This is a genomic window from Corynebacterium yonathiae (assembly GCF_027570195.1).
Taxonomy (GTDB): domain Bacteria; phylum Actinomycetota; class Actinomycetes; order Mycobacteriales; family Mycobacteriaceae; genus Corynebacterium; species Corynebacterium yonathiae.
On record NZ_JAKMUZ010000008.1, the window covers coordinates 57672 to 104394 of the forward strand.

A 46723-nucleotide genomic window follows, 5' to 3' on the forward strand; every position below is an offset into this window, starting at 1 on the left:
GGCAAGTACAAGGAGCCGAAGAAGATCCAAGGCTACAACGCCGCCCAGGCTAAGGACTCTGCTGCCACCGCGGAATCTACCGACAAGCCGGATTCCGATGATGCAGTAGCCGCACGCCGTGCAGCCGGCTGCCCGTTCTAAAACACACCGGCTTCCCAATTGTTCGTGAGCTTTTTAGCTCACGAACCTTTTCATTGATCTTTCTGGAGCGTGCATTACATGTCTTTACCACGCCGTCTACAAGAACGGCCCTTGCCACAGCAATTACTAACTGAGCTACAACATCTCACCACTAACTACTCCACCGGCTCGCTGGATAAAGGCGAACGCAAAGCGGTCCACTCCCCCTTATTTGAAGAAGAATTAGGCTGGGTTGGAGTAGGTTCCGAAGAAGACGTAGATGAGGCTTTCCGCCGTTCGCGTCAGACCCAAAAGGCCTGGGCCGATACCGACGTTAAGCAGCGCGTAAAGGTAATGAAGCGCTTCCACCATCTCGTGGCTAAACACCGCGAGCTGTTGGCGGACTTCATCCAATTGGAAACCGGCAAGGACCGCACGGCCGCCTTTGATGAGGTACTCGATGTACTAAATAACGCGCGTTATTACTCAAATAATGCGCCAAAGCTACTGGCCACTCAGAAGCAGCCGGGCGCATTTCCGCTCATCACCAAAACTCACTTGCAGCGAGTTCCTAAGGGTGTTGTGGGGCAAATCAGCCCATGGAACTACCCATTAGCACTGGGCATTTCCGATGCCGTTGCGGCACTACTTGCCGGCAATGGCGTTGTGGCCAAGCCCGATGGATCCACCCCGTTTTCTAACCTGATTTCCCTCTACCTCTTGAGGGAAGCAGGACTGCCGAAGGATTTGCTGCAGATCGTTACCGGCTCCGGTCGAGTCGTCGGCTCCGCTATCTCCGAACGCTGCGATTACCTGATGTTTACCGGTTCCACCAAGACCGGCAAGATTTTGGGTACCACTGTAGGCGAGCGCCTCGTTGGATATTCCGCAGAACTGGGCGGCAAGAACCCTATGATCATCGCGCCGGATGCGGACATCGACAAGCATATTGACACCATCGCTACCGCTTGCTTTTCCAATTCGGGCCAGCTGTGCGTGTCGATTGAACGCATCTACGTACCCGATGCCATCTTCGATCAATTCATTACCGCATTCCGCCGGGCAACCGAGTCCATCAAACTTGGTTCCGGTTTGAACTGGGACTACACGATGGGTTCACTCATCGGCCAAAACCAATTAGATGTGGTGCAGCACTTTGTCGACGATGCGGTGGATAAGGGTGCCACCGTTATTACCGGCGGCAAGCCCCGCCCGGATATTGGCCCCTACCACTTTGAACCCACGGTTCTCACTGATTTGGGTGAAGGCGCCGAGCTTGCAGAGCAAGAGGTCTTTGGCCCCGTGGTGTACGTGCAACGCGTGCGCGATGTCGAAGAGGCCATCGAGCAGGCAAATAAATTGCCCTACGGCCTGAACTCCTCTGTATTCGGCCAACCCGAGACCGCGCAGGGCATCGCTGAGAAAATCGATGCAGGCAGCGTGACCATCAATGACGGCTACGCCTCCACATGGGCCTCGATTTCCACCCCGTTGGGTGGCGTCAAGGAGTCCGGTGTTGGCCGCCGTCATGGCCACGAGGGTCTGACCAAATATACAGAAGCGAAGAATATCTCCTCGCAAAGGATCATGCCGATGCGCGGGCCAAGCTGGCTTCCCAATAAGTACTACGGCACTTTGCTGAGCTCCGCATTGCGCTTAGGAAAGGCCTTGCGCTTCCTCCCCTGATTACTGCGCAGCATAAGCAGCCACCTTTTAAATTCAGTAACTCACTTCACATTCAAAGGGTATGTGTATACGATCACAACATACTCAGAAATGTGTTCTGCTGAATACATAAATTGCACAACACACAGCGGCCAGTAAGCGCCCTGTGAAACTCGAAAGGAACAGTATGTTCAAGCCATACCGCCGACCGACTGTCGCAGTGGTTGGTGCCGGAGTAGCCGGATGCGCCGCAGCTTCTGAATGCGCATTCTCTGGATTCGACACCGTTCTTTTTGAACAAGAACCACACATCGGCGGTCACTTCAATTCCGCTGAAGCCACTGAGGTTTCCCGGAAGTACCACTTCCGTACCCCGTACCTCCGTCTCACCAAAACTGATGGCTCGCCAGCTTCTGTAGTACGCCACCTTGAAGAGGCTGTTGCTGCCAGTGGCGCCGAGTTCCGCGGTTCCACCGCCGTTACTGGTGCCGAGTTCGACCGAGCAGAAGGCAAATGGGAAATCTCCTACCTCGGTGATTCCGGTCAGGAAACCCAAGCTTTCGATGTGTTGATTCGCGCCACCGGCGAGGAATCCCCGTGGATTTCCGTACCGGGACGGTCAAAGGCCAGCGTCGATGACATGTACCTCCACCACGGTGTAGAGGTATTTGGGCTGCCTAATGCCCTCTTTGTTGACGGCCCCACCCCGCGCGACTCTTACCTCAAGCGTCGCCCACTAGCTGTCATCGAAGCCCGCGCCGATCACTGCCGCCGCTACGTCCGCCAGCTCGAAATTCGTGGACCAGGCGAACTAACCGTCAAGCACGATAAATGGTTGGTTCAGCCCGGCACTGTACGCGGAATCCGCGAAGTGCTCGCAGGGTTCGATGCACCGGCCCATGATTTCAAGCGAGCATCCAACTACGCCCCTGAGTCCACCTCGTCCGAACGCCAGAAACATCAAAAGTCCGCTACTGCCCTTAAGGAGGCATAATGACTACTCTGAGCAATCCTGAAAGCACTGTAAACGACAAGCACACCCAGACTGCAGATATCAACACCGATAACCTGCCTGAGCTGGGTCCAGATTCCATCCTGTGGCAGCGCTTTGGTGACTGGCGCTCCGCATTCGTCGCACTGTCTGCTGGTCTTTTGCAGATTGCCCAGCGTGACATCAGCCGGTCTCTAGTGCAGCACTCCAACGTTTTCGATAACGAGGTTGCGCGCTTGGTTCGCTCCGCCTTCCCGATCATCCGCACGGTCTACGAAGGCCCAGAAGTTGGCGTCATGATTCGTGACTTCCACAAGGACATCAAGGGCACCCACCCAGATGGAAGCCGCTACCACCCGCTGAACCCGGATGTTTACTACTGGGCACACGCCACCTTCGCTGCTATGCCGTACCAGCTGGCCGGCAACTTCATGGATCCTCTGACCCCAGAGGAGCGCGAGCAGCTCTTCCAGGAGACCCGTACCTGGTACACCTTCTACGAGGTTGCAGAGCCCAACGATGCGCCCAAGACGTACGCTGAATTTGAAGAGTACGTGGACAACATGATCGAAAACCTCGATATCAGCGAGACCATCGAGCGCTCCCGCATCATCAACGGCCTTACCCTCGACACCCCAGATCCCAAGGTGCCCAACTGGCTGTGGAAGCCCGTTGCACCTTACGCATCCCGCCTGCTGTTGTGGGTTGCCATCGGCATGATTCCAGACAAGCTGCGCAACAAGATTGGCTGGGAGTGGACCAAGAAGGATGAGCGCAAGCTCAAGATCTTCTCCCGCGCCGTGCGTGGCGTCTTCTCCATCCTCCCGCGTAAGGCACGCATGGTTCCTATTGCTACCCGCGCCTTTGAGAAGGCGGAAGCTGAAGGCGGCTTCCACTACTAAGGCCTTTATCCCTTCACTCATAGTTACTGAATACTGACTCCCATGATTGCGCCTTGAGGCCTTAAGGTAGATAACAACGTGGAGCATCAGTAGTGAAGGAGCACGAATGACAACCGTGTCCGGTTGGATCGCTATAGCCACATCGATTCCGGTGTGGCTATACTTTTTCGCCCGCATAGGCGCGCTCATTAAGTTCATCCGCTCGGGCGGACCAACCCAACTAGAGCGCACCAACAGCCCCGTAAAGCGCGTCGGGCGCGTGCTGGCAGAGGTCTTTGGCCACTCCCATTTCAAGGGAAAACCTCTGGTCAATGCCGCCCACTGGCTGGTGATGGTGGGCTTCCTTTTCGGCATCCTGGTGTGGTTCGAGGCCTATATCCAAACCTTCGCACCGCATAAGGGCTGGCCGTGGCTCAGCCACTGGCCGGTCTACCACTTCGTGGAAGAAGTCTTGGGCATCGCGACAGTGCTCGGCATCGGTTTCCTCATCGGTGTACGCCTCAAGCTTGGCGATACCGAGCGTGGTAGCCGCTTCTTCAACTCCCAGACTGCCTCCGCACGCTGGGTAGAGTTCATCGTCTTTTCTGAGGGGCTCGGCATGATCTTGGTGAAGTCCACTAAAATTGCCACCTACGGCGGCGGCTCCGCTTGGGCGGATTTCTTGAGCATCCACTTGGCCAAGCTCTTCCCCGAATCTCCGGCCCTGGTGAGCTTCTTTGCTTTATTCAAGCTGCTGTCTGGCCTGCTATTTATCGTCTTTATCTCCCGCAAGTTCCAGTGGGGTGTCATGTGGCACCGCTTCACCAGCTTTTTCAATATCTTCTTCCAGCGCAACGCCACCGGTGAAAAGGCACTGCAATCCTTGCCCACCCCGGACTTGGAAGAGGACATCACCCCGGGTAGCTGGAAGATGCTGCTGGATTCCACCTCGTGTACCGAATGCGGCCGCTGCCAGGAATTGTGCCCAGCCTGGAATACCGAGAAGCCACTGAGCCCCAAAAAGGTCATGATGGATCTGCGCCAGGGCGCACTGGATAACTACAACCCGCACGAGGGCCTCGACGTGCTCTCTATGGCCGGGGTTATTGATGATGATGTGCTGTGGTCGTGCACTAACTGTGGTGCGTGCGTGGATCAGTGCCCTACCGATATTGAGCACATCGATCACATCGCGGATCTGCGCCGCTTTAAGGTGCTGGCGGAATCGGACTTCCCCTCCGAGCTCACCGGCCTATTCAAGAACATGGAAAACAAGGGCAATCCGTGGGGCCGGAATAACTCTGAGCGCCGCGCCTGGATCGATGAGGCCCGGGCCGATGGCATCGATGTGCCCATCATCGGTGAGGACGGGGCGGACTTCTCCGATATGGAATACCTGCTCTGGGTGGGCTGCGCCGGTGCCTACGATGATGAGGGCCGCCGCACCACCCGTGCGGTCGTAGACCTATTGCACACCGCGGGTGTGAAGTTCGGTGTGCTCTCCACAGGTGAGACCTGTACGGGCGATCCCGCGCGCCGCGCCGGCAATGAGTTCCTCTTCCAGATGATGGCGCAGCAAAACGTAGAAACCCTCAACAACGCCTTCGACGGCGTACCGGAGGGCCAGCGCAAGATCATCACCACCTGCCCGCACTGCTTTAACACCATCCGCAACGAGTACCCCGACTTTGACGGACATTTCGACGTCTTCCACCACACCCAGCTGCTCAACCGCCTGGTGCGTGAAGGATTGCTCAAGCCTGTGCCGCGCACGCCGGAGAACCGCAAGCCGATTACCTACCACGACCCTTGCTTCCTCGGCCGCCACAATAAGGTCTTCGATCCCCCACGCGAGCTACTCGAGGCCACCGGCGTGGAGCTGCGCGAGATGGACAAGAACCGCGACGAAGCCTTCTGCTGTGGCGCCGGCGGTGCCCGCATGTTCATGGAAGAAAAGCTCGGCACCCGCATCAATGACTTCCGCGCCGAGCAGGCTATGGGGACCGGCGCAGAAGAAATCGCCACCGGCTGCCCCTTCTGCAGTGTCATGATGACCGGCGGCGTGAAGTCCTTGGCGCAGGATTCGACCCCCGCCACCAAGGTCAATGACGTCGCTGTAATGCTGCGCAATTCCATCTCCCTCGATGAGGCCGGCACCCTGCCTGAGCCCCACCCCAAGGCCTTCCTTGCCACCCCGGTGCGCCACCAGAAGTCCACCGGTACCAATGATGCCTCGCTTGCCGACGCCCCCACTTCCGATGCTCCTAGCGCCCCCGCCCCGTCTGCCTCGGCACCGGCAGCTCCAAGCGCGCCCGCTGCACCTGCTGCACCAAGCGTGCCGGCCTCCCCTGCGGCACCGGCTGCGCCTGCGCCAAGTGCGCCTTCTGCTCCATCGGCACCAACACCGCCAGCTGCACCGCAAGCTCCCCAAGCACCGGCAGCTCCCGCAGCACCAAGCGCGCCTACCCCGCCGAGCGCCCCGGCAGCACCTGCACCAGCCGCTCCAACGCCGCCTAGCGCACCAACAACGCCTAGCGCACCCGCTGCACCCGCAGCACCGACGCCTCCAGCGACTCCGAAACCGCCACAGACGCCAGCTGCACCTAAGCCACCCATGGACGAGCCGCCGGCTCCGCCAGCAGCTCCGGCACCGCCAGCGTCGGAAAGCGCGCCCAAACCGCCCGAATCTGAGTAGGCGCGCAGGGGCATGGGTGCGTACGCTGTAGTCCATGCATTCTAATGCGGGACTACCCACCGATACCCTGCTGCTGGCGGCAGGCGCGACCGAAAATACGCACTCTCTCGTATCCTTCGCTTGGATTATGGCGGCGGCCCTGCTGGCGCCGCTGGTCTCCTATATGTTGGGCTACCGACTCCCATCGGTAGCCCTCTTGCTGATTTTCGGCATGATTATTGGTCCTTCGGTGCTCGACCTAGCCGCCGAGGACGAAGGCATCGAAATGCTCAAGGAGCTCGGCGTGGGGGCGTTATTTCTCCTCGCGGGCTTTGAAATTCAAATCTCCACCCTCAAAACCAAGGAAGCCGGAACAGCACTATCCACCTGGGCAATTTGCGCCCTCGCCTGTGGAGTGGGTGCCTACTTCCTGGTAGATAACGTGCCAGGTGCCATCGTGGTCGCCTTGGCACTGACCTCAACGGCGCTGGGCACACTCACGCCGATGCTGAAACAGGACGGCATTATGGGCACCAAGGTGGGCAACTCTGTGATGATTCACGGTGCCATCGGTGAGGTCGCCCCCATTACCGCAATGGCACTGTTGCTGGGTACTCGCTCCACGCTGACGACGATGATCATTTTGTTGTTCTTCATCATCATCGCCGTTGCTGTCGCCGTCATGCCGGCGGCTATCGCATCGACGATCCCTTGGGTAAAGACCGCTTTTATCTCTGGTGCGGGTTCAACCAACCAAACGATTCTGCGTCTTATCATCCTTATTCTGGCCATTCTTATGGCCGTTACCGCCGTCTTTGAACTCGATATTGTGCTCGGTGCCTTTGCTGCCGGCATCATTTTGAACCGCATTATCCCGGATGAATTCCACCGCCGCCTAGAGCACCGGCTCGATGTGGTGTTTTATTCGATGCTTATTCCGGTCTTCTTTGTGGTCTCTGGCATGAGTATTAGCTGGGATACCATCGCTAATAATCCGTGGAAAGTACTGGGCATTCCAGCTCTCATCTTGGTGACCCGTGGCCTGCCCGTCTTCTTGCGCGAAAATGTTGGGCATACCGGATCCGATATTGAAACTTTCCGCGAGCGCCTCCAAGTAAGTTTGTATTCCGCCACCGGTCTGCCGATCATCGTGGCGGTAACGTCCTTGGCGGTCAATTCCGGAATCATGGAGGCGGAAAATGCATCGATCTTCGTCTCCGGTGGAGCGCTTACCGTCGCCATCTTCCCATTCTTGGCCAGCTTGGTGGGCGGAAACAAGCAAGAAAAGAAGGACGAGAAGACCCCTGCCACTGAATCCAAAGATCTATAGGCTGCGTTCGCTAAGAGCATGTCCCTGGAAGGGCAGAATTTTCCTAGACTGGAAAACGTGAGTAATAACTTTGGTTCTTCCCCTGTCAATCGGACTCTGCGCCTGTCCGATTCCGAGCGCAACGATGCCATCAATGACCTCGCCCGCGCCGTGGGTGAAGGCCGGCTAACCATGGAGGAGTTCGAGGACCGCTCGGACGATGTCATGCGCGCCAGCACCCACCAGGACCTCGTGCCCGTCTTCCAAGACATTCCGGCGCGTGGTTCCCACGAGGTCAAGATTTATTCTCAGGGAGAAGTCACGCGCGCTCACAATGCAGGCAAGAAACCGAAGTTTGCGACTGCCCTTTCCGGCTCTGTGGTGCTTGCCGTAGCAAGCCCCACTCTGATCTTCTTGAGCGCTACCATGAGCAACCCATGGCTTCTGCTCGGGGGCGCGGTGACAGCCGCATTCATCCCTATCCTGTGGATCCTGCTCTACGTGGCCAAGGTGGGTCCGTCTTCCTGGCACGCCCCATCCGTACGCCAGATAGAGCGGCAGCAGCTGCGCGAGATTCGCGCTCTCACGGCGCATGAGCGCGCGCAGCAAAAAATGATCGAGGAAAAGATGTGGGCCGATCGCCGTATGCAAGCTGGCGAAATTACCGGCCAAGCCATGGATCTGGCCAAGCGGAAGTTCAGCGAGTGGAGTAAAAAATAGTCATCGCCGGTATTCAAGCATTTTGTGTGGCTGTGAATCGTGGCACAATATTCCCATGACTTCTCCCAAACACCGCATCTTTGACCAATCCGACAAACTCAAGGGCGTCGCGTATGACATCCGCGGCGAGGTCTCTGCGGAAGCGGAACGCATGGAGCTCGATGGCCACACCATCTTGAAACTCAACACCGGTAACCCGGCCGTCTTCGGTTTCGAAGCACCCGATGTCATCATGCGCGATATGATCGCCGCCCTGCCTACTTCCCAGGGCTATTCCACCTCCAAGGGAATCATTCCTGCGCGCCGATCCATCGTTACCCGCTACGAGCTGGAGGATTTCCCGCCCTTCGACATCAACGATGTCTTCTTGGGCAATGGTGTCTCCGAGCTCATCAGCATGACCACCCAAGCGCTGCTTAATAACGGCGATGAGGTTCTCATCCCAGCACCGGATTATCCATTGTGGACTGCGGCTACGTCCCTGGCAGGTGGCACCCCAGTGCACTACCTGTGTGATGAGGACGATGATTGGAATCCATCCATCGAGGACATCGAGTCCAAGATTACGGATAAGACCAAAGCCATTGTGGTCATTAACCCGAATAACCCGACGGGTGCGGTCTACTCGCGCGAAGTGCTGCAGAAGATCGTCAACATCGCCCGCGAGCATAATCTGCTCATCTTGGCCGACGAGATCTATGACCGCATTCTTTATGACGGCGCACAGCACATCTCCATCGCTTCGCTAGCCCCTGATCTTCTCACCATCACGTTTAATGGCTTATCCAAGGCCTACCGAGTGTGCGGCTACCGCGCTGGCTGGATGGTACTTACCGGCCCTAAGCACCACGCCCGTGGCTTCATCGAAGGCCTTGAGCTGCTTGCCGGAACACGCCTGTGCCCGAACGTACCGGCGCAGCACGCTATCCAGGTCGCATTGGGTGGCCGGCAGTCCATCTTCGAGCTCACCGGTACCAGCGGGCGTCTTTTGCGCCAGCGCAATATCGCCTACGAGAAGCTCAATGAGATTCCCGGCGTTTCCGCGGTAAAGCCTATGGGCTCGCTCTACCTCTTCCCGCGCTTGGATCCGAATGTGTATGAAATCCATGACGATGCCAAACTCATGCTGGATATTTTGAAGGCGGAGAAAATTCTCATGGTGCAGGGAACCGGCTTTAATTGGCCGAACCCAGATCACTTCCGCGTAGTCACACTGCCGTGGGCATCCCAAATCGAAAACGCCATTGAGCGCCTTGGCAACTTCCTGGTGAGCTATAAGCAGTAGCTTTCTTCCCCCGCCAGTTGCTAATGACATTGATAATACATAACAATATGGTGTATGGGAAGACATTCTGCGGCACCTAAGCCTCAGCCGACCCCTCGTTCATGGGGTCGGCTCTCTACTTCGTTAGCTCACCATCCATGGCGATTAGCCTTGCTCGGCGTGCTCGTCATAGCGCTTATAGCCACCATTGCGGGCATGGCATTGCTGTGGCCTCAGAGTCCAGCCTCCGAGCACACCTCCACCGATTTTCAGCAAACCTATGCCCTCAACCACCCACAGGTCGAGGGCACGGTCGACACGACAGATCACTCCGCTTGCCAATCGGAACTTACTGGGCAAGCCTTCGATACGCCACCACTCATTCCTGGGGCCGAGGAAGTGCACTGCGACCGAGCCTTGGTCAACATCACCTCCGGCGAGGACGAAGGACGCATGACCCAGCTTGTCACCTACGGCAATGCCGGCGATCCACAACTTAAACCGGGCGATAAAATTGTACTTTCCAAGGCAGATAACCCTTCCGGCGCTGTGTCCTATGCTTTTGCTGATTATCAGCGCACCGGCAACCTAGCTCTGTGGGCAGTTATCGTAGCCGTCGTCATTATCGCTTTTGCGGCTTGGCATGGAGTGCGCGCCCTTATCGGCTTGGCGCTAAGCCTAGGCGTGATCTTTGCGTTCCTCGTCCCCGCTCTTATCGACGCCCATAACCCCCTGTGGTCAGCACTCGTTGCCTGCTCCGCTATCATTCTGCTCGCCGTTCCTCTCGTCCACGGTATGAATTGGAAATCGGCATCGGCGGTGGGCGGCTCCCTAACCGCTCTCATTCTTGCAGCAGCGTTAGCGTGGGCCGCTATCGATAGTTCACAGCTACAAGGCTACAGTTCCGAGGACAACCTAAAGCTACTACTTTATATGCCCAACGTGTCCATCGTAGGCGTGCTTTTATGTGGCTTTGTTGTCGGCGCCTTGGGCAGCCTTGCCGACGTCGCCGTGGCCCAAGCATCCACCATTACCGAGCTCCACGGGGCGGATCCTGATGCCCGCCCTTCACAGCTTTTCCTCTCCGCAATGAAGGTGGGCCGCGACCATATTGCCTCCATGGTCTATACGTTGATTCTCACTTATACCGGCGCGGCTTTGCCGCTGCTCATGCTGATTACCGCAGCACAACGCCCTGCCGGACAGATTCTGAGCAGCGATCTCGTCGCTACTGAGCTGCTGCGCTCCGGAGTGGGTGCGATGGCATTGACCCTCGCGGTTCCCATCACTACAGCCATTGCAGCTTTCACAGTGCCACAGCGCGCACAAGCTTAGGCTCCTATACAAAAGGCTGAGCAGGGCGATTATTTCGCTGCTCAGCCTTTTGTGTCCAAAAAGTAGAGGACCTAGAGCGTGCGGCCCAAGGCCTCAACCTTCCAGCCTGCTTGCTGCCAATCGGCGACAGGCAACACATTACGGCCATCGATAATGTGCTTATTGTCCACCAGTTGGCCCGCCTGCTGCGGATCCAATTCCTTGAATTGCTTCCACTCGGTAGCCAAAATCACCAACTCTGCCTCGCGCAGGGCGTCATCAGTGTTTGCGGCGTAATCCAAGGTGGGGAATACCTTTTTGGCGTTGTCCATGCCTTCTGGGTCATAGACGGTTACTGCCGCACCGGCCAAGGACAAGGAACCGGCCACGGAAAGGGCGGGCGAATCGCGCACGTCATCGGAATTTGGCTTAAACGCGCAGCCCAGCACGGTCACGCGGTGGCCAAGCAGAGAGCCATTGAAGGCTTCCTTGGCAAGGACCACCACGCGGTCGCGGCGGCGCATATTGATAGCATCCACCTCGCGCAGGAAGGTCAGCGCCTGGTCGGCGCCCAGCTCGCCGGCACGGGCCATAAAGGCGCGAATGTCCTTAGGCAAGCAGCCGCCACCAAAGCCGAGCCCGGCTCCTAAGAACTTGCGGCCGATGCGCTCGTCGAGCCCAATGGCGTCGGCGAGAGCGGTGACGTCTGCACCCGCAATCTCGCAGATTTCGGAAACGGCGTTGATAAAGGAGATCTTGGTGGCCAAAAACGCGTTAGCGGATACTTTGACCAGCTCCGCGGTCTGCCAGTCTGTGACGATAAATGGGGTATCTTGCGAGAGTGGCTGGGCATAGACCTCGCGCGCGACTTCTTCAGCTCGTCTCTCTTCGGTGGTTTCACCAACGCCCAAAACGATGCGGTCCGGGGTGATGGTGTCCTTGACGGCATAGCCCTCACGCAGAAACTCCGGGTTCCAGGCGATTTCCACGGTGGTGCCTTCTGGGGCAAGCTCATTGGCTAGTTCCTGGAGCTCCGCGGCGGTGCCGACAGGGACGGTAGATTTACCGAAGATAATGTGTTCGCCCTTGAGCTTGGGCACCAAGTCCGTAATAACGGTCTTAACGTAGGTCATATCCGCAGCATAGGAACCACGGCGCTGCGGAGTACCGACGCCTAAAAAGTGCAGGTTACCGAACTCGGCTGCTTCTTCGTAGTCCGTGCTGAAGTCGAGGCGGCCGGCCTCGATATTGCGCTCCAGAACCTCGGGCAAGCCCGGTTCATAGAACGGAACCTTGCCCGATTTGAGAGCGGAAATCTTATTTTCATCTACGTCCACGCCTAGTACTTCATGGCCGAGCTCGGCCATGCACGCAGCATGGGTTGCACCCAAGTATCCGGTGCCGATTACAGTCATACGCATAAGGCCCGATCTTAAAGGCCTTATGTGAATGCCAGTTTAAGCCTATCGAAAATTCAGGTAAGACTTCGATGGCGTCGGGCCACGCTGGCCTTGGTACTTCGAACCCAACGAACCCGTGCCATAAGGGCTTTCAGCTGCTGAAGTCATCTTGAAAATCGCCAGCTGCCCCACCTTCATGCCCGGCCACAGGGCAATGGGCAGGTTGGCGGTATTAGAAAGCTCGAGCGTAATGTGTCCGGAAAAGCCTGGGTCAATAAAGCCCGCGGTGGAGTGGGTCAACAATCCTAAGCGGCCGAGCGAAGACTTGCCCTCCAAGCGGCCAGCCAAGTTCGCAGGCAGGGTGAACTTTTCCAACGTAGCACCGAGCACGAACTCGCCTGGGTGCAGAATGAAAGACTGATCTTCTTCTACCTCCACCAAGGTGGTGAGATCCGGCATTTCCTCTTTAGGGTCGATATGCGTGTACCGCGAGTTATTGAATACGCGGAAATATTTATCCAAGCGCACGTCTACCGAGGAGGGCTGGATAAGCTCGCTGTCGAAGGGCTCGATGCCCAATTCTTCGGCGTCGATGGCGGAACGGATATCACGATCTGAAAGAAGCACGGGCCCAATTCTACTCATGTCGAAGCCCAAGGTGTATAGTAGGCCGGAGCGCACAATTGCGCAGTGCCGACGTAGTTTAATGGTAGAACTGCAGCTTCCCAAGCTGCTAGCGCGGGTTCGATTCCCGTCGTCGGCTCCAATTTTCGGGGGGAATTTTCTTGCTAGTCTGTGGCGCTTAACCACTGGGCAAGTTCTTTTTGCGCCCGCTCCACCCCGCCTGGATAGTGCGCCTCTAGTTCTGCGGCGGCCGGCTTCAAGAATCTCTCCACAAGTTCGGCCATATCACGCTGAGGCACGGTGCCACGGATATCATCCAGCGGGGCACGAAACGTCACTCCAAGATCGGTCCGGAGCTGATATCCGCGCCAATCTTCGCTGTAGACGCGAAGCTCTGCCCCGCGCAGGTTCGATTCAATGACCACGTTGCCAAAGATAAGCGTTGTCAGAGTTCTCTCTTCCATGGCTCCGAGCCTACTAGCCGCAGCGGACGATGGGCTGCGGGTCGTAGACCGTAGTGGTGGTCTCGCGGGAGAGCTCCTTGCCGCCTAGGTCCTTGATGATGCGGGTATCGGACGTCGTAAAGCCTGGCGCACCAGAGGAAGGCGAGCAGTCGCCGCCCGGCACGGACATCGGTTGTGGTTCGGTCTTAGCCCAGCGGCCATTGTTCACAGACTCAACGTCAACGGTCTTGGTGCCCTTCAAACGCACGGTAATTTTGCCGCCCCCGAAGTCGGTCTCAATGCGGACTGGGGTGTTGAAGGTATTGGTGAACTGCAGGTCGATGGCGCCTTCGTAAACGGTGGCTTCGCGGCCGGCGGGATAGCGCGAAATGTAGTACGAGTGCGGGGTGTGGGCGGTATCTTCCATGCCCGCAAAGTAGGCAGCGTTGTACAAGGTGGTGGCGAACTGGGAGATACCACCGCCGACGGCGGAGCCGGAGTGGCCATCAATAATGATGCCGGATTCCACGTAGCCTTGGGCAGTACCGCGCGGGCCGGTGTAGCCGTTGAGGGAGAAGGTCTCGCCTGGGTTGACCACTGCGCCGTTGACCTGCTGGGCTACCAGCTCGATATTCTTGCCGGAAGCAGCCGAGTAGCCCTCGGTGGTGAATTCGCCGACGGTGTCGTTGAAGGTCGCCTTCTTGGCGTCTTCGGTGGTGAATTCGGCTGGGTCTGGTTTATAGGTTGCGTCCCACTCGCGGTCATCGCCGGTAACGCGCTTGTCAAAGTCCTTCATGGTCGGCTCCCAGTCGATGATTTCGCCATTTTCGGACGGGGTAACCTGCTTTTCGTTGCCATTGAAGGAAATCTTGGCATTCACACCGGGCACATCGGCGCCCTCAGAGCGCTCCGCTAGCAGCTCTTGCGCGCGGTTGGCATCTACGGCGAGCTTGAGCTTGCCCTCCTTCTTTTCAATGCTGGTGAATTGGGAAATTTCCGGCTTATTCAAGGTAGCGGTGACATTATTTTTGGCCTTCAAGGTAATGGGATTATCCAGCGCCTTAGCGGCGTCACCGGTGCGCATCGCCTCGATGGCCGCATCGTTGATGGCTGGTTCTACCTCTTCTGGGTCCACGTCCACGCCCTCGGAAGCGAGCCAATTATCCGTGACTGCATTATGCAGGGAGCCGGCATCCACGGTTTGACCAAGCTTCGGGTCGGTGACCTTGAGCTCGCCCTTGTTGAGCTCCAACATGCCATCGACTGGATCGGTGGAAAGATCCTTTTTCACCCGCTCCAAGGCAGGCTGCAGCTGGGTTTCATCCACATTGGTCTCTACCGGGATATCCCGGGTGGACCGGAAGAAGCTATAAAGGCGGGTAAAAGGGTTGAGGGAAGGCTCCTCAATATTGTCCACGGCGCGCTGGTTATCCAAGGCAAGGCCTGATTCGGAGGGGACGAGTTCCGTGTGGAGGTCACCGGAGGTGACGGTCACGGGCTCGGTCTCTACGCCCGCAAGCTCATCTTCGAGCTTCTCCACGGCGGCGGTGCGATCCATGGCGGAGATATCCACGCCGTTGACGGAAACGGCGCGCGGAATCTTATCTTGGTTTGCCGCGACGTCCCAGGCATAAGCAATACCCGCGATCAGGACAAGGCCGACAAATACACCGAGCGCGATGAGCCAGCCTTTAGCACCGTTTTTTCCTTCTGCCTTTTTCACGCCTTAAAGGTTAACGGCTTTAGTGGTATTTTTCCTAGTCCTGTGCAGCCTCGGGTGCAACTTCGGCTGGTGGAACGCTGACATGGCGGGCGGCGTCCGCAAGGCGTTCCAGCGGCAGGCGGCCCTCGTCCACGGCTGCAACAACGGCATCGATCACCGCATTGATATCGCCCTCGGTAGACCACAGGGGCATATCGGCACCGGCATTGAGGGAGGTCACGACGGCGTCGGCAAGCGGGAGCGAATCCGCAATCGCCTTCATGCCGCCGATGTCATCGGTATAGATAGGGCCGTCGTACTGCAGGGTCTCGCGAGCCAAGCCATAAGCCTCCGGCAGCATAGAGGCAGGGGTCTGGCCATCGCCCAAACCGGGCACAGCGAGGTGGCCCATCATCAGCGCGGCATTCGGCGCTTGGGGAAGGGCGGCCTGAAAGGGAATAAACTCGTGGCCTTCTAGCTCTTCAAGCGGCGGGGTGACCGCCTCAGCCAGGTGGGTATCGCCAGAAGCTCGTCCATGGCCCGGGAAGTGCTTGAATACGGCCTTCACCCCAGCGGAATCTAACCCGCGCGCAAAGGCTGCTCCGTATTCGCCCGCTTGGGCTGGGTCGGTGGAAAAGGATCGATCCCCCACAACCTCTAAGCCATTGCCATCGACATCGAGCACCGGCGCAAAGTCCACGTTGATGCCGTGCGCCTTGAGGCTCGTGCCAATCTCGTGAGCCAGCTGTTCCACCTCTTGCGGGGAACGCTCGGCCGCCATTTGTTGCGGTGCGGGATACTCGCCCAAGATCTCCGAGAAACGCTGCACGCGCCCGCCTTCAAAATCGATGGAGACTTCAAAGTCGCGGCCTACTTCTTGGCGCAGGGCATTAATATCGCGGCCCTCTTCCTGTAGCAGGTTGGGATCCGCCCAGCTGGGAATGAAGATTCCGCCCACGCCGGCATCCAGCTTGGCCTTAGCATCGTCATAGTTGGTGACCGGGGGCATTAATACGGAGGCGGCCATGGCGCGGATGTCCTGTTGCGGGGCTGCTTCCTGCGAGGTTTCTTCTTGCGTCTCTTGCATCGCGGCAGGTGAGCTCGATCCGGCTGGGGTGGTGGAGTCCTGACTCTCGGCGTCCTCCTGAGGGGAGGTGGAGCAGGCGCCCAAGGCCGTTACGAGGGCAAGGCTGGCAAGGATGCGCGGAGTTTTCATGCCTTCCAGTGTGCAATATTCCTCGCCTTCTGTCTGAAGCGGTGGGTAGACTAGGCACATGAGTAACGGCGAGACAATGCTAATTGCCTACGATGGCACCGAACGAGCCGGCCGCGCCCTCGAGCACGCGGCCCAGCTGCTGCGGCCCACCACGGTAGAAATCCTCACCGCCTGGGAGCCGGTAGCCCGGCAGACCGCCCGCGCCGTCAGCCGCACCGGAATGCACCAATCCACCATCTCCCCGGACGGCGTCGAGGAGGATCCAGCTTACGAGGAAGCACTGAAGATTTGCCGTCAGGGGATCGAACTAGCGGAAAGCTTGGGCCTTGCCGGCCGCGCCCACCTAGTGGAATCCGCTACCACCATTTCCTCCGCCATCATTGATGCCGCACACGAACTGGACGTGGATGTCATCGTGACCGGTACCCGCGCTTTGACCGGCTTCCGCGCCTGGTGGACCAACTCCACCGCCGACCAGATTGTGCGCAATGCCGGCCTGCCCGTCTTCATCGTGCCGCAGGAAAACGAGGATGACGCGGACGATGATGAGGCAGAATACTTCTAAATAGCTGCTAGTATATTTAGCCATGGCTCTGGAAACCGATTCTTTAAACAAGCGCACCCTTGGCCCCGCCATCGGTAGCGCTGTTGTGGGCATCGCGCTCGGCGTCATCACCATCATCGGCATCGCGCAATTCTCCGGCACCGATACCGTGCCGGAAGGAAATGCGGTTTCTGCTTCCGATGCGGTTTTGGGCGGCCCTGAGTATGGATCCCGCAACTAGGTGTGCGTACCCTCCGCGGGCGGCTCGCCCGCCCCTACCCGCTGGGGATCCTTGCCCTAGCGCTCATCCTCCTCGTGCAGCCATGGGGGTTGACAGCTGCCGATACCAAACATGATTTAGCGGCCAATCCGCTGCACTTTCTCCGCGGGGCGCTTAACGCCTATACGGACACCTTTACCCTGGGCCAGCTGCAAAATCAGGCCTATGGCTACCTCTTTCCCCAGGGGCCATTTTTCGTTTTAACCCAGCCGCTGCCCGATTGGGTAGCCCAGCGCCTGTGGTGGCTGCTGGTTTTAAGCGTCGGTTTTATCGGCTTCCATAAGCTCGCCTGCAAGGTAGGCCTGCGCGGCTGGTGGGTCTGGGTGGCGGCGATGCTCTACGCGCTCTCACCTCGCGCGCTTTCTACCCTGACTGCCATTTCTTCCGAGACTTGGCCGGTCATGCTCGCTCCCTGGGTCATACTGCCTTTCCTCAATGCCAAGCTCACCTGGCGCGATGCCGCCGCAGCCACCATCCCCGTGGCTCTTATGGGCGCGGTCAATGCCACAGCCACCATCGCGGCTTGTACCCCGGCGGCAATAATCCTGCTCTACCGCCGCGCACTCAAACCCGGCGCGGCCTGGCTTCTAGGGTGCCTAGCGGTATCGGCCTGGTGGATCGGCCCGCTTATCGTACTAGGCCGCTATGCCCCGCCGTTTACGGAATTTATCGAATCCGCACGTGTAACCACACGCTGGCTCAACCTGCCAGAAATCCTGCGCGGAACCACAAGCTGGACTCCCTTTGTCGATACCGAGCGCGTTGCCGGCTATGAGCTCGCCACCGAATCCTTCTTCGTGCTGGCCACCATGGGCATAGCGGCTATCGGTATCTATGGACTCACCAAACTGCCGCGCGTGTGGTCCGTCGTGTTGGTAGTGGGCATCGCGGTGCTGGGCTGCCAGGCGGGGTGGTACCTCGATGCGCTCGATGGCCCGCTGGCCGCGCTGCGCAACCTGCATAAATTCGATCCGCTGGTGCGCATCCCGCTGCTTTTGGGCGTCGCGCGCGCCTGCGCGCACCTGCCGCTACCGCGCAGCTTGCGGCCTACCAAGAAGCAGACGGTAGGCGCGCTGACCCTACTCTTGTGCATTGCGGTGGTCTCCCCAGCATGGTCGCAACGCTTGCTGCCGCTGGGGGCGTATAAGGAGGTTCCCTCCTACTGGCACGAGGCCACGGATTTTATCAATACCCACGCCGCCGATACCCGCACCCTTATCTACCCAGAGGCGTCCTTTGCCCGGCAGACCTGGGGGTGGACGCGCGATGAGCCGACCCAGCCGCTGCTCGATGTCCCTTGGGCCGTACGCGATGCCATTCCACTCGTGCCCCCAGAGGCTATCCGTGGGCTCGACGGCGTGATGGCCGCGCTCAAGGAGGACCCGGCCACCGGCGTACGTTCCCTTCAACGCCTCGGCATCGGTGCAGTCATGGTGCGCCACGATCTCTTCACCGGTGAGGACGAGGCCCTAGCTAGTAAATTTGGCGGCGAAGTCCACCGCTTCGGCGAGGTCGATGTCATCTTGCTCAACCACACCGGCATGTCCTTAGGACCCACAGACCCAGTCCGTGTGGCCGGCGGCGGAGAAGCCTTGGCGTTTCTCGACGCCCACTTTGGCCCCACCACCCGCCAGCTCGTCGATCGCGATGCAGATATCGTCACCGATACCCCGACGCTCACGGACCGCAACTACGGCACCCTCGATGGCCCCATCTCCGCGCCCCTGGCTGCGGACGACCCCAGCCACGTGAATAACCGTCTGCGCGATTATCCCTCTGCAGGCCCTCTTACCCGGGTCGAGACCCACGGTGGTTCTGTGGCGGTTTCTTCCTCTGCGGCCGATGCCACGGCCTTTGGCGGTGCCCAACCGCACAAGTCCGCCACGGCCGCAGTGGACGGGGAGAACTCCACCGCCTGGTGGCCCGCGCCGGGCGATGACTCCGGATGGATTGAGCTGCGCGGTCATTTCACCCAACCGCAACTAAAGCTCATGGCTACCAGCGCCACCACTGTAACCGTGCGCTCCGGCAGTGCCGCGGTGGACGTGGATCTCAAGCCTTTCCATGCGCAGGAGGTCCGCGTTCCCGGTGGCGATACCGAGGCCATTCGTGTGGAGTTATCCCACCGCACCGGCATCGCAGAACTTGGTGTGAAGGACCAGCCGGTCGAGCGCGTAGTGACCGTGCCGGATACCTCACCCAATGTGCACCAATTCTTTTTCCAGCAAATGCTGCAGGATACCGGCGTGCTCATCCGCGAGTTCACGGCGCCGCGCCCCATGCGGGTGACGGTGGATTCCACCAAGCCGGTGCTTATCGACGCCCACCGCTACTCCCCCGGCGATTCCCTCACCCTGAGCCCTGGCACGCACCGCGTGCGCACCACTGGGTCATGGGTGAGCCTTCGCGAGGAGGGCTGGAGCCCAGCAGGTGCCTCGGAGCCCACCGGGTACTCGATTAAAGCCGCAGATGAGGAGAGGCTCTTGGTCACTGGTCGCGCCTTTAATAAGGGCCTGCGCGGGTATTTGGACAATGAAGAGCTCACCCCACGCGAGATCGATGCCGCCACCCAAGCTTTTGTCATTCCGGCCGGTCGCTCCGGCGATTTCCGCATGACCTTTAGCGCCCAACCGATCTACCGCGCCACCCTCCTCTTCGGCGGTGCCTTGGGATTGCTCACCCTCGGCCTGTGCCTCCTAGCGGCCGCGCGCCGCCCGTCCCAGCCCGCCTGGCGCGCACCGCGCGGGGGCGCTACCTCGGCCGCCGTGGCACTTATTGCACTGGCCCTTACCGGCTGGCAGGCCGCAGTGGCGGCCGTGGCCGCCTGGTTGGTAGTGCGCTGGACCACCATCCCGCGTGCCTACCTCGCCTCCGGTGTAGTTGCTGCGGCCGGGGCCATCCTCGCCCGCGCGCCATGGACCTCGGGCTCCTATGCTGGCGATTCGCCTCTGCTTAGCTGCTTGTGTGCCGCGGGCGTGGCCTGTCTTTTCGTCGCCGACCGAGGAGAAGATCCCGGCCGGGACGCTCGATGAGCGTATAGCTAGCGGCCGAAACCACCACGGTACCCACCACCGTAACGGCCAGAATGACCCAAAAGTCCAAGGGCTTCCCGCTAAAGAGCGGCACCCCGGTAAGGGGAAAGGCCACTCCCAAGATGGCCACATGCCATAAGAAAATGGAATAGGACCATGTACCCAGTGCCTGCATGAGTGGGCTGGTCAACCAGGACTCCTTCTGCGGGGCGAGTGCCACCGGCACCACCACGAATGCGGCAAAGACCGCTCCCGCCACGATACGGCGGGAAAATTCGCCCGGTTCTGGATGCACTAGGTCCTGCGGCCCAAACCACTCACGGCTAGCAATCCACAGCACCACAGCCGCCGCGAGCCACCACGCCCAGCGCGGCCGTAGCACGCGCTGCATGCGCCGGCTAATGCCGGCTTCTTCGTATTCGGCAGCCAGTATTCCCACGGCAAACCACGAGGCATACGCCGGCGGCCAGATCTGCGAGTTAACCTGGTCCTTGGCGTAATCAGCTACAAAGGGCACGAATCCCCACGCCCAGCTGAGTACTCCTGCCAAGGCAATGGCGGCAATGCGCCAGCGCCGCGGCAGCGTTTCAAGCAGCCACACCAGCACAGGCAATAAGAGATAAAAGAAGAATTCCACGCACAGCGACCACAGGTGGGTAAGACCTGGGGCTAATCCATCCACCACATAAATCTGCGTGGAAGTAAGGTTGCTCAGCAGTTGGGTGAGGGTGAGTGAGTGGGCTTCGGGAAGCAGGAGCATCACCGCCACCACGCAGGCATAATAGGTAGGTAAAAGGCGCGCCACACGTGAGCGCGCGTAGCCGGCTAAGGTGTGCAAGCCGCGGCGGCGCCACAAGAGGAACGCGCTGAGCGCAAAGAAGACGGCGACAAAAAAGTCGAAGCGCCCGGCAAACCCCCACCCGGTTCCGGTTTGAAAAGACACGTGGGTGACAATGATTCCAAGAGAGGCGACCGCGCGTAGACCGTCTAGCTCCGGCAGATGCTGGGGTACGCTTTTCACAGATGCCTGCGGCTGCACGCTTGCTCCTAACCCCGGATCGACCTGAAACTGATTGGACATATTACTGCAATGAAACGCTACCTTTGGCCACGCTCGCCACTGGCGTGGGTTGTCATTGCCGCCGTCATTTTCTTGGTGCTGGGCACTGTGGTGCCGCCGCTGTATAACAATCAGACTCGGCCGCTCGCCTTCGACCAAAACATCGACACTGTCACTGCACCGTCCGCCGGCGTGTGGATGGAAACACCCGCCTTCATCACCAACGCCAAGGCAACAGGCGATAGTAACGACCCGCAGTGCCAAGAAAAGCAAGCCCCGATATGGTGCTACCTGCACCATGACCTGCTTACTATCGAGCGCAATACCGCCACCTCTGAGGTGGAGGAAGATGATGCGCTCGCTAATTCCGATTCGCTCTCTCGCCTGCTCGTCGGCGATACTCCCCTCGCCCAAATCACCGAGCATTCCGTTTTGAACCGCGAATCCACCTACCCTGTAGCCGCCCCAAAGGATAAATGGCAACTTATCCTACCGGCACTCGATATCGGCATGGCCCGTACTGATTTCGAACGCGATGGAATCAACTACTTCTTCCCCTCCGGTACTGAGCAGCGCTCTTACCCCTTTTTCGACCTCGCGACGCAATTCTCCACACCGGTGGACTTCACCACGACGGAAACGCTCGATGGTATCCCCACCTATTCTTTCCACCACGACATCCAGCCCACTTCCTTGGCTGATATGCGCAAAAACATCACCACCGAGGTCGATACCGGAAACGGCAATAAGCAACTAGCAGCTAAGGACTTCCGCATCTCTGGGCCGGCGAAGCGGTTCTACGACGAAGATTCGCGCGAGCTCCTCGGCTTGGATCCCGATGACCGGGTCACAGTGGAGCCTTTCTACACCATCGGCCGCGATATCTCCGTAGAACCCACTACCGGGACCATGGTGGATCTGCGCGAGAACATCAAAATCTTCTTTGCGGCGGACGAAAAGCAGGCCGGCACCATGGTGGCGAATAACGATACTGAGGATCGCTCCATCTTCGCCGCCGATATGCGCTGGTCCGATGAGACCCGCGAGGAGCGCCTCGATGAGGTGCGCCCGGTCATCCGGACCATTCGTGCCTTGATGGTGGTCGGCTGGGCAGGCAAGGCCATCGGCGTAGGCCTTTTGCTCTGTGCCGCCTATATGTACATGCGCCGCCATCGTGAAGGCTAGGCGTCTTTTACTCTTCGCCTGGGGCACTGCCCTCGTGGCCGCGGTGTGCTGGCCCTTCGCCCTGCCCGGCGAGTTCTTATGGCGCGATATGGCGCTAGTGAACCATCCGGCGCTTTCTCCCTCTGCCTTTGGCGGAGGAAGCTTACCCGCCCGCAACGCGCCACAGGACGGCTTCCTCGCGTTAGTAGGTGGCGCGTGGGCGGCCCGGGTGCTGATTTTTGCCGCTGCTGCGTCCTCCGCGCTCACCGCGGCGCGCTGGGCGCGCTCCACTGCTGCCGCGGTGAGCGCGATGGCGGTGGCGGTGGCCAATCCTTTCGTCATCGAACGACTCCTCCAAGGACAGTGGTCACTTGCTGTGGCCGCGTGGCTGCTCCCGGTCATCGCGTGGGCAGGAAAGCGACACAGCTTTGTGGCCTGGCTGGCCATGTGGGGTGCTTCGCTCACCCCTACTGGCGGGCTTTTTGCTCTAGTGACCGCGGCGGTGAGCTGCCGCAAGCGGGTGGCGCTCGGCGGTGTGGTTCTGTGCTTGCCGTGGGCCATTCCAGGCATGTTCTATCCCGCTGCGCCCGGCGATACAGCTGCAGCGGTGGCCGCGTTTGCCCCGCGAGCCGAAGAGCACGTCGGAACTGGCGGCGCGCTTCTGCGCTTAGGCGGCATCTGGAATGCAGAGGCAGCCATCGGGTTCGCGGTATACGGTGTCATTGTGGCAATCATCGCCCTGCTCGGGGCGTGGCGGGTTCCCGCTCGGCTGAGCCTACTGGCAGCTATTGGTCTTGGCGGGGCGGTGTTTTTCTGGCTGGTTCCGGGCGCGTTGGTGTGGTCCATCGATCACGTGCCAGGGGCGGCGCTACTGCGCGATAGCGGAAAGCTAACCATGTTGGCATTGCCGCTGTACGTAGCCTCGCTGGGTGCGCTGCCGAACCTGCCGGCGACACTAGCCACCGTGGCCGCAGCCGTGCAGCTGCTTCCGGTTCCGGGGCGGCTGGCAGTACTCACACCGCGGGATACGGGAGTAGATATGCAGCTGGTACGCGATATTGACGGCCGCGTGGCCTTCTTTCCGGAACGCGCCAACCTCGTGGAGGTGCCTGGCGGTGTGGCCGTAGATCCCTATTCCAAGGCGGTCGCCATGGTCGAATCGGGAGAATTGAGTGTGGACGGGGCCGTGGTGGATCAAGCCTCGCCGCAGTACCGGGCGGCGCTGCGTGCATGGGAAGGGCGCGATATGAACCGCTTGGAGCAGATAGGCGTCGGTGTGGTCGTGGTCGACGGCGCCATAGTCGCGGAAACGGATGCGCCACGGCCGCAGGTTCCGTGGGCGCTTACTGCGTTGTGGATGGTTTGTCCGCTACTAGCCTTTGCAGCAATTCCGCGAATTGCTCGCCGGTCTTCTCCCACGAGAAGCTAGCGGCAAAGTCGCGCGCGTTGGAGCCGAGGGTACGGCGTAAGGGGGCATCGGCAAGCAGCTGCTTGGTGGCCGCGACGAAGTCTTCCTCGCGCTCTACTAGGATGCCAGTCTCACCATTGATGACGCTGTCACGCAGGCCAAATGTATAGCCGACGGAGGGCACCCCATGTTGGGCGGCCTCCATCACTGCCAAGCCCCATCCCTCTTTTCGGGAGGGCATGAGCAGCGCGTCGGCACGGGCAAGCAGGGCATGCTTATAATCCTCGGTCACCTGACCGCGAAAGCGCACGCGATCGCTGACTCCATGCTCCTCGGCATAGGCACGCAGATTAGCCTCCCACCAGCCAGAGCCAATGACATCCAGAACCGCGCCCGGCGTCTGCGCCACCGTATCCATGGCGTGCTCAATCTGCTTATGCGGCACCAGGCGCGAGAGCGTTACCAAATGTATCTCAGCCTCTCGCTCCAAGGAAGGCACATGATCCGGAACCGGGTCCAGACCATTGGCAATAATGTGCGCACCCTTAATTCCCAGCGCCTCCAAATCCTCGCGGGAGGCCTCGGAAACGGTGACATAAGGAGCGCCGCGATACACTCGCGGAGCCACCCGGGACTCAAGGAACCAACCAAGCCGACCTAGGAGGGGGCCTGCCACCGGCCACTGCTCGCGATGACAATGGTGGGTAAGCAGCACCGTCGGTGCTCCCGATACCAGGCGGGCGAAGAAAGGAATGCCGTTTTGGGTATCGATGACCGCATCCACGCCGCGCAGATCACCCAGTCCCACACGGCCGGCCAGCATCGCCGCCCACGCGCGTGGATACACACCGAACTTGGCGCCACCACGGCTATAGCGCACGCCGTCGCGCACCTCCCGGCGCGCGGCATTCATGTGCTTGGAGGTGCGAAAGACCACCTCGTGGCCCTGCGCCGCGAGGTATTCGCCCACGCGCTCCAAGTAGCGCTCCGAGCCGCCTCCTTGCGGGTGGGTGGAATCGCGCCAGCATAGTAAAAGAATCTTCATTATGAGGTATTAGCCTAGTGGGTTATGAGACATACCCGCGAGATGGCCACACTGGGCCGCTCCTTTCAGCTGCTGCGCTCCTTCCGCTTTGAACAGACGCGACCGGAGATTTTCTACGGCGGATTAGCCGAGGATACGGCTGCGCTAGTAGATAACCTCGGCCGCGACCTGGGCGTGCCGCTTCCCGGGGCGAGGGTGCTCGATGTGGGCGGCGGACCGGGCTATTTTGCGGATGCTTTTGCCCGGCGCGGCGCCCGCTACGTGGGATTAGAGCCAGATGCCGGCGAAATGTCTGCGGCTGACATCCACTTGAGCAACTCAGTGCGCGGGGACGGCACCAACCTACCTTTTGCCGATAGCTCCTTTGACGTGGTCTATTCCTCCAACGTGGCCGAGCACATCCCCAACCCTTGGGATATGGGTGAAGAAATTCTGCGCGTAACCCGTCCCGGCGGACTGACCATCCTGAGCTACACGGTATGGCTCGGCCCCTTTGGCGGCCACGAGACCGGCCTGTGGGAGCACTACATAGGCGGCGAGTTTGCCCGCGATCGCTATACCCGCCGCCACGGCCATCCGCCCAAGAATGTCTTTGGCACTTCGCTTTTCGACGTCCCCTGTTCCGCCGGCCTCCACTGGGCACAGCGCACCGGCGCACTCAAACTCGCTTTCCCCCGCTACCACCCCAGCTGGGCTTGGTGGCTAACCCGCGTGCCAGGTGTGCGGGAATTCGCGGTTTCTAACTTGACGCTAGTCCTGCAAAAATAGCACCCAGCAACAGTGCTGTCGCTGGGTGCTATTGAACTTAGAGCTTAAGAGGCGTTCTCTACGCGCTCCTTCAGGGCATGGAACTGGTCCCATACCTCGGATGGCACGCGGGAGCCTAGGAAGTTGAGGTAGCTGGCGTTATCCTGCATATCTCCTTCCCAGTCCTTCGGGTTGACGGCGAGAGCAGCGCGAACATCCTCGATATCAAAGTCGATACCCTCAAGGTCAATGTCCTCGGCGCGGGCAGTGTGTCCCACGACAGTCTCCTCAGCCTCAACATTGCCTTCGATGCGATCAATGATCCACTTGAGCACTCGAGAGTTCTCGCCGAAGCCCGGCCACAGGAAGCGGCCATCTTCGCCGCGGCGGAACCAGTTAACCAAGAAGATGGCCGGCATACGGTCGCCGCCCTTTTCACCCATGTCAATCCAGTGCTGCAGGTAGTCGCCGGCGTTGTAACCAATGAACGGCAGCATAGCCATCGGGTCGTGGCGCAGGGTACCAACGCTACCCTCTGCTGCGGCGGTCTGGCCCGAAGCCAGCAGGGCGCCGATCATGGTGCCGTGGTTCCAATCAAAGGCCTGGGTAACTAGTGGAACGGTGGTCTTGCGGCGACCACCGAAGAGGATGGCATCGATCTTTACACCCTGCCAGTCGTCGTACTCTGGAGCGGCGCTCGGGCACTGGGAAATCGGTACACAGTAGCGAGAGTTAGGGTGTGCAGCCTTGGTAGACGAGGATGGAGTCCAGTCTTCACCGGTCCAGTCGATGAGGTGCTCTGGCGCCTCCTTGGACATCTCTTCCCACCAGACATCGCCGTCGTCAGTAAGTGCAACGTTAGTGAAAATGGCGTTACCCGGCTCGATGGTCTTCATGGCAATCGGGTTGGAATCGTAGTTGGTGCCAGGAGCCACGCCGAAGAATCCGTTTTCCGGGTTCACAGCGTAGAGACCGTCCTCGCGCAGATGCAGCCAGGCAATGTCATCACCGACGACCTCAGCCTTCCAGCCCGGAATAGTCGGGGTAATCATGGCCAGGTTAGTCTTACCGCATGCCGATGGGAAGGCAGCAGCGACGTGGTACTTCTTACCCTCCGGGCTGGTGAGCTTCAGGATGAGCATGTGCTCGGCCATCCAGCCTTCTTCCTTAGCCATAACGGAAGCGATGCGCAGCGCGTAGCACTTCTTAGCCAGGATGGCGTTGCCACCGTAGCCAGAACCGTAGGACCAGATTTCCTTGGTCTCTGGGAACTGGGTGATGTACTTGGTGTCGTTGCATGGCCAAGCGACGTCTTCCTGTCCCGGCTCTAGCGGGGCGCCCACGGAGTGGAGGGCGTGGACAAAATCGCCATCGGTACCAATCTTTTCCAGGGCCTCCGCGCCCATGCGGGTCATGATGCGCATGGAGAGCACAACATAGGCGGAGTCAGTGAGCTGCACGCCCAACTTCGGCTCCGGATCGCTAATAGGGCCCATGCAGAAGGGAACCACGTACATGGTGCGCCCCTTCATAGAGCCACGGAAAGCTTCCGTCATCTCTTCCTTCATTGCCGCAGGCGGAGCCCAGTTATTGGTAGGGCCGGCGCCGTCTTCATTCTCGGTGCAGATGAAGGTGCGGGATTCCACACGTGCGACGTCGGAAGGATTGGAGCGAGCCAAGTAGGAGTTAGGGCGCTTTTCCTCGTTCAACTTAATAAGCGTGCCCTTTTCCACCAGCTCTGCAGCCAAACGGTCAGCCTCGTCCTGGGAGCCGTCGACAAAGACCACCTGGTCCGGCTGAAAAAGCTCAACGTTCTCACTGATCCAGCCGATAAGCTTTTCGTTTTTAGTCGGCAGCTCTCCGACGAGCCCGGGGATAGTGGTGGTCATTAGTAATTCTCCTGAGGGTGGTGTGAAAATTGGGGCAATACACCCCAACTGTGCCTTCCACCTCAAGATTAACGTGCTCGCCAGAATAATTTGCGCAGATTTTGTCACACCGGTTATATCCACCACGTTAACCAGAACTTCACCAAGCGTAACTAAAGTTAATGTGGTAAAAATCGCCCTTTTAAATCCCCCTTTATGGGGGTTTATTACCCTCCCACGCGACACTTAAGACGATCATCCTCCACCCCCGACTAGGTCACTGGTTATATCCGGACTGACATCACCGCACACACCCCTCGGCGCGGCGTATTGCTTGGCGAGGCTAAGCAGGGAAAAATAGGCCGCAATGAATAGCACAGATAACTCTCAAAACACCCCTGCTGGAGAAATGCCTCCAGGGCGCCCACCACAGACTGACTTCAATGCCGTCTTCCACAACGAGCTCGATTACCCGCGCCTAGGCAACGTCACCTTCCGCCGCGGCACGCTCACCGATAACCAGCATGAGCTTTTTGAAAAGCGCTGGCCAGAGCTCGGACGTGTGCTGGAAGACGAGGTTATTGACCTCGAGGCCTGGTTTGGCCGCAGCGGCGCCAAGACCATCGTAGAAATCGGCTCCGGTACCGGCACTTCCACCGCCGCCATGGCGCCGAAAGAGGCCGATACCAATATCATCGCCGTTGAGCTCTACAAGCCGGGCCTAGCCAAGCTCTTGGGCCAAATTGAGCGCGAAGGCATCGACAATATCCGCATGATCCGCGGCGATGGCATCGAGGTCATGATGCGCATGTTTGAGCCAGAGTCCCTCGATGGTATCCGCGTCTTCTTCCCAGATCCGTGGCCAAAGGCGCGCCATCACAAGCGCCGCATCATCCAGTCGGGCACCCTCAATCTTTTTGCCTCCCGGTTAAAGAAGGGCGGCGTGCTGCACGTGGCTACTGACCACGCCGGATACGCCGAGTGGATCGATGAACTAGTTGAAGTAGAACCAAGCCTGGATTACAAGGGCTGGCCATGGCCGGAGTGCCCCCAGCTGGTGGACCGACAGGTCATTACCAAGTTTGAAGGCAAGGGCCTAGATAAAGAGCACGTGATCACGGAGTACCTCTGGGAGAAGAAATAGATGAGCACCTACCTACTTGTCTGGGATGCCCCCAATATGGACATGGGCCTGGGCTCCCTGCTCGGCGGCCGCCCGACCGCCGCACACCGCCCGCGCTTCGATGCCATCGGCCGCTGGCTGGTGCACCTTGCCCAGGACGTTGATGCGGAACCGCGCGCCGACGTCTTTACTAATGTGACCCCCAGCGGCGCAGATGTCATTCGCCCATGGGTAGAAGCCATCCGCAACGTGGGCTTCGGTGTTTTTGCCAAACCCAAAATCCACGAAGACGATGACGTGGATCCAGATATGCTCGACCACATTGACAGCCTTCGAGAGGACCTAGCCGGCGTCATCGTTGCCTCTGCCGATGGCCAGAATTTCCAAGAGCCGTTGGAAGAGCTCATTGCTGAGGGCCTTCCGGTAACGGTCCTGGGCTTCCACGAGCATGCCGCATGGGCGGTCGGCCATGCTGATATCAGTTTCGTGGATCTGGAAGATATCGAGGGCGTATTCCGCGAACCGCTACCGCGCGTGAACCTGGATAACCTGCCCGAGGGCGGTGCATGGCTGCAGCCATTCCGTCCCTTGGCTGCGCTGCTTAATAACCGCTAGGAGGCTGCCCCAATGTTTGAAAAGTGGGGACGTTTTTCCTATGCGCACCGCCGGCTCATCCCCGCCGTCATCGTCGCTGCCATCCTCGCTCTATTCATCGGTTTTGGCTTGCAGCTCGAAGACCGCATGAGCCAGGAGGGCTGGGAGGATCCCAATGCGGCCTCGACAAGCGCGGCCCAAATCGAGCAGGAAACATTCGGCCGCGATAACTCCGGCGATGTTATCCTGCTCTTCCACTCCCCCGATGAGAATTTCGACGCCGCCAAGCAGCACTTGGCGCAGCTGAAAGCGGAGTATCCGGACCAGATTGACTCGGTAACCAGTTACTTCGACACGAAGAATCCAAACCTGGTCAATGACGATCACTCCCTAGCTTTCGCCGCCATCGGTCTCAAAGGCGATGACGAGCAGACGCTGAAGGATTTCCGCACCATCGAGGACGCGCTGACGGATACCTCCGCCCCAGTGGAGATCGCGGGAGCTACCGCAGTTGCAGATGCGCTGGATGAGGGAATGTCCCATGACATCTCCCGCGCCGAAAAGGCTGCGCTGCCACTGGTAGGCATCCTCCTACTGGTGGTCTTTGGTTCCGTCGTTGCGGCCTGCATGCCGCTTGTAGTCGGTGGTCTCTCCATCCTGGGCTCGCTGGGGATCCTGTCCATCCTGGCTGGTTTCTCGCAGGTAAATGTCTTTGCCCAAGCCGTTGTCACGCTGCTGGGCCTCGGCCTTGCCATCGATTATGGCCTCTTTATGGTCTCGCGCTTCCGCGAAGAGTTGGATAAGGGCCGCTCCACCGAGGAAGCCGTGGCCACCACCACTGCAACGGCCGGCCAAACCGTGGTTTTCTCTGCGGCTATGGTTGCCGTTGCGCTTTCCGGCCTTTTCCTCTTCCCCCAGGCCTTCCTCAAGTCTGTGGCCTATGGTTCCATCTCCGCCGTGGGGCTAGCAGCACTACTTTCGGTCACCGTGCTGCCCTCCATTTTTGGCATGCTCGGCCCCAAGATCGATACCTGGTCGGTACGCCGCACCTCTCGGACGGCGCGCACGATTCAAGACACCTGGTGGTACAAGCTGCCGCGCTGGGCGATGCGCCATGCCCGCGGGCTAACCATCGCCGTGTGTGGCCTGCTCATCGCATTGACCCTGCCTATCATGAGCATCACCTTCGGCGGCATCAACGAGTCCTACCTGCCACCGGACCAGGACACCCGCGTGGCACAGGATAAATTCAACGAGGAATTCCCCGCCTTCCGCACGGAGCCAGTCAAACTCGTTGTGGAGAATGCATCGAACCAGCAGCTTGTCGACGTCGTCATGCAAGTCCGTGGCCTCGATGGCCTCACCGAGCCCATGGCGCCGACGACGGCAACCAAGGAGGGAACCACCGTCCTTTCCGCCGGTATCGAGGACCGCGATGATTATGCGAAAATCGTGCACGAGCTGGAAAAGGTCAAAGCTCCCGAAGGCGTAAACCTCTATGTGGGCGGCACGCCTGCCATGGAAGTGGAATCCCTTGATGCGCTGTTCCACAAGCTGCCCTGGATGGCACTCTACGTGGTGCTGGCCACGTTCCTGCTCATGGCGCTGGTATTCGGTTCCTTCGTGCTGCCACTCAAGGCCATCGTGATGACGCTTTTGACCTTGGGGGCTACGCTGGGCATCTTGACCCTGATGTTCGTTACTGGCCTTGGCTCGAGCGCTCTCAACTTCACCCCTGGCCCCCTCATGAGCCCCATCTTGGTGCTTATCATCGCCATTGTTTACGGCCTGTCCACCGACTATGAGGTCTTCTTGGTTTCCCGCATGGTGGAGGCGCGACGGCGTGGCGCTTCGACCGACGAGGCCATCGCGGCCGGTACCGCGCATACGGGCGGCATTATTACCGCGGCGGCGCTCATTATGATCGTGGTCTCTGGCGCGTTCGGCTTCTCCGATATCGTGATGATGAAATACATCGCTTATGGCATGATTTTTGCCCTGCTTATCGACGCCACCATTGTCCGCATGCTCCTCGTTCCCGCCGTCATGCACCTGCTGCGCGAAGATAACTGGTGGGCACCTAGCTGGCTGCGCCACGCCACCACCGTTTTGACCGGCGGCGCAAGACACCGCAGCAAAACTATTCCCTTCTCTGAGCTCAAACAACGCCTCGAAGGAGATAAATAAGTGAAAAACTGGCTGCGGCTTATCGCCTCGCTCATCGTCCTGCTTATCCTGATTTATGTCTTCCGCGATGAGTTGGACTTCCTGCGCGAAGGCTTCTCGCGGCTGTCTCATTCCGCCCCTGCCGCGGTAGCATTGGTAGTCGTCGCCTCTATTCTGGCGGTCCTTGCCATGGGTGAAGTCATGCGCCTGCTCATTCGCGCCGGCGGCGTACATGTGCCAGCCTCGGAGACGTCCGCCCTTACGCTGGCGGCTAATGCTTGGTCCACCACGCTTCCAGCGGGCCCGGCCTTTTCCGCCATCCTCACCTTCTACGTGCAACGCACGTGGGGTGCTTCCGTCATGCTCTGTGGTTGGTTCTTCGTGCTGTCTTCGGCCATTTCCACCATGTGGCTCGTACTCATCGGCTTAGGCGGCGTGCTCTTCCTCAATGCCGATATGGCGCTGTGGTCCCTCATTGGCACCCTGGTTCTCATGCTGGCGCTTTCCGGCGGCCTTTTTTGGCTAACCAATCACCCTGATACCATCATCCGCTGGCTCAACCGCCAGAAGCTCATTAAAGGCTCCAAGCGCGAAGCCCTCGTGGACCAGGTCAAAAATCTGGAAGAGGTTCACCTCAACCGCCGCCAATTCGCCTGGGTTTCCTTTTATTCCCTGGCCAACCGCCTCATCGATATGGTCTCGCTGTGGGGCTGTGTGTGGGCCGTGACCGGCCACCTACCTGCCCTGCACGCGGGTGAGGACACAACGACGATGGCCGGCGTAGGACTGGCGTATCTTACAGCCAAGCTGGCCGGCTCTGCCCAGGTCACGCCCGCTGGCCTCGGCACGGTCGAGGCCGCCATCATTGCCACCCTGGTTGCCACCGGTATGACCGCGGTGGATGCAACCGGGGCGGCAATTATCTACCGCCTGATTTCCTTTGCCCTCATCACAATCATTGGCTGGGTAATCTACTTCTGGCACTATGCTCGCAAGGGCATTACCTACGCCGCCTTGAATCGAAAGGAAAATGCATGAGAATCGCCCCCGTCATCGATATCATCGCCCTGATGCTCTTTGCTGTGGCCGCCCGCCTCGCCCACGGCGGACTAAGTTTTTCCACCTGGGTTGATGCCTTTTGGCCATGGGCCATCGGCGCGCTCATCGGCTGGGCTATCATCCTGGCCGCCAAGGTGCAGGGCAAGTGGAAAGAAGGCGGCGTTGTCTGGTTGAGCACCGTCGTGGGTGGCATGGCCCTGTGGATGTTGGTGAATGGCCGGCTACCACACTGGAGCTTCCTCATCGTGGCAACCGCTATGTCCGCGCTATTCTTCTTTGGCTGGCGGCTTTTCGCCCGCAAATAAAAATAAGGAGGGTAAAACCCTCCTCATTTTTGCTCGGTTTACTTGAAGCTTACCGGTACGCCTGCATGGTTGAGCATATCGACAACGAAACCAATGATCTCGCTAATGATGTCTACAGCGCTAGATAGAATCATAAATAACTCCTTGCCTAGGATTGGGACTTTATATTCCTATCGCTAATCCAAGCACACGACGTTACATTGGGGCAATGGTGTGCTTCTTCGGCAGATCGTTTTCCTGCTTCGTTGCCAGCTGCCGCAGCGCTTGGCGGAGAGCCAACCGGGATTGATTCGGCTGAATCATAGCGTCTAGGTAACCGCGCTCGGCGGCGACATAGGGAGCGGTCATGGTCTCATCGTAGAAGTCCATGAACATCTTTTTGGTCATCTCGCGCTGCTCAGGGGTCTCGGCGGCGTCTAATTGCTTACCGGCGATCATCACCACGGCGGCGGCCGCACCCATGACGGCGATCTGCGCGGTCGGCCACGCCAAGTTAATATCACCGGTCAGGTTCTTCGAACCCATCACGGCATAAGCACCGCCATAGGCCTTGCGCACGATGAGCGAGACCTTCGGCACGGTGGCTTCTACCACGGCGAAAGCAAACTTGGCGCCGCGGTGAATAAGGCCCACCTTTTCCTGCTCTACGCCTGGTAGGTAGCCCGGGGTATCCACCACGAAAACCAGCGGGATATTGTAGGCATCGCAAATGCGGATAAAACGCGCGCCCTTATCGGCGGCATCAGCATCGATGCAGCCTGCCAGGTGCATGGGATTATTGGCTACAAATCCCACCGTCTTGCCATCAATGCGCCCGAAGGCGGTGATCATATTGGGCGCAAAATTCTCCTGAATTTCAATGATGTCCTCGTCATCGCCCAGCTGGGTCAACAGGTCCAGCATGTCGTAGCCGGCATTAGTGTCATCCGGCATGAAGGAGTTGAGGTCTTCGTCCTCGGCCACGTCGGCATCGGAAGGCGCGGCGAATTCTGGGGCCTCATCAAAGCAGGTTAGCGGCAGGTGGTCCAAGAGATCGCGCACCATGTCAAAAGCGTCTTCCTCAGAAGGAACTACGGCCGAAACATTGCCGTTGAGCTCCTGCTGGCGAGCGCCACCCAGCTCGGCAGAGGTAACGTCCTCACCGGTGACCTCACGAATAACGTTTGGGCCCGTGACATACATTTCCGCTTCCTGGTCCACGGCAATGACAAAGTCCGTGGTCACAGGGGCATAAACTGCGCCACCGGCAGATTTACCCATCATGATGGAAATCTGCGGACTGCGGCCAGACAGCGGCAGCTGGCGGCGGGCAATCTCGGAATACATGGCCAGCGAGGTCACCGCATCCTGGATACGGGCGCCGCCGGAATCCTGAATACCGATTACGGGGCAGCCAATCTTGATTGCCATGTCCATGACCTCGGTAACTTTCTTGCCAAAGGTCACACCGACAGAGCCGCCGTAGACGGTCTTATCGTGAGCGTAGATGCACACGGGGCGGCCGGAGATGCGGCCATAACCGGTGACCACGCCATCGGAGTAGATAGCATCCGGGTCGCCAGGGGTTTTGCCCAAGGAACCCGTTTCGACGAAGGACCCCTCATCCAGCAATTCATTGATGCGTTGACGAGGCGTGGTACGCCCAGCCTCGTCGCGGCGCTTGCGGGAGCGCTCACTGCCTGGGTCCTGCGCCTTGTCTAGGCGCTCGCGCAGGTCAGCGAGTTTCTCAGCGGTTGTCTGCTTGGCCGCCACGTATCTTCTCCTCGATCCATTCGTCCATATGCTTGCCTACGATGCCGATGGCCGGCTCGTCCGGCACTGCAAGGTGATCGCCTTGCAGCTGCACAATTTCTAGATCCTTAACGATAACTCCCCAACCGCCGTCGGGGTCAATCTCAGCGTAGCGCGGCTCCAGCTCGATCGCACCGTCGTGCATGCGCTCGGAGCGGAAAAGCAGAACCGGCACGGAAACATCGGCCCAGCGATGGAAGTCAATCTTGGCCAAGATCTGGTTGTCCACGAAGGAAGCACGCTGGTGCTCCAGAACGCCGGCGGAAAGGCCGTGCTCGGAGGCGTCGGTAGTAGCGAGGAACTCTGCCAGCATTGTCATGAGCGCATCCTCGCCCATGGTCTCGAGCATCTCGTACGGCGGCTCAAAGTCCAATCCGTAGGTCTTCTTGGCAAAGGCCGCGTAGCGCTCCCAGCGGGCTCGGGTTTCCTCCGGGGTATCCGGGGCCGGGTGGGACGGCTGGGTGGTATCCAGCAGCGCAATAAACGCCACCTCCACCGAGTCCTGGGTGCGCTTTTGCAATTGGTAGGCCACCTCGTAGGCCAGCGCGCCACCGAAGGACCAACCACCGAGCACGACCTTGCGGCCACGAGCGTAGTGCAGGATGTCCTCGACATAGACCTTGGCTCGCTCCTCTAGCGAACCCTCGATGCGCTCGACTCCGTAGACAGCCACATCCTCGGGCAGGCGGCGGGTTAGCGGCTGGTAGACCACCGTGGTGCCACCGGCTGGGTGGAACATAAATACGGCGGGGCCGTCGGCTTCGCGCAGCACGCGGATATTGCCTTCTACCTCGGTCTCTAGTCCTTCACGGACCAAGTCAGCCAGGCTTTCCAAGGACTCAGCCTCATGGACCTGCTGGGCAGTGACTTCGATGCCTGCGCGTTCGGTGAGGCGCTCGGCAATCTGGGTCGCTACCTCTTCGCTTAACTCTGGCAGCGCAGAGGTAACACCCGCTGCGGCCTTGCCAGTAAAGGTAGCCCAGGTGCCAAAGACCATGCGCTCGGAGGCATCGCGCGGGGCAACGCCCACGCCCTGGCCAGGCTCGTCTTCTTCTGGCGCCGGCGTGTCTTCAGTAGCGATCTCACTGGTATCCACACTGCCGCCAGCTACGGCCTCTTCCACCATGGCGATGACGTCTGCCAGGGAGGCGTCACGCAGCGCCTGCACCTGCAGCGGCGGAATCTGGAAGTCATTTTCCACGCGATTCTTAATGCGCATACCCATCAGGGAATCCAGGCCCAGGTCAATGAGCGGCAGCTCTCGGGGCAGGTCAGAGACGTCATAGCCCATGGACTCAGAAACGATGAGCGCGAGGCGGTCCTCTACGGTTTCCTCCGTGGGGTCCCAGCGCACGGCGTCGACTTCTTCCGTCGCTGCAGGCGCGCTTTCGGGCACATCAGCCACGCCGGGGATTGGCGCCACACCCAAGTCCAAAGCGGAGGCAAAACCTTCCGCCAAGAGCTCAGTCTGCATACCACGAACAGCGTAGACAGCCACGGACATGCCGCCGATGGACTGGCTTACCACCGTAGTAACCTCGCCACGCGGCGGCAGGTCAGCGTGCTCTTCGGTGGCAATGATGCGTGCTCCAGGCTTGACGGCCTCGGCCGCAGCCTCCACGATGGCCAGCGCAGACGGCGCCTGGTCTGCATTGGTGGAGAAGGCAACCTTGCCCTCTGGCAAGTTAACGCGTGCGCCCGGCAGGCCGGATACGCCAGCCGAAGGACGCGCATTGGTCCAGAAACGCTGGCGGTTGAACTGGGTATAAGGCGCCTCTACGCGCGCGCCAGAACCAAAGACCGCGCCAAAATCCACCGGCATGCCAGTGACATAGAGCTTGCTGAGCAAGTCTAGGAGTGACTCGGTGGGATCTACCTTGCGCTTCAACGCATACAGCAGCTGCGCATCGGCCTTGCCCACGGCAAAGGCGGTGGACATTAGCCCCATGAGTGCAACCGGGTTTGGCGAGATTTCTACCAGCTGAGTGTGGCCGGCAGCGAAAGCCGCCTCGGTGGCATCCTGCAGGTAGACCGAGTGGCGGGTCATGCGCAGCCAGTAATCCTCATCGTGCACGGTGGTCCCAGGACGATAGACCTTGCCCTTATCCACGGAGGAAAACAGCGGAGTGTGCAGCGGCTTGGCTTCCATGCCGGCAATGGCTGCATGCAGCTCGCCCAGGATAGGATCCACAGCCGAGGTATGCCCGGCCGCCTTCACATTGAGGGCGCGGGCGAATTTGCCTTCGCCATCGAGCTTTTCCACCAGGTCCAGCACCTCTTGGCGCGGACCGCCCACGGTGGTCATACCGGGGCCGGTGTATACGGCGGGCTCGATATTTCCGTCGAGCGCAGCAATATCTTCGGCCGAGAGCTCTACTACAGCCATGGCTCCTTGCTCGGCGTCGCTTAGCGACGCCTCACCCTCACCCATTAACCGCGCCCGGTGGCAGGCAATCACCATGGCGTCCTCGGCGGAAATGCCGCCTGCGGCATAGGCCGCGGCAATCTCGCCCATGGACATGCCCATCACGCCGGCTGGGCGCACGCCAAAGGAAGCGAGCAAGTCCGTCAACGCGATCTGGATAGCGGTAATGGCCACCTGGGCGGTCTCGGTGTCATAGGTCTGGGCATCGTCTTCAACGATATCGAGGATGGACCACCCGGATTCGAAGTCTACGATGGCGTCCAGCTCTTCCAAACGGGCCTTGAACTGTGGCGAAAGCGCAATCATATCCTTAGCCATCTTGCGATGCTGGGAGCCGAAACCGGAGTACACGAATACCGGGCCCGGGACCTGCGGCGAATCCGCAGCAGCGATACCGACGGATACCTTCCCCTCAGCCACCTGACGCAAGCGCTTGACCGCTTCTTCGGTAGAGCTAGCCATCACGACGGCGCGGGAGCGGGAGTGATTGCGGCGGGCAATGGTACGGGCGACGTCGACAAGCGCGGGCTTTTCCGCCTCAATGAAGTCCGCCAACAGGGCCGCAGCGCGTGCCCGGCGCGATGGCAAGAGGCCAGAGACCGGCAACGCGACCGTTTCGGTGGAAAGCTGCGGCTCGCGCTCGGCCGGGGTGCCGCGGTAATCAGTGAGCACGACGTGCGCATTGGTGCCACCAAAGCCGAAGCCGGATACGCCAGCGACCTTGCGGCCGGAGTACTCGGGCCACTCGCGTGGATCTTCAACCACTTCGAGGTGCTCGGTCTCGAAATCGATATAGCGATTCGGCGCCGAGTAATTGATATTCGCCGGAATCACATCATTGCGCATTGCCTGGATGACCTTGATGAGGCCCACCACGCCCGCGGCGGATTCGGAGTGGCCGATATTGGTCTTGGCAGAACCAAGCAAAATAGGAGTATCGTCCCCGCGCCCTACGCCGAGCACGCGCCCCAATGCAGAGGCCTCGATCGGATCGCCCAGGATGGTGCCAGTGCCGTGGGCCTCAATATAGTCCACGTCTTGCGGATTCACGCCCGCATCGGCATAGGCGCGGCGCAGCACATCTTCCTGTGCTTCCGGGTTCGGGGCGGTCAGGCCGTTGGAGTGGCCATCGGAGTTGACGGCTGAGCCCTTGATGACGGCTAAGATATCGTCGCCGTCCGCTTCCGCGTCCTCCAAACGCTTAAGCACGAGGACGCCGGCGGCGTCGGCACGCACGATGCCATCGGCGTCGTCAGAAAAGGCATGAATGGCACTCGTCGGAGAGGTCACGCCCAACTCCGAGAACGCCGTGGATGCATGCGGGGCAGCCAAGATATTCACGCCGCCAGCCAGTGCCACGTCTGCGCTACCCGTGCGCAGATCCTTCATCGCCTGGTTTACCGCAACAAGGGAAGAGGAGCAGGCCGTGTCCACGTTGATGGAAGGGCCACGGAAATCCAGGGCGTAGGAAATGCGATTGGCCACCACGGCAGAAGAAATGCCGGTCAGCGCATAAGGATGCATCTCGGCAGAATCGGCACCGATGAGCATGCCATAGTCATTATTGGTCGATCCCATGTACACACCAGTCTGCGTGCCACGCAGCTCGTTAGCAGGAACACCAGCGTTTTCGAGCGCTTCCCACACTAACTCCAGCAGGATGCGCTGCTGCGGGTCCATATTGGCAGCTTCAAGAGGGGACAGGCCAAAGAATTCAGCGTCGAAGGAGGCGATGTCTTCGATATAACCGCCATCGGTATTTTGCTGGGCGATTTTTTCGCTCATCACTGGGTCAGCAGAGTACTCGGACCACCGGCCCACTGGGAGCGGACCGGTTCCTGCGCGCGACTCTGCCAGCATGGACCAGAATTCTTGGGCGTTCTTTGCTCCCGGGAAGCGGCCGGAAAGACCAATCACCGCAACGTCGGATCCCTGTGCGATCTGCGGAGCGTGCTCCTCGGGCTGGGGTGCAGTTGGTGCGTTCAGCAGGCGATCCGCCAGCAGCTCGATGGTGGGGTATTCATATGCCACAGTGGCATCGAGGCGGGTACCGAGTAGATTTTCCAGTTCGCCGGATAGCACTACAGCATCCCGCGAAGAAAGACCATAGTTTTCCAGGGGCTTGGAATCTAGGATCTCTTCGGGGGAAACACCGGTGGTCTGGGCGACCCAGTCACGCAGCCATGCTCGCAGTTGCTCGATGGTCATAAAAAGGTCTTTCGTTACGGGATATTACTAAATGGCATGGGGGTATATCGCTATATTTTGTCACTTTGTTAGCGATAAATCAGATTCCCACATAGTTCTTCTTAGCTACGCGGCGCGCAATCTTGCCGGAGGAGGTGCGATTGATTTCGCCAGGTGTTTTCCACACGATGTCATCTGGCGTAATGCCATGATGCGAGGTGACAGCGGTGCGGATGGCCTCAGTTGCCTCGGCATCGCCGGCCGGCTGCGCATCATCGGCGCGCTCCACCAGCAGTACGAGAGACTCAGAGTCACCGCCTTCCACAGAGAAAGCAGCCACGGAGTCTGGGCGTACCTGAGCGGAAGCCGCTTGCACCGTGCCCTCAATATCCTGCGGATAGTGGTTGCGCCCAGCAATGACGATGAGGTCCTTCAGGCGACCAGTGATATACAGCTCACCATCAACAATGACTGCCAAATCTCCGGTGGCCATCCAATAGTCATCCTCTGGTAGGCCTTCCTGTTGACGCTCACCCAGCGTATTCCGGAAAGTGGCAGCAGTTTCCTCTGAACGGTTGAGGTAGCCGGTGGCCATGTTGGGACCGTGGACCCAGATTTCTCCAATAATGCCATTTTTAACCTCGGCGCGAGTTTCCGGGTCTACGATGGCGAGGTGCTGATGCGGCACACACTGGCCATTGGATGCGTAGGCGACGGTGGCGTCGGATTTGTCCTGAATGACAGCGCGACCGGCGGCCAACTCTGAGCGATTAAAGTGCGATATGACTGGGCGCTTTTCGGTTTGCGGGGTAGCTACAATCAGCGCCGCTTCTGCCAGACCATAGGACGGGCGAAGTACGGAACGATCGACGCTAAAGGCATTAAGGAAGGAGTCCACGGCCGATTCCGTCACCGGTTCGGAGCCAATAATGATGCCTGCCACGTGCGAGAAATCCGCATCCTTGGCATGACGTGCGGCAAGCTCCAGCGCAAAGTTAGGGATGGCTGCATAGGTGGCCTGACTACTTGCGGTAAGCCGCCGTACCCAGCGATCCGGATGCTGGATGAAATCACGTGGGGTCATCATCTCGAAGTCCAAACCCAAAATGGTAACGAATACGGCCAAAATGATGCCCATATCGTGGTGCATTGGCAGCCAGGAGACGATGCGAGCCGGCATCTGCAATTGCAGTGCTTGGAAGATCTGCGCAACATTGGTGATGATCGCTCGATTGGTGAGCTCCACGCCGGCCGGGGTACGGGTAGAACCGGACGTGTACTGCAGGAAGGCAGTGTCCTCTGCGGTTCCCTCCACGGGTGTCCAGGAGCCAGCCAAGGAATCAGGAAGGGCGTCGATGGAAATGACGCGCGGGCGTTCGCGTTGAGCAGAGAAGTACTTACGCACGGCTGCCGCCGATACACGATTCGTCACCACGATGGACGGTTCGCAATCACCGAATACCGCCTTCAGGTGGTCCGCGTGGCCCGGTTCATTGGGGTCATAAAGCGGAATCGGCACCATGCCCGCGTACAGCGCGCCCAAGAAGCCAAAGACGTATTCCGGTGAATTTCCAGCCAAGATGGCAACGCGGGTGCCAGGATCTGCTACCTGCTGCAGGCGTGCAGCCACCACCTTAATGCGGTTATTGACCTGCGAGCGGGTAAGCTCCCGGCAGGTTTCTTCTTCACCGTAGATCCACTGGCGCATCACCACGCGGTCTGGGTTGGTCTCCGCTTGGAAGAGCTTTTCTGCCAACTGGGCCAAGGTGAACTCGGGCGCTAAGAACTGCCCCATCTGCGCTTTCAGGTCCATCGATTCTCCTTAAGTGAATGGTTTCGGCAATAAAACTATCGGAGTTGGGGAAATGGTTGTTACGCGGCGTCGATAAGCTGGCGGGCCCAGCCCACTACCCACTGGTTAGCCGTTGTGCCATCAATGACTCCGCTATTGGAGGCATACTGCGCATGTACGCCATTCGCGGCAATTAAACCGTGCGCACGCTCCAGCGCATTAGACACGTTCGGCGGGGCGTCACAGACCGAATCATTGGGCGCGCAAATCTGGAAGGTGCGATCCGCCAAGCTACCGAACCCATTCTGGCGTGCACCGCGCATGGAGGCACCCGGAACAATGGGCTGAACCAAACCGGATACCGGCTGGAGGGCAATTTCCGCACCCACGCCGCCGACCTTGCGGCCTGGGTTTTGGCCAACGCCGTTTTGGCGGCGACCATCTGCAATGAGAGCCACACCTGCAATGCTTTCCGCCGGCACCGCACCCTGGCCGCCACCGATCTCATCAGCGACGTCACCAGCAATGACCGCACCCTGAGAAAAGCCACTCAAAATAAATTTGGTCTCCGGGCAGCTCTCGTGCACACCGCGCAGCTCATCATTCATCTTTGCGGTTCCCTCATTGCGGGAATCGTCGTAGCTCATTTCATGTTGCGCATTAATGTTTTTAAACTGCGCAGTATAAGGAAGGGTCCAGACCTTCACGTCGTCCCCGTAGGCCTCCTGCAGCGGCTTCGTTATAGACAGCATGAACGAGCGCGGATTAGCAGAAGGATTAATAGGGTCGTCGTCAGCCGCAGACTCCCACGTACCCGGGGCGGAAATGAACTCCACACGGGGGCACCAGTCGGGCTGCTGCTGCGGCGGTGGCGCAGCCTGCTCTGTGGGGCGCGGGGCTGGGGAGTCGGTGCCCTGGTTGAGGTAACGCGACGCGCCCACGCCGATGACAGCTAAAACGACGAGGACTGCGACGACGGTAATAGTTTTTCTCATGAATTAGTTGTACCAGGTAAACCTAGCAAATCCCTGTACGCGCGGAATCCGTAATCAGCTTGGAAAGCTCCTCAAAGTCCATCGTGGTCCGCTGCTGCTCAACAAGCTGGCCGGCGACCGCAGAGATGGTGACTTCATTCTCATCGCAGGCTGCTTTGCCCGCACCGAGGAGCTGATCTTCTACCCCATCAACGTTAACGCCGGCATCTTTGAGCTTGCCCAGATACTTGGCTTCCGATTCCGGCACCTCAGCGGACGGGATTTCAGAAATCTCGCGTGCGCCGCGGTCCTCCTGTGCCTTAGAGGATGTCTCTTCCGCTGAGGTAGGGGTATCCGACTCCCGCTCGAGGGGCGCGACCTCGGTCTCCTGCGAAGGCTCGCTATCCACAGTGGCGGAACCGCAACCTGCAAGGGTCAAGCACAACGCCGCGCCCACTACTACTAGCTTGCGCATGACTACTTCTTCTCGGTCCGAACCTGGCCCAAGACCTCACTAATCTTGCCATGCTGGAATTCCTGGCTCAGGCCACCAGCGGCAATCTCGGAGTAGTCAGAGGTAGGCCAACCGAACTCGCCCTGCTCCCAGCCAGCCTTGCCCCAGCGGTCCATAATCTTGCTCTTCAAGATGTAGTGCGCACCAGTCTTCGGGGACCAGTAGATGCTGCCCTTCTCAAAGGTCTGGAAGAAGCCGCCCTTGACGGCGTTCTCGCCGGACGTCGGGAAGCCCAGCGCAGACTCCGCGCCGCCCATGTCCTTGTACTTGGCGCCGATAGCACCGTGTACTACCTGGTTGGAGCCATCCGGGTTACGGGTAAGGACTCCGTTCTGGAATTCCTGCATATAGCCCTCACCGACCTTCTTTACTGAGCCGGTCGGGTACTTCAGGTCGCCCTTTTCGTAGCCATTTTTGCCCCAAGCCTGGAACATATCGCCGGTAATCTCCCAGGCACCAGTCTCCGGGGACCAGTAAATGGAGCCGTGCTCAAAATGTACGAAGCGGCCCTTGCCGTCCGATGTCTTGGACTCGCCGGTCTTCGGGAAGCCAAGCCAGGAGGTTGGTCCGCCGATTTCGGCATAGCGAGCACCAATACGGCCGAAGAGGGCGTGCGCACCGGTGTCCGGTGACCAATAGGCGGTACCAGTCTCGAAGTCTTGGGCTTTGCCTTTCTTGGCGACGTCGTACTCATTATTCAAGCAAGAACCAATAACGCCGCTCTTAGTCTCCTTAGCGATAGCACCGATTGCCTCACAGTCCGCACCGCGGTCGGCCTTGTCCATCTGCAATGCATCTGCGATGTATGGCCATGCCTGCTGCATCTCAAACTGCCAGTATTCCCAGCTGTGCACGCCGGATGGGCGGAACTTAACCACAGGGTCAATCTTGGCGCGCTTCGCATAATCAACATAGGTCTGGGTGGACATACGGGAGATGACCTCCAAGCCCATGCCAGCGAGGTTTGCCTGGCCCTTAGCCACGGAGTTGGCGTTGCCAAAGTCATCCTTGCCCGAACCTGCGGAGACATATACCTTCATGTCCTTCAGGTTTTCAATGCCCAGCTTTGGATCATGGTCGATCCAGTTTTGGGAGCCCGGCTGGCCCCACATCTTGCGGGAATCATAACCGCCGGCATCGCGCTGCGAAGCCATGATGGCTTCCGGCATGCCACGCGTAGTGGTATCGAGGTAGCCGGAGAAAGAACCCACGAAGCTAAACAGGTGCGGGTTGCGCTCAGCCAGGTTCATCGCGGCAGTACCGCCCATGGACAGGCCGGTTACCGCGCGCTTGTGGTTGGAGCGGTACTCATTGTCCAGGATCGGGATCAATTCCTTGGTCAGGAAGGTCTCCCACATATAGTGCTTACCGCGGTCTGCTTGCTCCCAGTCCGAGTAGAAGGAAGACTCGCCGCCTACCGGCATGATCAGGTTGACGTTGCGGTCGGCGTACTGGTTCAAAATATTGGTTTCAATGGTCCAGCCGGACTCATCGTCACGTGCACGCAGGCCATCCAGTGCCCATACCTCTGGGAACTTCTTTTCTGGGTGGGAGTACCAGTCACGGGCGAGCTGGATTTGCACCTTCTGCTCTTTGTCCGGCATCGCCGCAGACTTGATGTAGACCATCAAGTGGCGGTTGGTTAGGTACTCCACGCGGTTGATCTTCACGCCCTCCGGCAAGCCCTTAACATCCGGGTATTCGGTGTTCAGCGGGGTGCGGGCGGGTGGATCCTTCGGTGCGAAATGATCGGACAGGCTGGAATCGCCGCCGATTGCGGAAGAGAGATCGCCTACAGAAGATTGTGCGGTGGCGTTTGGCAGCAGGGCCAAACCCACGGCGATGGCGGTAGGTACTGCGGCCACAGCAAGGCCCTTGCGAGCCTTGCTCGGGGAAGTGCTTTTGCGCATAGGTAAACGTCCTTGAAGATTTGCCGCGGTACCTTTCCGAGGGTTCCCCTCCCCCGGACCGATGCCTACGGCGTGAGCTGTCTATCGTGTACTCAAGTTTAAGTTGAACTTGAGACTTACGTTAGACAGACACGCCGCTACATTGCCGGGGAATTACCCGGATTATCCTGTCCGCTCACGCGGTACAGGTGCTCGTTGACGAACTCGCCTACGCCCCAGCGCGCCAACTCGCGGCCATAGCCGGAGCGATTCACGCCGCCGAATGGCAGGCCTGCTGCGGTTACCGACGCCTCGTTAACAAACGTCATGCCATCGTTGAGCTGGTTGGCTACTTCAAACGCAGCATCCAAGTCAGTGCCCCACACGGAGCTAGACAGACCGTACTCAGAGTTATTGGCAATCTCGATGGCCTCTTCGACGTCCTTGGCCTTGTACACAATCGCCACTGGGCCGAAGATCTCGTTGCAGCCTACGTCGGCGGATGGGTCGACGTCGGTAAGCAGGGTAGGCTCCATGTAGGCGCCCTCGCGATCGATCTTCTTGCCGCCTACGCGAATCTTGGCGTCGCCGTTGGCCGCGGCCTTTTCGAGGCGCTCCACAATCTCATCGCGGGCGCCGATGGACGAAAGCGGTCCGATGTCAGCATTCTCGTCATTATAAGGGCCAACCTTCATGTCCCCGATCTTCTTTTCCAGGTACTCTACGGTGCGGTCATAGAAGTCCTCGAGAACGATAAGGCGCTTCGGCGCATTGCAGGCCTGGCCGGTGTTGTACATGCGAATCAGGTTGAACTGATCCAGTACCCACTCTAGGTTCTCATCATCGATAACCAGGAACGGGTCATTGCCGCCCAATTCCAGGACGGACTTCTTGTAATTTTCACCAGCGGTCTTAGCCACGGCAGCGCCCGCACCCTCAGAGCCGGTCAAAGAAACGCCCTTGATGCGCTTATCCGCTACGAAGGCATCCATCTGGGAGCCGGAAGCATAAATGTTGATGTACGCACCCTTCGGCAGGCCAGCCTCTTCCAAGATGTCCTGACATGCCTGGGAAGACAGCGGGCAGATGGAAGCGTGCTTCAGCACGATAGTGTTGCCCAGCAGCAGGTTAGGCGCCGCGAAGCGAGCTACCTGGTAGTACGGGAAGTTCCACGGCATAATGCCCAACAATGGACCAATCGGTTCCTTGCGCACCATGGTCTTGTGCGCGTTCTGAGCCGGCAGGTACTCATCTGCAAGCAGCTCGTGAGCATGCTCTGCATAGTAGCGATAGATATCAGCAACAATCTGCACTTCGGCCTTTGCCCAACGGGTTAGCTTGCCCATTTCACGGCCGATGTGGTCTGCCAACTCGTCAATGCGCTCTTCATAAAGGTCTGCGGCACGAGACAAAATCGCAGCACGCTCCTCGATGCGGGTACCACGCCATGCATCGTAGGCCTCGGTGGAACGGTCTAGGATGTCATCGCGCTGCGAATCATCGATGCGCTCAAACTTGTCTTCATTCTTGCCTGTGCTTGGATTCTCAATGGCGAACATGCGCCCCTGTATAGTCGCGGATCACAACCCACGCAAGCTTATGATAAGACGCTACTTCACTTTAGATTGGGCTAGGGACGCTAGAGTTACAACTCCACGGAACCCTCTTTAACAAATAATCTAATTATTTTTAAGCCAAACAACAGATCAAGCACCTACATCCGACTTGAGAACCACTAAGAGACACCCTCTATATCTTCTCAGAACCCGTCCTGACGCTAATATTTTAAGATATAACTGTTGCACTCTTTTGTAACACCTGGTAACTTACTGCTGGTACTAACCCCACGATCGAAGGAATGACTATGGACGTACTGCTCCAAATCAACGAAATCGTTTCTGGTCCCATTAAAGACCTACTAGTTCAAATTTCCGGGGGAAACTTCCCAGAAATTAAGCTCCCGGAAGTAAACCTCCCGGAGCTTCCACCACTGTCGTCTCCAACCTACCCAGAAGAGGTCAACCTTGAGGTTGGCGGATCCTCTTTCGGCGACCTGGGTTCTTCCGAATTCTTTAATGAGAATGGCTCCTCCGAGCTACTGAACGGAGCTGGCTCTTCCGAATTCTTTAATGAGAACGGTTCTTCCGAGCAACTGAACGGAGCTGGCTCTTCCGAATTCTTTAATGAGAACGGTTCTTCCGAGCTACTGAACGACTTTCAATCTTCCGATCTGGATCTCAGCGCACTAGGCAGCATTTTGGGTGGTTAACCCACCATCTGACACTCGGCGCCTTGCCCTACATAAGGGACACTGAAAGCGCTATACAGCACAGCAGCAGGTATGGCATGCGCCCCAGAAAGAGTGGGGTGAAACGAACTTATACGTTCGTTTCACCCCACTCTTTTATTATCCAGGGTCAAAATTGGGGTAAG

36 protein-coding genes and 1 tRNA gene (1 of these 37 running past the window's edge) are annotated in these 46723 nt (G+C 59.0%); 22 read left to right on the forward strand and 15 right to left on the reverse strand.

What is annotated here, in order from left to right:
- From L8V22_RS05445 to L8V22_RS05485, 9 genes are all read left to right on the forward strand, one after another.
- A protein-coding gene (locus L8V22_RS05445; protein ID WP_200288566.1) for an oxygenase MpaB family protein crosses the window boundary here: on the forward strand, nucleotides 1-141 show its end. The gene continues 936 nt to the left of window position 1, outside the view; only the last 141 of its 1077 coding nucleotides appear in the window; the start codon falls outside the window, past its left edge; the stop codon is at nucleotides 139-141.
- A gap of 78 nt (nucleotides 142-219) precedes the next feature.
- On the forward strand, nucleotides 220-1806 hold the full coding sequence (locus tag L8V22_RS05450) for a succinic semialdehyde dehydrogenase (protein ID WP_238801339.1): 1587 nt from the start codon (nucleotides 220-222) through the stop codon (nucleotides 1804-1806).
- 166 nt (nucleotides 1807-1972) lie between these two features.
- Entirely contained in the window at nucleotides 1973-2779 is an 807-nt protein-coding gene (locus L8V22_RS05455) for an NAD(P)-binding protein (protein ID WP_238801337.1), read from the forward strand.
- Complete coding sequence (locus L8V22_RS05460) at nucleotides 2779-3678, forward strand: oxygenase MpaB family protein (protein WP_238801335.1); 900 nt, start codon at nucleotides 2779-2781, stop codon at nucleotides 3676-3678. The genes L8V22_RS05455 and L8V22_RS05460 overlap by 1 nt, the downstream gene beginning before the upstream one ends.
- 106 nt (nucleotides 3679-3784) lie before the next feature.
- Nucleotides 3785-6352 carry a (Fe-S)-binding protein gene (locus L8V22_RS05465; RefSeq protein WP_269966417.1) on the forward strand — a complete coding sequence of 856 codons (2568 nt, stop codon included), beginning with the start codon at nucleotides 3785-3787 and terminating at the stop codon, nucleotides 6350-6352.
- A 34-nt stretch (nucleotides 6353-6386) separates the two neighbouring features.
- Entirely contained in the window at nucleotides 6387-7661 is a 1275-nt protein-coding gene (locus L8V22_RS05470; RefSeq protein WP_238801333.1) for a cation:proton antiporter, read from the forward strand.
- 96 nt (nucleotides 7662-7757) lie between these two features.
- Nucleotides 7758-8360: a DUF1707 domain-containing protein gene (locus L8V22_RS05475; protein WP_420839965.1), complete on the forward strand. Its 603-nt coding sequence runs from the start codon at nucleotides 7758-7760 to the stop codon at nucleotides 8358-8360.
- A gap of 55 nt (nucleotides 8361-8415) precedes the next feature.
- Complete coding sequence (locus L8V22_RS05480; protein WP_238801331.1) at nucleotides 8416-9645, forward strand: pyridoxal phosphate-dependent aminotransferase; 1230 nt, start codon at nucleotides 8416-8418, stop codon at nucleotides 9643-9645.
- A 150-nt stretch (nucleotides 9646-9795) separates the two neighbouring features.
- On the forward strand, nucleotides 9796-10959 hold the full coding sequence (locus tag L8V22_RS05485; protein WP_238801407.1) for a YibE/F family protein: 1164 nt from the start codon (nucleotides 9796-9798) through the stop codon (nucleotides 10957-10959).
- 71 nt (nucleotides 10960-11030) lie between these two features.
- Here L8V22_RS05485 and L8V22_RS05490 read toward each other — a convergent pair whose 3' ends face one another.
- On the reverse strand, nucleotides 11031-12359 hold the full coding sequence (locus L8V22_RS05490) for a UDP-glucose dehydrogenase family protein (RefSeq protein WP_238801330.1): 1329 nt from the start codon (nucleotides 12357-12359) through the stop codon (nucleotides 11031-11033).
- Between the two features lie 42 nt (nucleotides 12360-12401).
- Entirely contained in the window at nucleotides 12402-12965 is a 564-nt protein-coding gene (dcd, locus tag L8V22_RS05495; RefSeq protein ID WP_034656041.1) for a dCTP deaminase, read from the reverse strand.
- Nucleotides 12966-13030: 65 nt separating this feature from the next.
- Here dcd and L8V22_RS05500 point away from each other — a divergent pair.
- Nucleotides 13031-13104: transfer RNA gene (locus L8V22_RS05500), tRNA-Gly, on the forward strand.
- A gap of 22 nt (nucleotides 13105-13126) precedes the next feature.
- On the opposite strand, the gene L8V22_RS05505 is transcribed toward L8V22_RS05500, so the two are convergent.
- Genes L8V22_RS05505 through L8V22_RS05515 form a run of 3 tightly spaced genes read right to left on the reverse strand, consistent with a single transcriptional unit; the run spans nucleotide 13127 to nucleotide 16323 of the window.
- Nucleotides 13127-13426 (reverse strand): hypothetical protein, encoded by a 300-nt coding sequence (locus L8V22_RS05505; RefSeq protein WP_238801328.1) that lies wholly within the window; start codon nucleotides 13424-13426, stop codon nucleotides 13127-13129.
- A gap of 13 nt (nucleotides 13427-13439) precedes the next feature.
- Nucleotides 13440-15128 carry a VanW family protein gene (locus L8V22_RS05510; RefSeq protein WP_238801327.1) on the reverse strand — a complete coding sequence of 563 codons (1689 nt, stop codon included), beginning with the start codon at nucleotides 15126-15128 and terminating at the stop codon, nucleotides 13440-13442.
- Nucleotides 15129-15162: 34 nt separating this feature from the next.
- A complete protein-coding gene (locus L8V22_RS05515) occupies nucleotides 15163-16323 on the reverse strand; it encodes a glycoside hydrolase family 3 N-terminal domain-containing protein (RefSeq protein ID WP_238801325.1) in 1161 nt (386 codons plus the stop codon).
- A 58-nt stretch (nucleotides 16324-16381) separates the two neighbouring features.
- Between L8V22_RS05515 and L8V22_RS05520 the strand changes: the two genes are divergently transcribed.
- The 3 genes from L8V22_RS05520 to L8V22_RS05530 are packed head-to-tail and all read left to right on the forward strand — an operon-like array spanning nucleotide 16382 to nucleotide 20179.
- Nucleotides 16382-16888, forward strand: a complete 507-nt coding sequence (locus L8V22_RS05520) for a universal stress protein (protein WP_238801324.1) — start codon at nucleotides 16382-16384, stop codon at nucleotides 16886-16888.
- Between the two features lie 22 nt (nucleotides 16889-16910).
- Nucleotides 16911-17108 carry a DUF2613 domain-containing protein gene (locus L8V22_RS05525; protein WP_005325448.1) on the forward strand — a complete coding sequence of 66 codons (198 nt, stop codon included), beginning with the start codon at nucleotides 16911-16913 and terminating at the stop codon, nucleotides 17106-17108.
- A 2-nt stretch (nucleotides 17109-17110) separates the two neighbouring features.
- Nucleotides 17111-20179 carry an alpha-(1->3)-arabinofuranosyltransferase domain-containing protein gene (locus tag L8V22_RS05530; protein ID WP_238801323.1) on the forward strand — a complete coding sequence of 1023 codons (3069 nt, stop codon included), beginning with the start codon at nucleotides 17111-17113 and terminating at the stop codon, nucleotides 20177-20179.
- On the opposite strand, the gene L8V22_RS05535 is transcribed toward L8V22_RS05530, so the two are convergent.
- Entirely contained in the window at nucleotides 20100-21260 is a 1161-nt protein-coding gene (locus L8V22_RS05535; protein ID WP_238801322.1) for an acyltransferase family protein, read from the reverse strand. The genes L8V22_RS05530 and L8V22_RS05535 overlap by 80 nt on opposite strands.
- A gap of 9 nt (nucleotides 21261-21269) precedes the next feature.
- Between L8V22_RS05535 and L8V22_RS05540 the strand changes: the two genes are divergently transcribed.
- A complete protein-coding gene (locus L8V22_RS05540) occupies nucleotides 21270-22424 on the forward strand; it encodes a PorA family protein (RefSeq protein WP_238801321.1) in 1155 nt (384 codons plus the stop codon).
- Nucleotides 22414-23832, forward strand: coding sequence for an MmpA family trehalose lipid delivery protein (locus L8V22_RS05545; RefSeq protein ID WP_238801320.1), 1419 nt, complete (start codon nucleotides 22414-22416; stop codon nucleotides 23830-23832). Before L8V22_RS05540 ends, L8V22_RS05545 begins: the two co-directional genes overlap by 11 nt.
- Here the strand turns inward: L8V22_RS05545 and L8V22_RS05550 are convergent.
- A complete protein-coding gene (locus tag L8V22_RS05550) occupies nucleotides 23747-24856 on the reverse strand; it encodes a glycosyltransferase family 4 protein (RefSeq protein WP_238801318.1) in 1110 nt (369 codons plus the stop codon). The genes L8V22_RS05545 and L8V22_RS05550 overlap by 86 nt on opposite strands.
- 24 nt (nucleotides 24857-24880) lie before the next feature.
- Here L8V22_RS05550 and L8V22_RS05555 point away from each other — a divergent pair, with 24 nt between their 5' ends.
- Complete coding sequence (locus tag L8V22_RS05555) at nucleotides 24881-25624, forward strand: class I SAM-dependent methyltransferase (protein WP_238801317.1); 744 nt, start codon at nucleotides 24881-24883, stop codon at nucleotides 25622-25624.
- A gap of 44 nt (nucleotides 25625-25668) precedes the next feature.
- Here the strand turns inward: L8V22_RS05555 and L8V22_RS05560 are convergent, their stop codons facing one another.
- Nucleotides 25669-27492 (reverse strand): phosphoenolpyruvate carboxykinase (GTP), encoded by a 1824-nt coding sequence (locus L8V22_RS05560; protein WP_238801316.1) that lies wholly within the window; start codon nucleotides 27490-27492, stop codon nucleotides 25669-25671.
- Between the two features lie 346 nt (nucleotides 27493-27838).
- Here L8V22_RS05560 and trmB point away from each other — a divergent pair, with 346 nt between their 5' ends.
- Genes trmB through L8V22_RS05585 form a run of 5 tightly spaced genes read left to right on the forward strand, consistent with a single transcriptional unit; the run spans nucleotide 27839 to nucleotide 32718 of the window.
- Complete coding sequence (gene trmB / locus L8V22_RS05565) at nucleotides 27839-28615, forward strand: tRNA (guanosine(46)-N7)-methyltransferase TrmB (protein ID WP_238801315.1); 777 nt, start codon at nucleotides 27839-27841, stop codon at nucleotides 28613-28615.
- The gene (locus L8V22_RS05570) at nucleotides 28616-29209 is read left to right on the forward strand and encodes an NYN domain-containing protein (protein ID WP_238801314.1); all 594 of its coding nucleotides are present in this window, start codon (nucleotides 28616-28618) and stop codon (nucleotides 29207-29209) included. It begins immediately after the preceding gene.
- Between the two features lie 12 nt (nucleotides 29210-29221).
- Nucleotides 29222-31375, forward strand: coding sequence for an MMPL family transporter (locus L8V22_RS05575; protein ID WP_238801313.1), 2154 nt, complete (start codon nucleotides 29222-29224; stop codon nucleotides 31373-31375).
- The gene (locus tag L8V22_RS05580; protein ID WP_238801312.1) at nucleotides 31376-32392 is read left to right on the forward strand and encodes a lysylphosphatidylglycerol synthase transmembrane domain-containing protein; all 1017 of its coding nucleotides are present in this window, start codon (nucleotides 31376-31378) and stop codon (nucleotides 32390-32392) included.
- Nucleotides 32389-32718 carry a DUF3054 domain-containing protein gene (locus L8V22_RS05585; protein WP_238801311.1) on the forward strand — a complete coding sequence of 110 codons (330 nt, stop codon included), beginning with the start codon at nucleotides 32389-32391 and terminating at the stop codon, nucleotides 32716-32718. Before L8V22_RS05580 ends, L8V22_RS05585 begins: the two co-directional genes overlap by 4 nt.
- A gap of 195 nt (nucleotides 32719-32913) precedes the next feature.
- On the opposite strand, the gene L8V22_RS05590 is transcribed toward L8V22_RS05585, so the two are convergent.
- From L8V22_RS05590 to L8V22_RS05620, 7 genes are all read right to left on the reverse strand, one after another.
- Nucleotides 32914-34470 (reverse strand): acyl-CoA carboxylase subunit beta, encoded by a 1557-nt coding sequence (locus tag L8V22_RS05590; protein ID WP_238801309.1) that lies wholly within the window; start codon nucleotides 34468-34470, stop codon nucleotides 32914-32916.
- Nucleotides 34445-39142 (reverse strand): type I polyketide synthase, encoded by a 4698-nt coding sequence (locus tag L8V22_RS05595; RefSeq protein WP_238801308.1) that lies wholly within the window; start codon nucleotides 39140-39142, stop codon nucleotides 34445-34447. The genes L8V22_RS05590 and L8V22_RS05595 overlap by 26 nt, the downstream gene beginning before the upstream one ends.
- Before the next feature lie 79 nt (nucleotides 39143-39221).
- Nucleotides 39222-40934, reverse strand: coding sequence for an AMP-binding protein (locus L8V22_RS05600; RefSeq protein WP_238801306.1), 1713 nt, complete (start codon nucleotides 40932-40934; stop codon nucleotides 39222-39224).
- A gap of 59 nt (nucleotides 40935-40993) precedes the next feature.
- A complete protein-coding gene (locus tag L8V22_RS05605) occupies nucleotides 40994-41908 on the reverse strand; it encodes a cutinase family protein (RefSeq protein ID WP_238801305.1) in 915 nt (304 codons plus the stop codon).
- Nucleotides 41909-41930: 22 nt separating this feature from the next.
- Complete coding sequence (locus tag L8V22_RS05610) at nucleotides 41931-42362, reverse strand: hypothetical protein (protein ID WP_238801303.1); 432 nt, start codon at nucleotides 42360-42362, stop codon at nucleotides 41931-41933.
- Nucleotides 42363-42364: 2 nt separating this feature from the next.
- A complete protein-coding gene (locus tag L8V22_RS05615; protein ID WP_238801302.1) occupies nucleotides 42365-44311 on the reverse strand; it encodes an alpha/beta hydrolase-fold protein in 1947 nt (648 codons plus the stop codon).
- 137 nt (nucleotides 44312-44448) lie between these two features.
- Nucleotides 44449-45849 (reverse strand): NAD-dependent succinate-semialdehyde dehydrogenase, encoded by a 1401-nt coding sequence (locus L8V22_RS05620; RefSeq protein ID WP_238801301.1) that lies wholly within the window; start codon nucleotides 45847-45849, stop codon nucleotides 44449-44451.
- A gap of 299 nt (nucleotides 45850-46148) precedes the next feature.
- Between L8V22_RS05620 and L8V22_RS05625 the strand changes: the two genes are divergently transcribed.
- Nucleotides 46149-46559: a hypothetical protein gene (locus L8V22_RS05625; protein WP_238801300.1), complete on the forward strand. Its 411-nt coding sequence runs from the start codon at nucleotides 46149-46151 to the stop codon at nucleotides 46557-46559.
- The last annotated feature ends 164 nt before the right edge of the window (nucleotides 46560-46723 follow it).

Excerpts from the sequence above, each read along its gene's own strand:
- L8V22_RS05450 (WP_238801339.1), top strand. The coding sequence starts at position 220 with ATGTCTTTACCACGCCGTCTACAAGAACGGCCCTTGCCACAGCAATTA.
- L8V22_RS05455 (WP_238801337.1), top strand. The coding sequence starts at position 1,973 with ATGTTCAAGCCATACCGCCGACCGACTGTCGCAGTGGTTGGTGCCGGA.
- L8V22_RS05460 (WP_238801335.1), top strand. The coding sequence starts at position 2,779 with ATGACTACTCTGAGCAATCCTGAAAGCACTGTAAACGACAAGCACACC.
- L8V22_RS05465 (WP_269966417.1), top strand. The coding sequence starts at position 3,785 with ATGACAACCGTGTCCGGTTGGATCGCTATAGCCACATCGATTCCGGTG.
- L8V22_RS05470 (WP_238801333.1), top strand. The coding sequence starts at position 6,387 with ATGCATTCTAATGCGGGACTACCCACCGATACCCTGCTGCTGGCGGCA.
- L8V22_RS05480 (WP_238801331.1), top strand. The coding sequence starts at position 8,416 with ATGACTTCTCCCAAACACCGCATCTTTGACCAATCCGACAAACTCAAG.
- L8V22_RS05490 (WP_238801330.1), bottom strand. The coding sequence starts at position 12,359 with ATGCGTATGACTGTAATCGGCACCGGATACTTGGGTGCAACCCATGCT.
- L8V22_RS05505 (WP_238801328.1), bottom strand. The coding sequence starts at position 13,426 with ATGGAAGAGAGAACTCTGACAACGCTTATCTTTGGCAACGTGGTCATT.
- L8V22_RS05515 (WP_238801325.1), bottom strand. The coding sequence starts at position 16,323 with ATGAAAACTCCGCGCATCCTTGCCAGCCTTGCCCTCGTAACGGCCTTG.
- L8V22_RS05520 (WP_238801324.1), top strand. The coding sequence starts at position 16,382 with ATGAGTAACGGCGAGACAATGCTAATTGCCTACGATGGCACCGAACGA.
- L8V22_RS05525 (WP_005325448.1), top strand. The coding sequence starts at position 16,911 with ATGGCTCTGGAAACCGATTCTTTAAACAAGCGCACCCTTGGCCCCGCC.
- L8V22_RS05535 (WP_238801322.1), bottom strand. The coding sequence starts at position 21,260 with ATGTCCAATCAGTTTCAGGTCGATCCGGGGTTAGGAGCAAGCGTGCAG.
- L8V22_RS05540 (WP_238801321.1), top strand. The coding sequence starts at position 21,270 with ATGAAACGCTACCTTTGGCCACGCTCGCCACTGGCGTGGGTTGTCATT.
- L8V22_RS05550 (WP_238801318.1), bottom strand. The coding sequence starts at position 24,856 with ATGAAGATTCTTTTACTATGCTGGCGCGATTCCACCCACCCGCAAGGA.
- L8V22_RS05555 (WP_238801317.1), top strand. The coding sequence starts at position 24,881 with ATGAGACATACCCGCGAGATGGCCACACTGGGCCGCTCCTTTCAGCTG.
- L8V22_RS05560 (WP_238801316.1), bottom strand. The coding sequence starts at position 27,492 with ATGACCACCACTATCCCCGGGCTCGTCGGAGAGCTGCCGACTAAAAAC.
- trmB (WP_238801315.1), top strand. The coding sequence starts at position 27,839 with ATGAATAGCACAGATAACTCTCAAAACACCCCTGCTGGAGAAATGCCT.
- L8V22_RS05570 (WP_238801314.1), top strand. The coding sequence starts at position 28,616 with ATGAGCACCTACCTACTTGTCTGGGATGCCCCCAATATGGACATGGGC.
- L8V22_RS05575 (WP_238801313.1), top strand. The coding sequence starts at position 29,222 with ATGTTTGAAAAGTGGGGACGTTTTTCCTATGCGCACCGCCGGCTCATC.
- L8V22_RS05585 (WP_238801311.1), top strand. The coding sequence starts at position 32,389 with ATGAGAATCGCCCCCGTCATCGATATCATCGCCCTGATGCTCTTTGCT.
- L8V22_RS05595 (WP_238801308.1), bottom strand. The coding sequence starts at position 39,142 with ATGACCATCGAGCAACTGCGAGCATGGCTGCGTGACTGGGTCGCCCAG.
- L8V22_RS05600 (WP_238801306.1), bottom strand. The coding sequence starts at position 40,934 with ATGGACCTGAAAGCGCAGATGGGGCAGTTCTTAGCGCCCGAGTTCACC.
- L8V22_RS05605 (WP_238801305.1), bottom strand. The coding sequence starts at position 41,908 with ATGAGAAAAACTATTACCGTCGTCGCAGTCCTCGTCGTTTTAGCTGTC.
- L8V22_RS05610 (WP_238801303.1), bottom strand. The coding sequence starts at position 42,362 with ATGCGCAAGCTAGTAGTAGTGGGCGCGGCGTTGTGCTTGACCCTTGCA.
- L8V22_RS05615 (WP_238801302.1), bottom strand. The coding sequence starts at position 44,311 with ATGCGCAAAAGCACTTCCCCGAGCAAGGCTCGCAAGGGCCTTGCTGTG.
- L8V22_RS05620 (WP_238801301.1), bottom strand. The coding sequence starts at position 45,849 with ATGTTCGCCATTGAGAATCCAAGCACAGGCAAGAATGAAGACAAGTTT.
- L8V22_RS05625 (WP_238801300.1), top strand. The coding sequence starts at position 46,149 with ATGACTATGGACGTACTGCTCCAAATCAACGAAATCGTTTCTGGTCCC.